Source organism: Pseudomonas sp. SWRI81, from assembly GCF_014268545.1.
GTDB classification, from domain to species: Bacteria; Pseudomonadota; Gammaproteobacteria; order Pseudomonadales; family Pseudomonadaceae; genus Aquipseudomonas; species Aquipseudomonas hamedanensis.
This window is the reverse complement of the sequence record NZ_JABWQS010000034.1, coordinates 1-55924: the sequence shown is the minus strand read 5'-3', so window position 1 is coordinate 55924 and position 55924 is coordinate 1. Positions and strand designations below refer to the sequence as shown.

The window sequence follows — 55924 nt, the reverse complement described above, 5'->3', positions numbered from 1 at the left end:
GTCCGCGCCTTTGAGCCAGTTTGCGGCCAGATCGTCGTAAACCACTACCGGCAGGTCCAACGGCTGCACGGCTTTTGCAGTGGTGTGCGGGTTGAAGGTGCGAATCGGCAGGTCCAGGGTTTTGCGCGTTACCGTCGCCGCGGAGAAATCGAGCACGCTGACTTCCAGCGTTTCGATCGGACCGTGAAAGTAAACCTTGTTGTAGCGACGCGGATGCGCTTTTTCAAAGGCTTGCTGATCGTCGCCGAGCTGTTTCTCCAGCGTATCGCTCCAGCTCTTTTGCTGTTGCAACTGCGCCAGTTGTTTGCGGTAGAACGCGACCTGCTCCGGGCTTTCGTTGATCGCACCGGCGCGTACCAGGTACTGGCCGCTGGCGTCGCGGGCCTGGACAATCAGCGGATTGATGCGCGTCTCGGCGACTTCCGGGGCCAGCGGCAGGCTGTTGCTGACTTCGACCTCGGCGTAGTTCTTTTCAAGTTTGAGCAGTTTGACGCTGAGGTTATCGTGGGTGCGAGTCTGGCCAACGTCTTTGTGCGTCAGATCGAAGCTGTACAGGCGCCGTGGCGCGATGACTTCGACCTCACCTTGCAGGCTGACCGGCTGCGGCAGGCTTTTTTTGTCCACGTTGAGGCCGTCGATGAACGGGTAGGTCACCGTCAGGTCATCGGGGTTGGTTACGTTGGAACTGGAAGGGCTGAGCTGAATGCCGGGATCGGTTTCCGACCACTCTGGCTGAAAGGCAATGACGCGTTTGTTGCTCAGCGTCACCGAACGCCACTCGATGCCATGGGGGAACAGAAACCCGCCGGGGATGTTCAGGTTGAAGGGGAACACGGGTTGCAGATCGGTGAGGTAATCGGAGCTGGCGTCCTTGTGCAGCACGAACAGGCCATTGATAAACGTATCGACCAACGCCTGTGGAGTAGGGTAGTGCTTTAGCACGGCAAGGGCGTCTGCGCCGTATTCGGTGTGCGGCGCGATGTCATCGAGCTTGAGTTGGGCTCTTTCCAGCAACAGCAGCGAACCACCGAGTTCGGTGATCGCGTCCTTGAGCTTCGGATCGCTGATGGCGTCCAGTGACTGTTCGAATGTGGCGGTTTGTTCCTCGAGCTTCGCCACGTGCTTTTCGTCGCCGGGCGAGCAACCGCCCATCAGCAGGGCGAGGCAGATTCCGGCGGTCGTCATTGGCAATCGCACATCCATTTCCACGCGTCCTGTCCACTGTCACTGGGCTGTCGATGACTTGGACACTAGCAGAAAAACTTTGTCACACACACGCCCGCAGGTGGCGGATTTTTCCGCGGTTTCTGGCTGTCACAGGGGACTGTTATACTCGCCGCCATTTCCAGCCCCCTTGTGTGAGATTCAATGGAACGCTTTATCGAAAATGCAATGTACGCCACGCGCTGGCTGCTGGCGCCGATCTACATCGGCCTGTCCCTCGGTCTGCTGGCGCTGGCATTGAAGTTTTTCCAGGAAATCGTCCATATCCTGCCCAACGTGTTTGCGATGGCCGAATCGGAACTGATTCTGGTGCTGCTGTCGCTGATCGACATGGCGCTGGTGGGCGGTCTGCTGGTGATGGTGATGATTTCCGGCTACGAGAACTTTGTCTCGCAACTGGACATCGACGAGGGCAAAGAAAAGCTCAGCTGGCTGGGCACCATGGACTCCTCGTCGCTGAAGATGAAAGTCGCCGCCTCGATCGTGGCGATCTCCTCGATTCACCTGTTGCGCATCTTCATGGATGCCAAGAACGTCGATCCCGAGCACTTGATGTGGTACGTGATCATTCACATGACATTTGTGATCTCGGCATTCGCCATGGGTTACCTCGACAAGGTCACCAAGCACTGATCGACAGCCGATCAAGGCTGCAAGGAAACCGCCCGTCTGTTGCGAAACAGACGGGCGGTTTCGTTTGTGGCTTGTGCTTTGAGGCGCGTCGGCCTATCCCTGTAACGGTACGATTCGCCAACGGTGTGAGGTGCGCTCATGAACCTGCAAGAGCTGAATGCGTTTGCCATCGCCGGCAAGGTCGATGAATTGAATCTGATCTCCATGGAAGGCGGGATCTATCTGCTTGAAGCGCGGATGCACGGGGCGGCATATCCGTTGAACGGTCCGCTGGGGAAAACCCTCACCCTGCGTTCGGTCGAGCATGCGCGGGACATGTTGCACGCTTTTCCGGTGCTGCCCTTCAATCTGGTCCACACCTCGGTGCACGATGAAATGTGTGGCCTGGGCGGTGGCATCAATGAAAGTCTGAAAGTACCGCTGGCCTGGCGCTCGGCCCTGTAGGCACGGCCCCAAAGCCTGGGTATCTGTGCTAGTCTGCTCGCCCTTTTGGTTCCGGGCGCGCCGGGACGCGCTGTGCACGCACGGCAAGTCTTGTGGCCGTCCGCACAGCGGAGCAGTGTCATGTCCGAAGTAAATCTGTCCACCGACGAAACCCGCGTCAGCTACGGTATCGGCCGTCAGTTGGGTGACCAGCTACGCGACAACCCGCCACCGGGCGTCAGCCTGGACGCGATTCTGGCCGGTCTGACCGACGCTTTCGCCGGCAAGGAAAGCCGTGTTGGCCAGGAAGAAATGTCCGCCAGCTTCAAGGTCATCCGCGAAATCATGCAAGCCGAAGCGGCTGCCAAGGCTGAAGCCGCGGCTGGCGAAGGCTTGGCATTCCTGGCTGAAAACGCCAAGCGTGACGGCATCACCACCCTGGCCTCCGGCCTGCAATTCGAAGTGCTGACCCAGGGCGACGGCGCCAAGCCGACCCGTGAAGATCAAGTGCGCACTCACTACCACGGCACGCTGATCGACGGCACCGTGTTCGACAGCTCCTACGAGCGCGGCCAGCCTGCAGAATTCCCGGTTGGCGGCGTGATCGCTGGCTGGACCGAAGCCCTGCAACTGATGAATGCCGGCAGCAAATGGCGTCTGTACGTGCCGAGCGAACTGGCTTACGGCGCTCAAGGCGTTGGCAGCATCCCGCCGCACAGCGTTCTGGTATTCGACGTCGAGCTGCTGGACGTTCTGTAATCCCGAGCCTGTCGCGATGATGGGCTAATGTGGGAGCGAGCCTGCTCGCGAAGGCGGTGTGTCATTCAACGAGGATGTTGAACGTTATGGCCTCTTCGCGAGCAAGCCCGCTCCCACAGGGCTCGCTCCGACATGTTGCCGTTTCATATTTCGATCTTGTTGTGCAGCTCAGTGGTCGGTCGCAACGCCCGGGCATAGCAGAACAGGAACAGATTGCGCACCAACTCCTTAAGTACCAGCGGCTCGCTGGAGTTCAGGCTGCTGACGTCCAGATCTCCCTGGTCTTGCAATTCATGCAGGGCTTCTTCTTCAAGCACCGCACAGACCTCTCCGGTTTCCCGATGAAGGATTCTGAGGTATGGGTGTGGGCGATCCAGCCAGGCGTCGATCAAATAAGTCATGGGTCTCATCTCCTTGAAAGGTTTCAATGAGAATAATTCTTATTCATCAAATAGCAAGTGCCTATTGGCGGATCTTGATTTTTTCTGCGGGAGTCCTGTGGGAGCGAGCCTGCTCGCGAGGGGGCAAAACAGGGATTCATTGAGGCAAAGCGGGGAAGGCGAAGCTCCATCCCACGGCTGGCGCGGGATGGATGACGCAAGGCTCAGACTTTTCTGACGAACTCGGATTTGAGTTTCATCGGGCCGATGCCGTCGATCTTGCAGTCGATGTCGTGGTCGCCGTCGCACAGGCGGATATTCTTGACCTTGGTGCCGACCTTGACCACCAGGGACGTGCCCTTGACCTTCAGGTCCTTGATCACGGTGATGGTATCGCCGTCCTGCAGAACGTTACCGACCGAATCTTTTTTCACAGCATCATCGGACGCTACTTCGGCTTCGCCGCTGGCGGACCACTCGTGGGCGCACTCCGGACAGACCAGTTGGCTACCGTCTTCGTAGGTGTATTCGGAATTGCATTTCGGGCAGGGTGGCAACGTGCTCACTAAGATTCCTTGGGTATCAGGAGGGTAAAAGGGCGCACATTGTATAGGGTTTTATTGCGAGGCGGGTGATGAGGGGCTTTTGTGGCGAGGGAGCTTGCTCCCGCTGGGCTGCGAAGCAGCCCTGTTGACAGTGCGGTCGCTGCGCAACCGAGCGGGAGCAAGCTCCCTCGCCACAAAGACCGCAATCAATGTGTACGGGCGACCGCGAACTCGCTCAGTTCCACCAGCGCATCGCGATACTCGCTGGCTGGCAGTGCTTCGAGGCATTTGATCGCACGGGCTACGTAATCGCGGGCCAGTTGCGCGGTATATTCCAGCGAACCGGAGGCTTCGACGGCGATGCGGATGCTCTCCAGATCTTCAATACCGCCTTTCTGGATCGCCTGGCGCACCAGCGCCGCCTGTTCAGGCGTGCCCTCGCGCATGGTGTAGATCAGCGGCAGGGTCGGCTTGCCTTCGGCCAGATCGTCGCCGACGTTTTTTCCGAGAGTTTCTGCGTCACCCTTGTAGTCGAGCAGGTCGTCGACCAGTTGGAAGGCCACGCCCAGGTGATCGCCGAAGGTACGCAAGGCTTCAGCCTGTTCAGGGCTTGCCTCGCACAAGGCCGCCGCGCTATGGGTCGAAGCCTCGAAGAGCATCGCGGTCTTGCCGCGGATGACTTCCATGTAGGTTTCTTCGGTGGTGCTGGCGTCGCGCACCTTGGACAGTTGCAACACTTCGCCCTCGGCGATGATGCGCGTGGCCTGGGAGAGGATTTTCATCACGGGCATCGAGCCCAGCTCGACCATCATTTCGAACGAGCGCGAATAAAGGAAGTCGCCGACCAGCACGCTCGGAGCGTTACCCCACATGGCGTTGGCGGTGGAGCGGCCACGGCGCATGCCGGACATGTCGACGACGTCGTCATGCAGCAGGGTCGCGGTGTGCAGGAATTCGATGGTGGCGGCCAGCAGGCGCAGATCGTCGCCTTCGCGACCCAGGGCCTTGCCACACAGCAACACTAATAAAGGACGCAGGCGTTTGCCGCCAGCCGAGGTGATGTAATCGCCGATTTTCGATACCAGCGGCACTCGAGACGTCAGCTGCTTCTTGATGATGCCGTCGACGGCGCTAAAATCGTCCGCCACCGCGCGGTAGAAAGCTTGGGGTTGCATCAGCGAGAGTCGCTCCAGAAGGGTTGCGCGGCATGCTAGGACCCCCATCCGGACCTGTCAAGGCGCGATGGACGGCTACTTGCAAGCGTACGGCGGCTTGCGTACAATCGCGCACCCTGAACTTCCTGGGCAGCACCTGCCTTACGCAATTGCTAGCGGGCCATCCAGCCCCATGCAGCCATGCCAGCCAATACCTCTTCTTATAAAGAGCTGGGTGAGCAGGATTATCGGAGAAATACCATGTCTTATGCAGTAATCGTTACTGGCGGCAAGCAATACAAGGTCGCCCCAGGTGAATACCTGAAGATCGAAAAACTGGAAGTCGCTACCGGCGAATCCGTTACCTTTGATCGCGTTCTGTTGGTTGCCAATGGCGACGACGTGAATATCGGCGCTCCAGTTGTTGCTGGTGCTACCGTTGTGGCTGAAGTGATCTCCCAAGGTCGTCACGATAAAGTCCGCATCATCAAGTTCCGTCGCCGTAAGCACCACATGAAGCGTATGGGCCACCGCCAGTGGTACACCGAGATCAAAATCACCGGTATTCAGGCTTAATTACAGCCTAATTCCTCACTAGGAGAATTGAACTCATGGCACACAAAAAAGCTGGTGGTAGTACCCGTAACGGTCGCGACTCAGAAGCCAAACGCCTTGGCGTCAAGATGTATGGCGGCCAGAAAATCATTCCGGGCAACATCATCGTGCGTCAGCGCGGCACCCAATTCCACGCCGGTTACGGTGTAGGCATGGGTAAGGATCACACCCTCTTCGCGAAAATCGAAGGCGTGATCAAGTTTGAAGTAAAAGGCGCGTTCAACCGCCGTTACGTGAGCGTTGTCGCAGCCTAACTGCGAGATCGCTGGAAAAGCCCTGTCTCGCGACGGGGCTTTTTCGTTTGTGGGGTGAGTCTCTTGCAAAGCTGTTTGTATGGGCTGTCGGCGTGCGATGCAGGTCGTGTTTTGGGGTCGCTGCGCTCATTTTTGCAAGAGTCTTATGTCTTGATTGTTTTTCGGCTCGTCCGTACGGCGAGAGGCGTTGGTTATGAAGTTTGTTGATGAAGTATCGATTCGTGTAAAGGCTGGCGACGGTGGCAATGGTGCCATGAGTTTCCGCCGTGAAAAATTCATTGAAAACGGTGGCCCGAACGGCGGTGATGGCGGTGACGGCGGTTCCATCTACATGATGGCCGACGAAAACCTCAACACCCTGGTCGACTACCGTTATACCCGCCACTTCGATGCCGAGCGTGGCTCCAACGGTGGCAGCACCGACTGCACCGGCAAGAAGGGTGAAGACCTGATCTTGCGTGTGCCGGTCGGCACCACGGTGATCGACTCTGCCACTCAGGAAGTCATCGGCGACCTGACCAAGGCTGGTCAGAAACTGATGGTGGTGCAGGGCGGCTGGCACGGACTGGGCAACACTCGTTTCAAATCCAGTACCAACCGTGCGCCGCGTCAGACCACGCCGGGCAAGCCGGGCGAGCAGCGCGATCTCAAGCTGGAAATGAAAGTGCTGGCCGACGTCGGTCTGCTGGGCTTGCCTAACGCCGGTAAAAGTACCTTTATCCGTTCGGTGTCGGCTGCCAAGCCGAAAGTCGCCGATTACCCGTTCACCACGCTGGTGCCGAACCTGGGTGTGGTCAGTGTCGATCGCTGGAAAAGCTTCGTCATTGCCGACATTCCAGGGCTGATCGAAGGCGCTTCCGACGGTGCCGGCCTGGGTATTCGCTTCCTCAAGCACCTGGCGCGTACGCGTTTGCTGCTGCACCTCGTCGACATGGCGCCGCTGGACGATTCCAGTGCTCCGGACGCGGCAGAAGTGATCGTCAACGAGCTGATCAAGTTCAGTCCGTCGCTGGCTGAGCGTGATCGCTGGCTGGTGCTGAACAAGTGCGACCAGATTCTTGAAGAAGAGCACGATGCCCGCGTCAAGGAAATCGTTGATCGTCTGGAGTGGACCGGCCCGGTTTACGTGATCTCGGCCATCGCCAAGATCGGTACCGAGCGTCTGTGCCACGACATCATGCGTTACATGGAGGACCGTGCCGACCGTCTGGCCGCAGACCCTGCGTACAAGGAAGAGTTGGCCGATCTCGATCAGCGCATCGAAGACGAGGCGCGTGCGCAGTTGCAAGCGCTGGATGACAAGCGTGCCCTGCGTCGCAGCGGCGTGAAGTCGGTCCATGACATCGGCGACGATGACTGGGACGAAGAAGATGTGGATGACGAAGACGGTCCGGAAATCATTTACGTGCGTGACTGATCTGTTGCGATAAACTTGAACGCCGCTCAATCGAGCGGCGTTTTAGTATCCGGAAATCGATCGTTGGTCACCAATAACCACGATTAACGTCACGGGCAGCGCTGGGTCGCGCTGTCCTCAAGCTAAGGTTGAAGATGATGCGGAGCAAGGTGACAGGTGCGCAGCGTTGGGTCGTGAAGATCGGCAGCGCGTTGCTGACGGCTGATGGCAAAGGGCTGGATCGTGCGGCAATGGGTGTCTGGGTCGAGCAGATGGTGGCCTTGCACGAGGCGGGCGTCGAGTTGGTGCTGGTGTCCTCCGGGGCGGTGGCAGCGGGCATGAGCCGCTTGGGCTGGACCGCGCGACCCAGTGCGATGCACGAGCTCCAGGCGGCCGCCGCAATCGGTCAGATGGGGCTGGTGCAGGCGTGGGAATCGAGCTTCGCCGAGCATGGCCGGCACACCGCGCAGATTCTCCTGACCCACGACGACCTGTCCGACCGCAAGCGCTACCTGAACGCCCGCAGCACCTTGCGCGCACTGGTCGAGCTGAAAGTCATCCCGGTGATCAACGAAAACGACACCGTGGTCACCGATGAAATCCGTTTCGGCGACAACGATACCCTGGCGGCGCTGGTGGCCAACCTGGTTGAGGCGGATCTGCTGGTGATCCTCACGGATCGCGACGGCATGTTCGATGCCGATCCGCGCAACAACCCTGATGCGAAGATGATCTTTGAGGCGCGCGCCGATGATCCGACGCTGGATGCAGTGGCGGGCGGTACCGGCGGTGCGCTGGGGCGTGGCGGCATGCAGACCAAGTTGCGCGCGGCGCGACTGGCGGCACGTTCCGGGGCGCACACGATTATTGTCGGTGGGCGTCTTGAGCGAGTGCTTGACCGTCTGAAGGCCGGCGAGCGCATCGGCACCTTGCTCTCGCCTGAGCGTGGCATGCTGGCGGCGCGCAAGCAGTGGCTGGCCGGGCATCTGCAAACCCGCGGTACGCTGGTGCTGGACGATGGTGCAGTGTCGGCGCTGTCCCAGGGTAACAAGAGCTTGTTGCCGGTCGGCGTCAAGCTGGTGCAGGGCAGTTTCCGTCGTGGCGAAATGGTGGTTTGCGTGGCGCCGGACGGTCGTGAGATCGCTCGTGGCCTGGCCAACTACAGTGCGCTGGAAGCACAAAAAATCATCGGCCAGTCGTCGGATGCGATTGTCGGTTTGCTCGGTTACATGGCGGAGCCGGAACTGGTTCACCGTGACAACCTGATTCTGGTCTAAGGAAAACTCGATGCGCGTAGCAAAAGGATTGTTGGCCTTGCTGATGGCAATGCCATTGCTGGCTTCGGCCGAGGAAATCGGCCAGGTGTCGACAGTGTTCAAATTTGTCGGGCCGAATGACCGGATAGTGGTCGAGGCGTTCGATGATCCGAAAGTTGAAGGTGTGACCTGCTACCTTTCGCGCGCCAAGACCGGCGGTGTGAAGGGTGGGCTGGGTCTGGCCGAAGATCGTGCTGAAGCGTCGATCGCGTGCCGGCAGGTCGGCCCGATCAAATTCAAGGGCGAGCTGAAGGATGGCGATGAAGTGTTCAAGGAGCGCACCTCGCTGGTGTTCAAGACCATGCAAGTGGTGCGTTTCCTCGACAAGAAGCGCAATACGCTGGTGTATCTGGTCTACAGCGATCGCCTGATCGAGGGTAGCCCGCAGAATGCGGTCACGGCCATTCCGATCCTGCCGTGGGTGCCGGTCCAGCAATAACCACCACCAATCCAACTGTAGGAGTGAGCCTGCTCGCGATAGCGGTGTGTCAGATAGAAATCTTCATCTGACACACCGCCATCGTCGGAACGCCGCCCGGAGCGGGCTCACTCCTACATTTTTTAGCGTCGCTTTCACCAAATCACAGGCAATAAAAAACCGACCCTGAGGTCGGTTTTTTAATGACTACGTCGATTAAGCAGCTTCTTTCAGCGCTTTGACGTGGCCATTCAGACGGCTCTTATGACGAGCAGCCTTGTTCTTGTGGATGATGCCTTTATCGGCCATGCGGTCGATAACTGGCACAGCCAGAACGTATGCAGCTTGAGCTTTTTCAGCGTCTTTTGCGTCGATGGCCTTAACTACATTCTTGATGTAGGTACGAACCATGGAACGCAGGCTGGCGTTGTGGCTGCGACGCTTCTCAGCCTGTTTTGCACGTTTTTTGGCGGAAGGTGAGTTGGCCACCGTCGAGCTCCTCGAAAGACTTTTTAGGAAATAGCAAACAAAATAGGCCGCGAATCATGCCGATGAAGACTTGTCTTGTCAAGGGCACTTGAATCGTTCCGCTAAGTGGTAGGTATAAAGAGGCGGGATATTTATTTCCGGCGCTTGACCTGTAAACTCGCGAGCTTTGGCTCTGTGCTGCTGCGGCGCGGAGTATCGCACAAGTAGGCGCATTGTTCGCCTGCTGTTTATCGACAGGCACAAACTCTCTCAATGAATCTGCTCAAATCGTTGGCCGCCGTCAGCTCTATCACGATGCTTTCCCGGATTCTGGGCTTTGTTCGTGACACGCTGATCGCACGGACATTCGGCGCCGGGATGGCCACGGACGCCTTCTTTATTGCCTTCAAACTGCCCAATCTGCTGCGGCGGATCTTTGCCGAAGGGGCTTTTTCCCAGGCCTTCGTGCCGATTCTCGCCGAGTACAAAAGCCAACAGGGCGAAGAGGCGACGCGCACTTTTATTGCCTATGTGTCGGGCTTGCTGACCCTGGTGCTGGCAGTGGTCACCGCGCTGGGCATGATCGCCGCGCCCTGGGTGATCTGGGCCACGGCGCCGGGTTTTACCGATACGCCAGAAAAATTCCAGCTGACTTCCGATCTGTTGCGGGTGACCTTTCCTTATATATTGCTGATTTCCCTGTCCTCGCTGGCCGGTGCGATTCTCAATACCTGGAACCGGTTTTCGGTGCCGGCCTTCGTGCCGACCCTGCTCAATGTCAGCATGATCGTGTTTTCGCTGTTCCTGACGCCGTACTTCGATCCGCCGGTCATGGCCCTCGGCTGGGCGGTATTGGTCGGCGGCCTGGCGCAATTGCTTTATCAACTGCCGCACCTGAAAAAGATCGGCATGCTGGTGTTGCCGCGGCTGAATCTGCGCGACAGCGGCGTGTGGCGGGTGATGAAGCAAATGTTGCCGGCGATTCTCGGTGTGTCGGTCAGCCAGATTTCGTTGATCATCAACACCATCTTCGCCTCGTTTCTGGTCGCCGGCTCAGTGTCGTGGATGTACTACGCCGACCGCTTGATGGAACTGCCGTCTGGCGTATTGGGCGTGGCACTCGGCACGATTCTGCTGCCGACGCTGGCCAAAACTTACGCCAGCAAGGATCGCCACGAGTATTCGCGGATCCTCGATTGGGGCCTGCGCCTGTGCTTCGTGCTGGTGCTGCCGTGCGCATTGGCATTGGGGATTCTGGCTGAGCCGCTGACCGTTTCGCTGTTTCAGTACGGCCAGTTCAGCGGCTTTGACGCCGAGATGACCCAGCGCGCGCTGATTGCTTATTCTGTCGGGCTGCTGGGGATTATCGTGATCAAGGTGCTGGCGCCGGGCTTTTATGCGCAACAGAACATCCGTACGCCGGTGAAAATCGCAATCTTCACCCTGGTCTGCACGCAACTGTTCAACCTGGCGTTGATCGGGCCGCTGGCTCACGCCGGTCTGGCGCTGGCGATCAGTGCTGGCGCCTGCCTGAATGCCGGTCTGCTGCTCTATCAGTTACGCAAGCAGAACATGTATCAGCCACAACCGGGTTGGGGCAAATTCGCTTTCAAGCTGGTTGTCGCCGTGACTGTGATGTCGGCGGTGTTGCTGGCCGGCATGCACTTCATGCCGGCCTGGGACGAGGGCCACATGCTCGAGCGATTCCTGCGTCTGGGGGCCTTGGTGGTGGCGGGTGTGGTGGCGTACTTCGGCATGTTGCTGCTGCTCGGTTTCCGCCTGCGCGACTTTAATCGCAAGGCTTTGAGCTGAGGTTTTAGCGATTAAGGCCAGACGCCGGCCGGCAGTTTTGTCGGCTCGATCACTTTGCGTTACGGTGTTGCCTGTCGCCGACCGTCGGGTGTGGTTATAATCGACCACTTTATGAGCAAGAAGCGCGTTATGCAGCTGGTTCGAGGCCTCCACAACTTGCGCCCCCAGCATCGGGGCTGCGTCGCCACTATTGGCAACTTTGACGGTGTTCACCGTGGTCACCAGGCAATCCTGGCCCGACTGCGTGAGCGTGCGCTCGAGTTGGGCGTACCCAGCTGCGTGGTGATTTTCGAGCCGCAGCCACGGGAATTCTTTGCTCCCGAGACCGCACCGGCACGGCTGGCGCGCTTGCGTGACAAACTGCAATTGCTGGCCGCCGAAGGCGTCGACCGGGTCTTGTGCCTGGCGTTCAACCAGCGCCTGAGCAAGCTCAGCGCCAGTGAGTTCGTCGATACCATTCTGGTCGACGGTCTTGGCGTACAGCATCTGGAGGTCGGTGACGATTTCCGTTTCGGTTGCGACCGCCTCGGTGATTTCGATTTCCTGCTGCAAGCCGGGCAAATGCACGGTTTTACCGTGGAAGCTGCGCAGACCGTCGAGCTGGACGGTTTGCGTGTCAGCAGCACGCAAGTGCGCAACGCCTTGGCCGCCGCCGATTTTGCCTTGGCCGAACGCTTGCTCGGCCGTCCGTACCGGATTGCCGGTCGCGTGCTGCACGGCCAGAAGCTGGCCCGGCAACTGGGTACGCCCACTGCCAATGTTCAACTCAAGCGCCGTCGCGTACCGTTCACCGGCGTGTATCTGGTGAATGTCGACATCGACGGCAAAACCTGGCCCGGCGTCGCCAACATCGGCGTGCGGCCCACGGTACAAGGTGACGGCAAGGCCCACCTTGAGGTCCATCTTTTAGATTTTGCCGGCGATCTGTATGACCGGCGTTTGACGGTGGTTTTCCACCAAAAGCTGCGTGAAGAGCAGCGATTCGCCTCCCTGGAGGCGCTGAAAACGGCGATCAACGCGGATGTCGCCGCCGCCCGTGCACTAGCCGCACCTAGCGCCCATCGCTAATGAAGAGCCTTAAATGACCGACTATAAAGCCACGCTAAACCTTCCGGACACCGCCTTCCCAATGAAGGCCGGCCTGCCACAGCGCGAACCGCAGATCCTGCAGCGCTGGGACAGTATTGGCCTGTACGGAAAGTTGCGCGAGATTGGCAAGGATCGTCCGAAGTTCGTCCTGCACGACGGCCCTCCGTACGCCAACGGCACGATCCACATCGGTCACGCACTGAACAAGATTCTCAAGGACATGATCATCCGCTCGAAAACCCTGTCGGGTTTCGACGCGCCGTATGTGCCGGGCTGGGACTGCCACGGTCTGCCGATCGAGCACAAGGTTGAAGTGACCCACGGCAAGAATCTGGGCGCGGATAAAACCCGCGAGCTATGCCGTGCCTACGCCACCGAGCAGATCGAAGGGCAGAAGTCCGAATTCATCCGCCTCGGCGTGCTGGGCGACTTCGCCAACCCGTACAAGACCATGGATTTCAAGAACGAGGCCGGTGAAATTCGCGCCCTCGCCGAAATCGTCAAGGGTGGTTTCGTGTTCAAGGGCCTCAAGCCGGTGAACTGGTGCTTCGATTGCGGTTCGGCCCTGGCTGAAGCGGAAGTCGAATACGAGAACAAAAAGTCCTCGACCATCGACGTGGCGTTCCCGATTGCTGACGAGGCCAAACTGGCTGCCGCCTTCGGTCTGGCGTCGCTGAGCAAACCTGCTGCGATCGTGATCTGGACCACCACCCCGTGGACCATCCCGGCCAACCAGGCGCTGAACGTGCACCCGGAATTCAACTACGCCCTGGTCGATATCGGCGACAAGCTGCTGGTGCTGGCTGAAGAGCTGGTCGAAGCCTGCCTGGCGCGCTACGGCGTGCAAGGTTCGGTCATCGCCACCACCACCGGTAAAGAACTGGAGCTGATCAACTTCCGTCACCCGTTCTACGATCGTTTGTCGCCGGTATACCTGGCTGACTACGTCGAACTGGGCGCTGGCACCGGCGTGGTTCACTCCGCCCCGGCCTATGGCGTGGACGACTTTGTGACCTGCAAGAAATACGGCATGGTCAACGACGACATCCTCAACCCGGTGCAGAGCAACGGCGTGTACGTGCCGTCGCTGGAATTCTTTGGCGGCCAGTTCATCTGGAAGGCCAACCCGGCGATCGTTGAAAAACTGACCGAAGTCGGCGCGCTGATGCACACCACCGTCATCGAACACAGCTACATGCACTGCTGGCGCCACAAAACCCCGCTGATCTACCGCGCCACCGCGCAGTGGTTCATCGGCATGGACAAAGAGCCAACCAGCGGCGATACCCTGCGCGTGCGTTCGCTCAAAGCCATCGAAGACACCAAGTTCGTTCCCGCCTGGGGCCAGGCGCGCCTGCACTCGATGATCGCCAACCGCCCGGACTGGTGCATCTCGCGTCAGCGCAACTGGGGCGTGCCGATCCCGTTCTTCCTCAACAAGGAAAGCGGTGAGCTGCACCCCCGCACTGTCGAGCTGATGGAAGAAGTCGCCAAGCGCGTTGAAGTCGAAGGCATCGAAGCCTGGTTCAAGCTCGACGCCGCCGAACTGCTGGGCGATGAAGCGCCGCAGTACGACAAGATCAGCGACACCCTCGACGTCTGGTTCGACTCGGGCACCACGCACTGGCACGTCCTGCGTGGTTCGCACCCGATGGGTCACGAGAGCGGCCCGCGCGCCGACCTGTACCTGGAAGGCTCCGACCAGCACCGTGGCTGGTTCCACTCGTCCTTGCTGACCGGTTGCGCTATCGACAACCACGCACCGTACCGCGAACTGCTGACCCACGGCTTCACCGTCGACGAGTCCGGTCGCAAGATGTCCAAGTCGTTGGGCAACGTGATCGCTCCGCAGAAAGTCAACGACACCCTGGGCGCCGACATCATGCGTCTGTGGGTTGCATCGACTGACTACTCCGGCGAAATGGCGGTGTCCGAGCAGATTCTGCAGCGCAGCGCGGATGCCTATCGGCGCATCCGTAACACCGCGCGTTTCCTGCTTTCCAACCTGACCGGTTTCAACCCGGCCACCGACCTGCTGCCGGCCGAAGACATGCTGGCGCTGGATCGCTGGGCAGTGGATCGCACGCTGCTGCTGCAACGCGAACTGCAAGAGCACTACGGCGAATACCGTTTCTGGAACGTCTACTCGAAGATCCATAACTTCTGCGTGCAGGAGCTGGGTGGTTTCTACCTCGACATCATCAAGGACCGCCAGTACACCACCGGTGCCGACAGCAAGGCGCGTCGCTCGTGCCAGACCGCGCTGTTCCACATCTCTGAAGCGCTGGTGCGCTGGATCGCGCCGATCCTCGCCTTCACCGCCGACGAACTGTGGCAATACCTGCCGGGCGAGCGTAACGAGTCCGTCATGCTCAACACCTGGTACGAAGGCCTGACCGAGCTGCCGGAAGGTTTCGAGCTGGGTCGCGCCTACTGGGATCGCATCATGGAAGTGAAAGTCGCGGTCAACAAAGAGATGGAAATCCAGCGCGCGGCGAAAGCCGTCGGTGGCAACCTGCAGGCCGAAGTGACGCTGTTTGCCGAAGAGGCGCTGAGCGCCGATCTGGCCAAGCTGAGCAACGAACTGCGCTTTGTATTGATCACTTCGACTGCAAGCGTTGCGCCATTTGTACAGGCTCCGGCCGATGCGGTGGCAACCGAAGTCAGCGGTCTGAAACTGAAGATCGTCAAGTCGGCCTTCCCGAAGTGCGCCCGTTGCTGGCACTGCCGCGAAGATGTCGGCGTGAACCCGGAGCATCCGGAAATCTGCGGTCGCTGCGTCGACAACATCAGCGGCGCTGGCGAGGTTCGTCACTATGCCTGATGCCGTTGGCCGTTTCGGACGGCTGAGCTGGCTGTGGTTGAGCTTGCTGGTACTGGTCATCGACCAGGCCAGCAAGTTCTACTTCGAAGACAAGCTCGAAATGTTCCAGCAGATCGTGATCATTCCCGATTACTTCAGCTGGACCCTGGCCTACAACACCGGCGCTGCGTTCAGCTTCCTGGCTGACAGCTCCGGCTGGCAGCGCTGGCTGTTCGCGCTGATTGCGATTGTGGTCAGTGCGGTGCTGGTGGTCTGGCTCAAGCGCCTGGGGCGCAACGAAACCTGGCTGGCCGTCGCCTTGGCGTTGGTGCTGGGTGGCGCGCTGGGCAATCTTTACGACCGCATTGCCTTGGGCCATGTAGTCGACTTCATCCTGGTGCACTGGCAGAACCGCTGGTATTTCCCGGCGTTCAACTTCGCCGACAGCGCGATCACCGTTGGAGCGATCATGCTGGCACTGGACATGTTCAAACCGAAGAAAACCGAAGAGGCTGCTCATGACTGAACAGGTATCGGCTGAGCAACGCATCGGCCAGAACACGGAAGTCACTTTGCACTTTGCCTTGCGCCTGGAAAACGGCGACACCGTCGACAGCACGTTCGACAAGGCACCGGCTACCTTCAAGGTGGGCGATGGCAACCTGCTGCCGGGTTTCGAAGCGGCGCTGTTCGGTTTCAAGGCGGGCGACAAGCGTACGCTGACCGTCGAACCGGAAAACGCCTTCGGCCAGCCGAACCCGCAGAATGTACAGGTCATCCCGCGCTCGCAGTTTGTCGACATGGAGTTGTCGCCGGGTTTGCTGGTGATCTTCAATGATGCGGCCAATACTGAATTGCCGGGTGTGGTGAAAGAATTCGACGACGCGCAAGTGACCATCGACTTCAACCACCCGTTGGCCGGCAAGACGCTGACCTTTGACGTCGAGATCATCAGCGTCAAAGCGATCTGAGTAATAATGCAAAACCAATGTGGGAGCGAGCCTGCTCGCGAATGCTGAATGACATTCAACGTTGATGTTGTCTGACACACCGCTTTCGCGAGCAGGCTCGCTCCCACACTGTTTTCCACAGAATTCGTTATTTCTTGCGCGCAAGACACGAGGCACAGCATGCAAATCAAACTCGCCAACCCCCGTGGCTTCTGCGCCGGTGTGGACCGGGCGATCGAAATCGTCAATCGCGCTCTGGAAGTCTTCGGGCCGCCGATCTATGTGCGCCATGAAGTGGTGCACAACAAGTTCGTCGTTGAAGACCTGCGCAGCCGTGGCGCGATCTTCGTCGAAGAGCTCGATCAGGTACCCGATGACGTTATCGTCATTTTCAGCGCCCACGGTGTTTCGCAAGCCGTGCGTAACGAAGCCGCCGGTCGTGGCCTGAAAGTGTTCGACGCCACCTGCCCGCTGGTAACCAAGGTGCACATCGAAGTGGCCAAATACAGCCGCGACGGTCGTGAGTGCATCCTGATCGGCCACGCCGGTCACCCGGAAGTCGAAGGCACCATGGGCCAGTACGACGCCAGCAATGGTGGCGCGATCTACCTCGTCGAAGACGAGCAAGACGTGGCCGAGTTGCAGGTGCGTAACCCGGAGAAACTCGCCTTCGTTACGCAGACGACTCTGTCGATGGACGACACCAGTCGGGTTATCGATGCGCTGCGCACGCGCTTTCCGGCCATCGGCGGTCCACGCAAGGACGACATCTGCTACGCCACGCAAAACCGTCAGGACGCGGTCAAGCAACTCGCCGACGAATGCGACGTGGTATTAGTGGTCGGCAGCCCTAACAGCTCCAATTCCAATCGTCTGCGTGAGCTGGCTGAGCGCATGGCGACCCCGGCCTACCTGATCGACGGCGCCGAAGACCTGCAAAAGAGCTGGTTCGATGGCGTCGAGCGCATCGGCATTACCGCCGGCGCCTCGGCTCCTGAAGTTCTGGTGCGCGGCGTAATCCAGCAATTGCAGGCCTGGGGCGCAACCGGAGCCGATGAGCTGGCCGGTCGAGAAGAGAACATCACATTCTCGATGCCGAAAGAGCTGCGCGTTCGTTCGATCTGATGTTTCTGTTTCTGTCGCAAAGCGCCTGTTCGGTCTCCTGACTGCCCAGGCGCACGCGACCGGTCGCCGCCAGCACAATCTGGCGCTGGCTGACCGGTTCGCGCGGTGAGCAGATGTGCAATGTCCCCGCCTGAAACCGCCGTCCCGGCATCAGCGGTTGCCCCAGATGACTGAACCGCACATAGCGGCTCACCCACCAGTTGCCGACAATCGGCACCTTCGCCTCACTGGCGCGCTCCACCAACAGCGGATTGCTGCTGTCTTCCGGCCCCTTGCCGCTGATGTCCAGAATGATTCGCCAACCCTGACCCCAGTCGCCGTCGATACCATGGATCACCACGCTCTGATTGTGCGTGATCGCCAGAGTGCGTGCATGGCGGATACCTTCGATCAGCGACTGCGCCGCGTGGTCGCGCTGAGTCGCTTGCTTGAGCGCGGCGAACGCCGGGCTGACCAGCAGCAGAACAATTGCGCCAATCGCCAGTCCCATAAGCAGTTCAATCAGGCTGAAACCGTGTTGCGGCATGAAAAATCCCTCCGTGGAATGGTGTGAACGGCGCATTCCGTGCGCCGCGCAGGGCGAATCAGTCGGCGCGTGCCGAGCGAATGTTCTAGCGTGTAGAAGCAGGTATAGCCGACGGCAACGGAGGGCACCGATGGATCTTCGTACAAAAGGTTTCACGCTGGTCGAGTTGCTGATCGCCATCGCGGTGTTGTTGCTTCTCGTCACCTTGGCGGTGCCGGCCTTTACCCGAACGATTCAGAGCAGCAAGGCCGATACCGAAATGGGCGACCTGCAGCGTGCGATCAATTTTGCTCGCCTCGAAGCCATCAACCGCGGGGTGACGACTCGCCTGCGCCCGACTGCGGGCGGCAGCGTCTGGACCGGTGAGCTGGCGGTTTACGACAGTACTGGCAATCCGGCCAATGTGTTGCGGGTTGTTCCAGCGATGAGCAGCGGCGCGACTCTGACGCTAACCTCAGGAGTGACCGCGCTCGATTTCAATAATCTGGGTGGTCTGGCGGCACCGTCGACGGCGGTGGTCATCGCTTACACGCTGGGCACGCAAAGCAGGACGCTGAACGTGTGTTTGAACGGACGCATTCAATTGGGTGGAAATTGCGGATGAGGGCAGGGAGCAAAAAAGCACAGGAGGGCATGACGCTGATCGAAGTGCTGGTCGCGTTGCTGATTCTGACCGTCGGGCTGTTGGGCGCGGCGGCGGTCCAACTCAATGCACTGAAGTACACCGACAGCTCGCGCATGACCAGTCAGGCCAGTTTCATCGCCTACGACATGATGGACCGCATCCGCGCCAACTCCGGCGCCAACTACACCGTCACGCCGCCCACCTCGGGCAACCTCAGCGTAACGCGGGACCAGGATCTCTACGACTTCACCACCAATATCGCCAACTTCGGCGGTCCGACCGCGACGGGCAGCATCACCCTCAACCAGCGGGTCTACACCATCACGATTACCTGGAGCGATGCCCGTGCGGCCAACACCGCAAGTGCGCAACGCAGTTTCGTGCTGACCAGCCGGGCGACGGTCGATCCGGTGGCGACACCGTGAAGCGTTCCAACCGTGGTTTCGGCCTGATCGAGTTGCTGGTCGCATTGGCCTTGGGGCTGATCGTCGTGCTCGGAGTGGTGCAGATTTTCATCGCGGCGAAGAACACTTACGTCAGTCAGAACAGCGCCGCAGCGATGCAGGAGGACGCGCGCTTCGTTCTCAGCAAAATGATTCAGGAAATTCGCATGGTCGGCATGTTCGGCTGCCTTGGCACCATCACCGATGCCAGTTCGGCAGGGGATTTCAATGCGGCGCAGCTCACTCCGATCAACTGGGATAATGCCAACCTCAAACTGACCCTGGTGACGGCCGATGTCGGCAACGGCGGGGGGACGCCGACCTGGACGGTGATTTCCGACTGTCGCAACAGTGCGGTTGCCTACAGCGGATTGCGTAGCCCGACCACGGGGCAGATTGCTTTCCCGATCCGGCGTCTGCTCTACAGCTTTAGCAATAACCAGATTCTCATGGGCACCGGCAGCGGCAACCCGGCTCAACAAGTGCTGGTGAACAACGTCAGTGCGTTCGACGTGACGTTCGGTCTGGCCAGTTCCGCGACGGATGTGGCGGCCTCGACCTACAGCAGCAATCCTGGCGATCCGGCGCGCATCCGCAGCGTCCGCCTGAGCCTGACCCTCACCGACCCGAACAATCGGGTGCGCAATCAAACCTTCAACGTGGTTGCCGCTTTGCGCAACCGCTTGCCGTGAGGGCGCGGCGATGAGGATTTCCTTGCACCAGCGGCAAACCCAGCACGGCATGGTCTTGTTGATCAGTCTGGTGTTTTTGCTGTTGCTGACCTTGATCGGACTGTCATCGATGCAAAGCGCCAACCTGCAGGAAAAAATGGCCGGCAGCGTGAGCCTGCGCAATCAATCGTTCCAGTCCGCCGAAGCGGCGTTGCGTGTCGGTGAGAGCGCAGTGCAACTGGACAGCTACGCATTGCCAGTGTGCAGTGGCACTCAGTGTTTGCCGCCGGCCGAGTCATCGGTGGTCAGCGCGGCGGGGTTCAATTCGACGTCCGGCGTAACCTGGATCGCCGCCGGTAATGGCTTTTACGGGGTGCAGAACATCGGCACGACCGTCACCGCGGTGAACGTGCCCAGTAATACCTCGGCCACCCTGTATCGAGTGACCGCGGTCGGGATTGTCGGCACTTCGCGCAGTGTGGTGGAGAGTGTCTATGCGAAGTATTGAGCGCTACAGAGCGCTGCTGTTCGGCATGCTGGCGAGCCTTTATCTGGCGGCGCCGGCCTGGGCGTTCACGCCGTCCGAATCGCCGCTGTTGAGCGCCGCGGCGGTGGCGCCGAACGTGATGCTGCTGATCGATGATTCCGGCAGCATGAACAGCATTATCTACGACACGGACTTCAATCCTGCCATCAATCGCACGCCGGCCCGGGAGTGCAATGCCTTCCTCGGGCTGTGCTCTGCGCTGAATGCGCCGCAGATTACCGGCGACACCGTATTCTTATCGAGCCTGCCGACCTCCGGCTGCCCGGGGGGCGCCTATGCGTTCTACAACAACAGCCCGGTGCCGTTGTGCCTGAAACTGCCAGACCCGGTAGGCAACGAGAACACCCGTTATTCCGCCGATTACATTGCCTGGATTGTCAGCCAGGCCACCGGCACCGGAACCCGTGACTTCACCACCGGTGCAATTCCCAACGATTACCGCATGAACGTCGCGCGCAACGTTTCCACCGCATTGGTCAGCAGCAACCGTACCTTGCGCATCGGCTTGTCGACGTTCAATCCGGCCAACAGCACTAACCCTGGCAATGGCGGCTTCATTGCCCGCTCGATCAGCGATTTGTCGCCCGTCTCCGGAAGCGTCACCCAGGCCCAGGCTGACAACAACTACAACGCGCTGATTTCATCGATCAACGGCTTGAATGCCGTGGCCAATACACCGCTGGCCGAGACCTATTACGAAGTCAGCCGCTACATGCGCGGCATGGCGCCTTATTACAACGGTACACCGAGCACGTACACCAGCCCGATTCAGTACCGCTGCCAGAAAAACTACGGCGTGGTGGTTACTGACGGCTTGCCGACCTACGATCGCACCTTCCCGGGCAATGACCCGCTGGGTGGCAATCGCTTGCCGAACTGGGACGGCCTCAGTAATGACGGCGATAACCTCAGCGGCGATGGCGAAAACGACACACTGTATCTGGACGACATTGCCAAATTCGCTTTCGACATTGATATGCGTTCGACCGGTACCGATGCGGCCGGCAAAAGCTGGAACGCGGTGGACTTCCCCAGGCAGAACATGAACACCTACACCGTAGGCTTTGCCGCTGACAACGATATGCTGTCGGATGCCGCGAGTTACGGGCAGGGCAGGTACTACCAGGCCACCGACAGCACCGGACTGAATGCTGCGCTGTCGTCGGCACTCAGGGATATTACGTCCAGGGCCGGTTCCGGCGGCAGCGGCGTAACCAGCGGCACAACGCTGGCCAGCGGCACCAGTTATTTCCAGACCAGTTACGACCCCAGGGATTGGCGCGGGACGATCAAGTCGTTCGGCTTCACTGCGGCAGGCGCGGTCAATACTTCGGCGACGCTCTGGAGTACCGATACGACCATTGTCCCGAGCGCCACCGCGCCAATCTTTCAGGCCTGGAACACCGCGAGCAATGCGGCGGTCACGCTGGCCTTTGGCAATTTTTCCCCCTCCCAGCAGACCGCGCTCAGCCAGGGCCTGCCCACGGGCGTCAGTGGCATCGACCTGGTGGAGTGGAGCAAAGGCACCAACAAGACCGGGCTCAAGGTGCGCAGTGTGCTGTTGGGCGACATCATCAACTCGCCGCTGGTGCTGGCCTCACCCACCGACCAAACCGCCTCTGACTTGACGGGCGATACCTCCTACAGCGCCTACCTGACGACCAAGGCCGCGAACATGAGCGCCAGCCTGGTGGTGAACGCCAACGACGGCTTCGTCAATGTCATCAACGCGGCCAACGGTACCCGTCGTTACGCCTACATGCCGTCCAGTGTGTTGCCGTCGCTGCGATTCATTGCCGATCCGAACTACGTCAACGGCGTCAGTCACAAGTTTCTCGTCGACGGTCAGCTCGGCGTGTACGACGCGCAAATCAGTGGCGCCTGGAAAACCCTGGCCATCGGCGGCACGGGCGCCGGCGGCAAAACCTTTTATGCATTGCAACTGTATGACGCGTCGGCGGGCAACGTTGTGCGCGCGTTGTGGGAGGTCAGTGCACCGACGACCGCCAGCACCAGCAACGCATTCAATGATCTGGGTTATGCCTACGCGCGACCGGAAGTGGCACGCTTGGCCGATGGACGCTGGGCGGCGTTCATAGCCAACGGTTACGGCAGCAATTCGGGCGTCGCCGCGCTGTATGTGCTGGATGTGCGCGACGGTTCGCTGATCCGCAAGATTGTCGTCGACAGCACTGAAACCACCAATGGCCTGTCCTCGGTCAAGCTGCGGGTCAATTCGCAGAACGTAGTCCAGGCGGCTTATGGCGGCGACCTCAAAGGGCGCCTGTGGAAATTCGATCTCAGTGCCACGGCGGCGGACAGCTGGGGCGTGGCGTTTGCCGGCAAACCGCTGTTCACCACGGCCGGCGGGGCCACGCAGCCGATCACCGCGCAACCCTTGCTGGCGGACAACGCGCAGGGTGGCAAACAGATTTTCATCGGCACCGGCAAGTTCAATGAAACGGCCGACAAGACCAACAAAGATTTACAGGCGTTCTATTCGGTGTGGGATGCCGAAGGCGGCTCCGGCCAGATGACCGTGAGCAGTCTGCAGGCTCAGGCCATTACCGGCGTGTTCTCGGGCAGCTCCGGACAGTTCGTGACGACCACGCAGAACGACACGACTTATCCGGGAGAGAAGGGTTGGTATCTGCCCTTGGTGTATAACAGCGCGCTGATTGGCGAGCGAGTGATCAATCAGGCCAGTCTGGTGCTGGGGCGGATCATTTTCACCACGGCGAGCGTCGACACCACGGACCCCTGTGCCAGCTTTGGCACCGGCAAACTGGTCGAACTCGAGGCGTTCAGCGGTAAGATGCTCAACTATGCGGTGCTCGATACCAACGCCGATGGCGTGGTCGATGGCAACGACACGATTTCCAGCGGCGTGGTGTTCACCGGCGGCATTCCTACCCTTAATGCCATCGTCAACAGTGCAACACGCAAGATTGTGAACGACTCCAGCGGCGGCATTACCACGCTGGTGGAAAAATCCGGCGGCGGCAGCCGTCGTATCATGTGGCGACAAATACAGTAAGCGAGAGTTGAGGCATGCGCAGATCCATCCGAGGATTCACCCTGATCGAAATCATGATCGTGATCGCGATCATCGGGATCGTCATCACCATTGCCGCACCGCGCTATACCGAATACGTGAACAAGGGGCGCCGCGCCGAAGTGGCGGGCTTGCTCTCGGAGCAGGCGCAGACCCTCGAACGCTTCTACACGAAAAACAATGTCTACACGGGCGTAACCGGGCTCAGCACCGGCAATGACTTCTACACCATTACCCCGACCCTCACTGACCAGACGTTCCTGCTGACCGCCACACGCAAAGCGGGTTCGGCCATGGCCACCGACAAGTGCGGTGATCTGACCTTGAGCAATACTGGTGTCAGAGCCATGAACAACGCGGCCACCGGCCTGACCAGCAAAGACTGCTGGGGGCGCTGAGGCGCTTATCTTCGGGCGCCTTTTGCGCCCCCTGTGTTCTTTTTGATTGGATTAAACATGACCAGGCAACAGCAAGTGGTGATTGTCGGCGGCGGGGTGATCGGCCTGCTGACCGCCTACAATCTCGCCTCCGAAGTGCGCAGCGTGGTGCTGCTGGATCGCTCGAACGTCGGTCGGGAATCGTCGTGGGCCGGCGGCGGCATCGTTTCGCCGTTGTACCCGTGGCGCTACAGCCCGGCAGTTACCGCACTGGCACACTGGTCGCAGGATTTTTATCCACAGTTGGGCGAGCGCCTGTTTGCCGATACCGGCGTTGATCCTGAAGTGCACACCACTGGCCTGTACTGGCTGGATCTGGATGACGAAGCCGAAGCGCTTGCCTGGGCCGAACGGGAACAGCGCCCGCTGCGGGCGGTGGACATCTCGGCGGCGCACGATGCGGTGCCGGTGCTGGGGGCCGGATTCTCCCGGGCGATCTACATGGCCGATGTTGCCAACGTGCGTAATCCGCGTCTGGTTAAATCGTTGAAAGCGGCGCTGCTGGCACTGCCCAACGTGACGATTCACGAGCAGTGTGAGGTCAGCGGGTTCGTTCGCGAGCACGAGCGGATTGTCGGCGTGGAAACATCCAGCGGCATCATCACAGGTGATCAGGTTGTGCTGACGGCCGGGGCGTGGAGCGGCGATTTGCTCAAGACGCTGGACCTGACGCTGCCGGTCGAGCCGGTCAAGGGCCAGATGATTCTCTATAAGTGCGCAGCGGACTTCTTGCCGAGCATGGTTCTGGCCAAGGGCCGTTATGCGATCCCCCGTCGCGACGGGCATATTCTGATCGGCAGCACGCTGGAACACGAAGGCTACGACAAGACGCCAACCGACGTGGCGCTGGCAAGCCTCAAGGCTTCGGCAATCGAGTTGTTGCCGGCGCTGGCGCAGGCCGAGGTCGTCGGGCATTGGGCCGGCTTGCGACCGGGGTCGCCGGAAGGCATCCCGTATATTGGCCGGGTGCCGGGGTTCGATAGCTTGTGGCTGAACTGCGGGCATTACCGCAACGGCCTGGTGCTGGCGCCGGCGTCGTGCCAGCTGTTTGCCGATGTGATGCTGGGGCGGGCGCCGATTATCGACCCGGCGCCTTATGCGCCTGAGGGCCGCATTTAGTCAGACAGTTTTTCATCGGCTGGTTGGCCGCCTTCGCGAGCAGGCTCGCTCCCATAGGGATTATGCATTTCAATGTGGGAGCGAGCCTGCTCGCGAAGGGGCCCTTCAATCCAGGCCCAATTTCTTCAGCCGATAGCGCATCGACCTGAACGAAAGACTCAAGCGCTGCGCCGCGGCCGTGCGGTTCCAGCGTGTCTCCTCCAATGCCTGCAGGATCAGCTTGCGTTCGACGTTTTCCAGATAATCTTCCAGGTTGTCGATCTGCGTAAGGTCGGCAATCGCACCCTCCGCCGCGCAATTGCCTTCGCTCAGCCGCAAGTCCTGAGATTCGATGATACGGTTCTCGCACAGTGTATGCGCCCGTTCAAGCACGTTCTCCAGTTCCCGCACGTTCCCGGGGAAGCGGTAATTCTTCAGGCTTTCCAGCGCCTGCGGATGCAGGCTCGCGACAGGCTGGCCGGTGTCCCTGGCCAATCGCTTGAGGACATGCGCGGCCAGCACTTCAATGTCATCGCGGCGCTCGCGCAGAGAGGGTACGCGCAGTTCGATCACGTTCAATCGGTAATAAAGGTCCTGGCGAAACCGTTCGGCGCTGACCTGCGCATCAAGGTCCTTGTGCGTCGCGCTGAGGATGCGCACATCGACCACGGTTTCCTGCTGGCCGCCGATGCTGCGCACGGCCTTTTCCTGAATCGCCCGCAGCAGTTTGACCTGCATCGATAACGGCAGATCCGCCACTTCATCGAGAAACAGCGTGCCGCCATGGGCGGCCTGGAACAGCCCCGGTTTGTCCTCCACTGCACCGGTAAAACTGCCTTTGCGGTGGCCGAAAAACTCGCTTTCCATCAACTCCGAGGGAATCGCCCCGCAATTGACCGGGACAAAGGGCTGCTGGGCGCGCGGGCCCTGCTCATGAATCAGGCGTGCGACCAGTTCCTTGCCGCTGCCCGATTCACCGCTGATGTACACCGGCGCCTGGCTGCGGGCGAGTTTGTCGATCTGCTTGCGCAGGTTGCGCATGGGCAACGAGTCGCCGAGCAGGCGTCGGTCGATCGGGCTGCTCGCGCCGCCCGCCACCGGCATGCGCAGGGCCGTGGCGACCAGTTCGCGCAGGCGCGTGAGGTCGACCGGCTTGGTCAGAAAGTCGAAGGCCCCGGCCTTCAGCGCGTTGATCGCAGTCTCCAGACTGCCATAGGCGGTGATCATCGCCACCGGGAGCTGTGGATAACGTTGCTGGATGTGCTGCACCAAGTCCAGCCCCGTGCCGTCGGGCAGGCGCATGTCGGTCAGGCACAGATCGAAACGCTCACGCTGCAGCAGCGCCTGGGCCTCACCCAGGTTGCGCGCACTGAGGGTATCGAGTTTCATCCGTCCCAGTGTGATTTCCAGGAGTTCGCGGATATCCGGTTCGTCGTCGACGATAAGAATTTTTTGCCGTGGGCTCGTAGTCAACTTTGTTTCCGTCCGTGAGCAAAGGTGATGCGAAAGCAGCCGCCGTCTTGGCGTGACTGAAAGTCTAGGCGCGCCTGGTTGCTTTCGCACAGCTCACGGGACAGATAAAGCCCAAGGCCGGTGCCCTGGCTACTGGTAGTAAAGAACGGTTCGAACAGATGCGCCTGTTCGGCGAGCGGCACGCCGGGGCCGTTGTCCCGCACTTGCAGCACCGCCAACTGGCTGTCCGGGTCGATGAACAGGGTCATCCAGACCTCGGCCTGATCATGCAGCAAGGCACTGTGACGCCAGCCGTTGCGTAACAGATTGTCGAGAATCTGAGTGAGCTGGTCGGGGTCCATCAGGGTATTGAAGTCGCCGGAATCGATCCGCAAATGAATCTGCTGACGTTCGGTCGCGTGTTCGCGGCTTTCGGCGACGAACTGTTGCAGCCATGGCTTGAGGTCCAGCCGTTGCGGTTCACTTTGCTGGCGGCGGGACAGTTGCAGGACGTTTTCGATGACTCGGTTCATGCGCTGGGAGTGGTCTTGAATGATCTGCGTCAGACGCCGATCGGCGCTGTCGAGTTCCTCGGACTCGGCCAAGAGCTGTGCGGCATGGCTGATCGCGCCCAGCGGGTTGCGGATTTCGTGGGATATCCCGGCGGTCAGTCGTCCAAGCGCGGCCAGCTTCAACTGCTGGGCCTGTTGGGCGATCTGTGCCAGGTCTTCGAGAAACACCAGAATCTGCTGGTTCGGGCGCTGATCGAGGGCGATGAAGCTCGGCTGCAGTTCGAGGCCGTTACCGGCCACCTTCAGGCTTTGCGGGCGCAGCGTCGGGTTATTCCTCCACAGCTGCAGGCGATCGACCAGGGCCGGCGCGCAATCGTCGATCAACTGACCCTGAAGGTGCGTATGCGCGAGCAAAGTCTGGGCGCTGTGGTTGGCCAGTTGTATGCGGCGTTCCTCATCGAGCACAAGAATGCCGGTGCGCATGCGTTGCAGGATCAGCGCATTGAGGGCTTCCAGGCCGATCACTTCGCTGGCGCGTTGTTCGGCCAGTGTTTCGCTGACCTCAACGCGGCGAATCAGACCCTGTACCAGCAGTGAGGCCGCGAAACATAACGCACCGAGGGTGCCGGCTTGCAGGTACTCGTTGGCGCTCAACGGGTGGCTGAAACTCAGCAGGAAACTCAAGCCGACGATGCCCAAGGCAGCAATGGCCGCGATCAGCAAGCCAATGCGTCGGCGCAGCAAGGTATTGCTGATTGCCACCGAGACGATCAGCAAATTGCCCAGCGCACTGGCCACACCGCCTGCTGCATAGAACAGACCACCGAGCAGCAGGACGTCGACCAGCGCGAGGCTGAGCAATTGAGCCGGACGCCGGGTGTTCTCCAGAAACACCACCAGCAGGATATTGAGCACCAGGTACAACCAGCTGCCGCCGCGCAACAGTTCGTCGTTGGCAGACGTCAGCAGACGGTTGTCCATGTCGCTGGAGATCAGCAGCACCAGCGTGATGCCGATGCTCAGACGGTAAAGATGATAAAGACGCAGCAGGCGCTGCGCCTGTTTACTGTCGGCGGGGGCGGCCTCAGCGATCACTGGCGCCTGGGCCTTGCTCGAGATGAGCCTGGCTGCAATACCACTGTGGTTGATTGCCCAGCGCGCGGTCGCGCGGCAGATGCACGCCGCAATGGGCGCAACGCACCATCGGCGCGGCGTCTTGTTCGCGCGAGGCGCGCCCGGATGGCGAAGCGGAGGCGGGCGCCTTGAATTTACGCCACAGCCAGATGGCGGCGAAGATCAGGGCAATCCAGAACAATAAACGAAGCATGATGGGCGGCTTTTCGACTGATAATCCGCCAGTTTAGCCAAGGACCCGATCAGCGCACAGCCTATTAAAGCGCGGCAATAAAAAAGGGAGATCCGCAGATCTCCCTTTTTTCGTACAGCCGGTGTGGTCAGTCGAACACGCCGAAGGTCATGTAGCTGAACCACGAGCGGTCGGTATCGGTGGATTCCGGCTCCGGCTCTTCGATCACGTCGCCGTTCTCGTCTTTAGGCTTGAGCTCGTTCGGAATCGCATCTTTCGCGTCCTGGAACTGCTTCTGCACGTCCTGGTTGGCGCGGGTTTCGCCCGGCGGCAGCGGTGGACGCGATTCGATCAGGCCCAAGGTCGCCTTGCTCAGGAACGAACGGTTGTCGGCTTCGGCAACACGCGGCACGAACTGGCCGTCCTGCAGGCTCGGGTGATCCGGGTAGTTGAGCTTCAGGGTTTCCAGGCTGGTGGCGGCCAGGTCGTCCAGATGCAGGCGCTGGTAGGCTTCGGTCATCACCGCCAGGCCGTCGCCGACCGATGGGGTTTCCTGGAAGTTTTCCACCACGTAGCGGCCGCGGTTGGCGGCGGCGACGTAGGCCTGACGGGTCAGGTAGTAATCGGCCACGTGGATTTCGTAGGCCGCCAGCAGGTTGCGCAGGTAGATCATGCGCTGCTTGGCGTCCGGCGCGTAGCGGCTGTTCGGGTAGCGGCTGGTCAGCTGGGCGAACTCGTTGTACGAGTCGCGGGCGGCGCCCGGGTCACGCTTGGTCATGTCCAGCGGCAGGAAGCGCGCCAGCAGGCCGACGTCCTGGTCGAACGAAGTCAGACCCTTGAGGTAGTACGCGTAATCCACGTTCGGATGCTGCGGATGCAAACGAATGAAACGCTCGGCGGCGGACTTTGCAGCCTCCGGCTCGGCGTTCTTGTAGTTGGCGTAGATCAACTCCAGCTGGGCCTGATCGGCGTAGCGACCGAACGGATAACGCGACTCCAGAGCCTTCAGCTTGGCTGTGGCGCTGGTGTAGCTGTTGTTGTCCAGATCAGTCTGAGCCTGCTGATACAGCTCGGCTTCGCTGAGGTTTTCGTCTACGACTTCCTTCGATGAGCAAGCAGCGGTCAATGCGAGGATGGCGATCAGCAGCAGGTGTTTCACTTGCATGGCGGCTTGCGTCCCTATGACGGCCGCTGTCTTGGGCGGGGCCGTCCTGTTATGATGAGCGCCCCGTTGAAAAGCCTCGGGGCAAAAGACGCCGTATTTAACCACAAGCGCGCAGCCGAAACCAAAGGCTGTGCCGACGCCCAGTCCGAGCATGTCCGATAAAATTGAACTTAGCGCAGAGGTGCCGTCCGAATTGGGCGGCCAACGCCTCGATCAAGTCGCCGCCCAACTCTTCGCTGAGCACTCACGCTCGCGCCTTTCCGCCTGGATCAAAGAAGGTCGCCTGACTGTGGACGGGGCGGTCATCCGCCCGCGCGACATCGTGCATGGCGGTGCCATCCTTGAACTGACTGCCGAGCAGGAGGCCCAGGGCGAGTGGATCGCCCAGGACATCGAACTCGACATCGTCTATGAAGATGACGACATTCTGGTGATCAACAAGCCTGCGGGCCTGGTGGTGCACCCGGCTGCCGGTCACGCCGATGGCACCTTGCTCAACGCCTTGCTGCACCACGTGCCGGACATCATCAATGTCCCTCGCGCCGGTATCGTGCATCGTCTGGACAAGGACACCACCGGTCTGATGGTGGTGGCCAAGACCATTCAGGCGCAGACCAAACTGGTCGCGCAGTTGCAGAGCCGCAGCGTCAGCCGCATCTATGAGTGCATCGTGATTGGCGTGGTCACTGCCGGTGGCAAGATCAACGCGCCGATCGGTCGTCACGGCCAGCAGCGCCAGCGTATGGCGGTGATGGAGGGTGGCAAGCCTGCCGTCAGCCACTACCGCGTGCTGGAGCGCTTCCGTTCCCACACTCACGTGCGGGTCAAGCTGGAAACCGGTCGCACCCACCAGATTCGCGTGCACATGGCGCACATCAACTTTCCGTTGGTCGGCGATCCGGCGTACGGCGGGCGTTTCCGCATTCCCCCGGCGGCGAACCCGACCATGGTGGAATCGCTCAAGCATTTCCCGCGTCAGGCCCTGCACGCGCGCTTCCTGGAACTCGATCACCCGACGAGCGGTGAGCGCATGAGCTGGGAATCGCCGCTGCCGGAAGATTTCGTCTGGCTGCTGACCCTGCTCAAGCAGGATCGCGAGGCGTTCATCGGATGAACTGGCTGACGCCGGACTGGCCTGCGCCGGCCAGCGTCAAAGCCTGTGTCACCACCCGTGAGGGCGGTGTCAGCGAGGCGCCGTTCGACAGCCTCAATCTGGGCGATCACGTCGATGATCGTCCGGAGGCGGTGGCCGAGAACCGGCGCCGTTTGACCGATCACTTCTCTATAAAGCCTGCCTGGTTGCAGCAAGTGCACGGGATTACCGTCGCGCATGCTGATCCGGGCATTGTTGCGACTGCAGATGCCAGCTGGACCGCAACGCCGGGTATTGCCTGCGCGGCCATGACCGCCGATTGCCTGCCGGCCTTGTTCTGCAATCGCGCAGGCACCCGTGTAGCGGCGGCCCATGCCGGTTGGCGCGGCTTGGCGGCGGGGGTACTTGAAGCCACCCTCGATAGCCTCGATGTTGCGCCTGAAGACATTCTCGTCTGGCTCGGCCCGGCCATCGGCCCGCAGGCCTTTGAAGTTGGCGCGGAAGTGCGCGAAGTCTTCGTCAGTCAGTTGCCTGAAGCAGCCGAAGCCTTTGTACCGAGCAGCAATGCCGGCAAGTTCATGGCCGACATCTATCAGTTGGCGCGCCTGCGTCTGGCTGAGCGTGGTGTCACTGCTGTTTATGGTGGCGGTTTCTGCACCGTGACTGATCCGCGCTTCTTCTCGTATCGCCGTGCTTCGCGCACCGGTCGCTTTGCCTCCCTGATCTGGCTTGAGGCGCCCAGCCTCACAAATACGATTCCTTTTTGACTGCGTCTGTTTCCGTCATGCTGCGTTGCCGCTCCTCGCCATAGCGGGCTATGACTCGTCGCGGCGCCTTGCCTGACGAAAACAGCCACTCGTCAAAAGAGGATCGTATTTGCGAGGCTGGGCGCCAGCTAGACTGTCTGATCTGCATCAACTCTCCGACGCTTGAATCTTGCAGAATCGACCGCATCTATAGCGGTATCTGGCAGGTTTCTTTATTCAGGATGGTTTCTTAGGTCCGGCCTGCTCAAAAGGAAGGTGACCCATGCGTATTGACCGTTTAACCAGCAAATTACAGTTGGCCTTGTCCGACGCCCAGTCGTTGGCGGTTGGCCACGATCATCCGGCCATCGAGCCGGCGCACTTGATGCAAGCCATGCTTGAACAGCAGGGCGGTTCGATCAAGCCGCTGCTCATGCAGGTCGGCTTCGACGTCAACAGCTTGCGCAAAGAATTGACCAAAGAGCTCGATCAATTACCGAAAATCCAGAACCCGACGGGCGACGTGAACATGTCGCAGGATCTGGCGCGCCTGCTCAATCAGGCTGACCGTCTGGCCCAGCAGAAAGGTGATCAGTTCATCTCCAGCGAACTGGTGCTGCTCGCCGCGATGGATGAGAACAGCAAGTTGGGCAAGTTGCTGCTCGGCCAGGGCGTGAGCAAGAAAGCCCTGGAAAACGCGATCAACAACCTGCGTGGCGGCGAAGCGGTGAATGACGCCAACCACGAAGAGTCGCGTCAGGCACTGGATAAATACACCGTCGACCTGACCAAGCGCGCCGAAGACGGCAAGCTTGATCCGGTGATCGGCCGTGACGACGAAATCCGTCGGACCATTCAGGTTTTGCAGCGCCGTACGAAAAACAACCCGGTTTTGATCGGTGAGCCTGGCGTGGGTAAAACTGCAATCGCCGAAGGTCTGGCCCAGCGCATCATCAACGGCGAAGTGCCGGACGGCCTCAAGGGCAAGCGCCTGCTCTCGCTGGACATGGGCGCGCTGATTGCCGGCGCCAAGTATCGCGGTGAGTTCGAAGAGCGCCTCAAAGGCTTGCTCAACGAGCTGTCGAAGCAGGAAGGGCAGATCATTCTGTTCATCGACGAACTGCACACCATGGTCGGCGCCGGTAAAGGCGAAGGCTCGATGGACGCCGGTAACATGCTCAAGCCAGCCCTGGCTCGCGGTGAGCTGCACTGCGTTGGCGCGACCACGCTCAATGAGTATCGCCAATATATAGAGAAGGACGCGGCGCTCGAGCGGCGTTTCCAGAAAGTCTTGGTGGACGAGCCGAGCGAAGAAGACACCATCGCGATTCTGCGGGGCCTCAAGGAACGTTACGAGGTTCACCATAAGGTGGCTATCACTGACGGCGCGATTATCGCCGCGGCCAAGCTCAGCCATCGCTATATCACTGACCGGCAGTTGCCGGACAAGGCGATCGATCTGATCGACGAGGCGGCGAGCCGCATTCGCATGGAGATCGACTCCAAGCCGGAAGTGCTCGACCGTCTGGAGCGGCGCCTGATTCAGTTGAAGGTGGAATCCCAGGCACTGAAGAAAGAAAGCGACGACGCGGCGAAGAAACGCCTGGAAAAACTCCAGGAAGAAATCGAGCGTCACGAGCGTGAATATTCCGATCTGGAGGAAATCTGGAACTCGGAAAAAGCCGAGGTACAGGGTTCTGCGCAGATTCAGCAGAAGATCGAACAGTCGCGCCAGGAACTGGAAGCCGCACGCCGCAAAGGCGATCTGAACCGCATGGCCGAGTTGCAGTACGGGGTGATCCCGGATCTGGAGCGCAGCCTGCAAATGGTCGACCAGCACGGCAAGAGCGAAAACCAGTTGCTGCGCAGCAAGGTGACCGAAGAAGAGATCGCCGAAGTCGTGTCGAAATGGACCGGTATCCCGGTGTCGAAAATGCTCGAAGGCGAGCGCGACAAGCTGATGAAGATGGAGAGCCTGTTGCACAAACGGGTGATCGGTCAGGAAGAAGCAGTCGTCGCTGTCGCCAACGCCGTGCGGCGTTCCCGAGCCGGGTTGTCCGACCCGAATCGTCCGAGCGGTTCGTTCATGTTCCTCGGCCCGACCGGTGTCGGTAAAACCGAGCTGTGCAAGGCGCTGGCCGAGTTCCTCTTCGATACCGAAGAGGCGATGGTGCGGATCGACATGTCCGAGTTCATGGAGAAACATTCCGTGGCTCGCCTGATCGGTGCGCCACCAGGCTACGTCGGCTACGAAGAGGGCGGCTATCTGACCGAAGCGGTGCGTCGCAAGCCGTACTCGGTGATCCTGATGGATGAGGTCGAGAAGGCGCACCCGGATGTGTTCAACATCCTCCTGCAAGTGCTTGAGGATGGCCGTCTGACCGACAGCCATGGTCGTACGGTGGACTTCCGCAATACGGTGATCGTCATGACGTCGAACCTGGGCTCCATGCAGATCCAGGAACTGGTCGGTGATCGTGAGGCGCAGCGTGCCGCAGTGATGGACGCGTTGACGTCGCATTTCCGTCCGGAGTTCATCAACCGGGTCGACGAAGTGGTGATTTTCGAGCCGCTGGCACGCGATCAGATCGCCGGCATCACCGAGATCCAGTTGGGCCGTCTGCGCAGTCGTCTGGCCGAGCGCGAGCTGAAGCTGGAGCTGAGTCCGGAGGCAATGGACAAGCTCATCGCCGTCGGTTACGACCCGGTGTATGGCGCACGGCCGTTGAAACGGGCGATCCAGCGCTGGATCGAAAACCCGCTGGCACAGTTGATCCTGTCGGGTCATTTCATGCCCGGCGACACGGCCACTGGCAAGGTCGAGAACGACGAAATCGTTTTCGGCTAAGCCTCGGCGGCAATGAAACAGGGAAGGCCTCGCATTGCGAGGCCTTTTTTTCGCCAGGCTGTTGAACTCAAAGGAAAAGGCTTGTAAAGTGCGCCCCGCAGTCAGTCACCAACAGCGTTTCAGCTCACTGGGCTGGAATCTGAAATAAGTTGCAAATCATTAACTTGAAAGCGATTTAGGGGGTTGACAGAGGTGTTCTAGGTTGTAGAATAGCGCGCCTCAGACACACGAACGCAGCGATGCGAACGGGTGGCGAGATGTAACAAAGCTTCACCGTTGTAAATTGAAATATGCAGTTCCGTGATAGCTCAGTCGGTAGAGCAAATGACTGTTAATCATTGGGTCCCAGGTTCGAGTCCTGGTCACGGAGCCAATTTCAAATCGGGGTATAGCGCAGTCCGGTAGCGCGCCTGCTTTGGGAGCAGGATGTCAGGAGTTCGAATCCCCTTACCCCGACCATTTTTGGGTCGTTAGCTCAGTTGGTAGAGCAGTTGGCTTTTAACCAATTGGTCGTAGGTTCGAATCCCACACGACCCACCATTTTTGAAACCAGTTAACGCTGGGATCGAATCTTAAGATCAGAGGCCAAAAGCGCTGATCGAAGAAGGCGATCTTTGAAAGGTCGCCTTTTTTTTACCGGGGTATAGCGCAGTCCGGTAGCGCGCCTGCTTTGGGAGCAGGATGTCAGGAGTTCGAATCCCCTTACCCCGACCATATTAAAAATCCTCGTATCGAAAGATACGGGGATTTTTTTTGCCCGTTGAAAGCCGAATCCCTTCAAGTCGTCATACAACCTGCCGATAGCCCGCTAACACGAGGGGACTGCCAACGCTTCGCCCCTGAATCTGGCCAATACAAGAATAAGGGCGTTCGTCATGTTGCTTCGTCGGTTGAATATTGCTCCCCGGGCTGCCCTGGGCTTTGCCCTGATTGCGGTGTTGGTGGCCATGCTAGGGGTGTTTGCGCTGGGGCAGATGTCGAGCATTCGCGACAGTGAGGTGGCGGTGGAGAACCGCTGGTTGCCGAGCATTCGCGGTGGTGACGAGATCCGCGAGCTGATGCTGCGTATCCGCACCATTTCCCTGCGCATGGCACTGGATCAGGATCCTGCAAACATCGCCACCTATCGTGGCCAGATGGACACCCGGGACAAAGAGCTGAGCGAGAAAATCGCCGCCTACGACAAACTCGTCGATACCCCGGAAGGCCAGCAACTGTACGACCAGTTCAAGACCACCTTCGCCGCTTATCGCACCGGCATCGCCCAGTCGTTCACCCTCGCCGAGCAAGGCAAGCGGGACGAGCTGACCAGATTGCTGCTGGTCGATATGAAAACGGTGGTCGACGGTTCCGGCAAGCAACTCAACGATCTGGCTGACTTGTTTGCCCGGCAAGTGGCTGCCGAGAGCGAGAAGTCCGCCGCGCATTATCAAACCTCGCGCACCATCGTCAGCCTGTTCATTGCGTTGGCAGCGCTGGCCACGGTGGCCCTGGCGATGTTGCTGACGCGCAGTATCGTGCGCCCTCTGAGCAGCGCCGTGGATGCTGCCGAAAGCGTGGCCAAGGGCGATCTGACCCGCCCCATCGAGGCTCATGGCAACGATGAAGTGAGCCGTTTGCTCAGAGCGTTGGCGACCATGCAGCAGAACCTGCGCGAAACCCTGCAGGGCATCAGCGGCTCGGCCACGCAACTGGCCACGGCCGCTGACGAGCTGAGCGCGGTCACGGTCGACAGCACGCAAGGGCTGCAACAGCAGAACAATGAAATCGAACAAGCCGCCACCGCCGTCAACGAGATGACCGCTGCGGTGGAGGAGGTGGCGCGCAACGCCGTGTCGACGTCCGATGCCACGCGCCAATCCAGTCAGTCGGCGCAGTTGGGCCAGGAACGCGTCAGCGAAACCGCCAGCGCGATCAATGCGTTGGCCAGCGATGTGCAACACACTGGTGAGTTGGTGCAGTCGCTGGCGAATCAGTCACAAGACATCGGCAAAGTGCTCGATGTGATTCGCGCCATCGCCGAACAGACCAACTTGCTGGCGCTCAACGCCGCCATTGAAGCGGCACGCGCGGGTGAAAGCGGGCGAGGTTTTGCGGTAGTGGCCGACGAGGTGCGCGCGCTGGCCTATCGCACCCAGCAATCGACACAAGAGATCGAGCAGATGGTGCAGGGCATGCGCAGCGGGTCGAGCCTGGCGCTGGATTCCATGCAGGCCAGCGCATCCCGTGCGGCGAGCACGCTGGTATTGGCTGAGCGGGCGGGCGAGGCACTGGTGACGATCACGGCTTCGGTGCACGAGATTCACGAGCGCAACCTGGTCATCGCCAGCGCCGCTGAAGAGCAGGCGCAAGTAGCGCGCGAAGTTGATCGCAATCTGGTGAACATTCGTGATCTGTCGGTGCGCTCCGCTGCTGGGGCCGATCAGACCAGTGCGTCAAGCCATGAGCTGTCGAAACTGGCCAATGCCCTGCAGGGCATGGTGCGACGCTTCCAGCTGTAATCAATGGAAAATAAAAAGCCCCGCTCGGTGCGAGGCTTGGAATGAAGATCAGAGGTGGGAGCGAGCCTGCTCGCGAATGCGCTGGATCTGCGAGCAGCACGAAAACCTGTGGGAGCCGGGCTTGCCCGCGATAGCGGTGGGTCAGGCAACAGAAATATCAACTGACCCGGCGCCATCGTTGGCAAGCCAGCTCCCACAGACGCTGGCCTTAGTGCAATTTCAGACGCGGCTCGGTGCCACGACCGATCTTGCTGCCCAGCATCAGCATCGCCGTGCGGAACGGCCCGTACAGTGCCATCTGGTGCATACGGTACAGCGACACGTAAAACATCCGCGCCAGCCAGCCTTCGAGCATCACGCTGCCGGTCAGGTTGCCCATCAAGTTACCCACAGCGGAAAAACGCGACAACGAAATCAGCGAGCCGTAATCGGTGTACTTGTACTCCGGCAGGGTCTTGCCTTCGATGCGCAGTTTCAGCGACTTCGCCAGCAATGACGCCTGTTGGTGCGCCGCCTGAGCACGTGGCGGTACGTTACGATCGGTACCCGGTTGCGGGCAGGCCGCGCAGTCACCAAAGGCAAAAATGTTTTCGTCGCGGGTGGTCTGCAGGGTCGGCAGCACTTGCAGCTGATTGATGCGGTTGGTTTCCAGACCGTCGATGTCCTTGAGGAACCCCGGGGCACGAATACCGGCGGCCCAGACTTTCAGGCTGGCCTTGATCTCGTTGCCGTCGGCGGTGATCAGGCTGTCGGCGGTGACTTCGCTGACCGAGGCGTTGGTCATGACATTGACCCCGAGCTTCTCCAGGGTTTTGTGCACCGGTCCGCTGATGCGTTCCGGCAGCGCCGGCAGCACCCGTGGGCCGGCTTCGATCAGCGTAATGTGCATGTTTTCCGGTTTGATCCGGTCCAGACCGTAAGCCGCCAGTTCATGGGCGGCGTTGTGCAGCTCTGCGGCCAGCTCGACGCCCGTGGCGCCAGCGCCGACGATGGCCACGCTGATCTGCTCGACCACATCGGTTTGCCCGGCGTGGGCGCGCAAATAGTGATTGAGCAGTTGCTGGTGAAAGCGCTCGGCCTGTTTACGGGTATCGAGGAACAGGCAATGCTGCGCTGCACCCTGAGTGCCGAAATCGTTGGTGGTGCTGCCGACGCTGATCACCAGCGAGTCATACGGCACTTCGCGCGCGGGCACCAGTTCGACGCCGTTTTCGTCATAAGTGGCAGCGAGTTGAATTTTCTTCTGCGCGCGGTCGAGACCGCTCATGCGCCCCAGCTGGAACTCGAAGTGGTTCCATTTCGCCTGGGCAACATAGTTGAGTTCATCTTCCGAGGAGTTGAGGGAGCCGGCGGCCACTTCGTGCAGCAGCGGTTTCCAGATGTGTGTCAGGTTGGCGTCGACCAGCATCACGCTGGCTGTGCCGCGTTTGCCCAGGGTCTTACCCAGACGGGTAGCCAACTCCAGACCGCCGGCGCCGCCGCCGACAATGACAATACGATGGGACATAGGGATAACTCGCAAGGTTTTTAAAGGAAATCTGTGCAGTTGCCCGAGCGAGTGCGAAGCGACTCATAGCGTCAGGTAACTGATAAATCGGCTCAACAGGCCCAGACCAATGGTCACTGCCAGTACCAGCACCAGGAGCATCCACGGCCGGAATGGCCGGCGCTCGACACGGTGTTGGGACAGTTGCAGGTATTCTTCGACATGCTTTTGGTCTTCGGGGTTCAGGCGGCTGGTCATATTTGCCTCGTCAGGTAGACGTTGCTGAATGGGCAGAAGCTACAGCGGTTTTTAGCCGGGGTTGAACGCAGCATAGCCGCTGTCCGGGACCGGTTCGACGCGCACGTCGTCGTCGAGGCGAATGATGCCGCTCTGTAGCACTCGTGCAGTGATTCCGCCGTGCCCGCGTACGGCCTGGAAAGTGCCGGGGCCGAGGTTGTTCTGCAAGCGTGCGCAGGGCTGACACCAGCCTGTGGTTTCGAGTATCGCCTGACCGATGCGAAAGCGCCGCCCCTTTAGGCTAAACAAATTGATTCCGCTTATAACGAGATTGCGCCGCAGATCTTCAGGTCTGATCGGTTGATCGTCGGGACGGCCCATCAATGCACGGATCACCGCCAGGTGCTCCCACTGGATCAGCGTCACTTGTCGCGCGTTGCGAATGCCGGGGCGGGCGTGGTCTCCGGTCAGTCCGGCTTCCAGGCGCGCCTCCACTGCATCGAGTTCAAGCATCGGCCCACGTGATTGGGGGCGCACGCCGATCCAGCGCACCCGGCCGGCTTGCGGCACCTCGGCGATCAGTTGCTGCAGCGGCGTCACAGGCTGATGCCTACGTCGAAGACGATGCTGCGACCGAGGTTGCTGCGCAAAAAGTCCGGGGCATCAGGGTGAGCGAACAACACACGGGCAAACGTCGGGCCGACCAGCGACAGCGAGCGCCAGCCCTGACGCAGGTATTCGGTCGGCGGCGGGAAATGACTGTTGAGGTCCAGCACTTCGCGCTTGAGGCTGGCGAAGGCGATGATGTCCAGTTCGCCCAGGTCCATGCCGCGCTCTTTGTAGTTGTGGGCTTTCTTGCGCAACGTCGGCGCCAGGCGCAAAAGAAATTCATTGGCCGGGATGCGCTTGGGCTTGGCTTCGCGGCGCACCAGTTGGCTGAGGGAAAACGCGCTCCGCCGACGCTGCAATTCGTCGCGCCATTCATCGTTGAGGCGGCGGCCTTCATCGAGGACGAAAAATACTTCGAAATTGGCATCGCGAAACAGTACGTCCGGCGGCTCACCGGCCGGCGCGAATTCATCAGCGCGGTAGGGGATGTTCAAGCCTTGCAGCAGGCGCTGGCAGACCCAACGCTCACGCTCCCATTTGCGGGCATTGGACAGGAACGCGTTGGCTTGCTCGGCCGCGATGGTCAGCAGGCGTAAATAATCTGAGTCATCCATAGGCCCAAGCTTAGCGTCCAAATGCGACAAGCAGAAAGCTTTGCATCGGCCAGATATAAACGTCATGCGATTGCGCACTTGTAGGAGCTGCCGAAGGCTGCGATCTTTTGCTTTTTATAAAACAAGATCAAAAGATCGTCCGATCGCGGCCCGAGCCTTCGGCAGTTCCTACAGGGGTTGTGTCGTGGAAAAAGTGAAGGGTCATGATTGGAGCTGAACTGCTGTCCTCGACGAGCCTGACGCTCGGCTGGCTGATTTATCTGCCGCTGCTGCTGTGGGCGATCGCGCGCGCGCCATGGGTCGAGCTGTTCAGCGACAGTCGCCGGCAGCACTTGCTGTTCGGCACGGTATTCGCGCTGTTTCTGCTGTGGCTGGTGCGCAGGGATTTCGATACCGGCGTGTCCTATCACTTCATTGGCATGACGGCGGTAACGTTGCTGCTCGATTGGCCGCTGGCGATTGTCGGCGGGCTGGTCGCGCAGATGGGGCTGGTGCTGTTGGGGCGTCAGGACCCTGTAGCCGTCGGCGTCAACGGCACATTACTGATTCTGTTGCCGGTGCTGGTCACCGAGTGCGTGGCCATCCTGGTCGAGCGTGCGCAGCCACGAAACCCCTTCGTTTACATCTTTTGTTCCGGGTTCTTCGCAGCCGCTTTGTCTGGCCTGTCGTGCCTGGTCCTGAGCCTGACGCTGCTGTGGTACGACGGCCTGTTCGCCATGCCGGAATGGCTGGAGGATTTCGTCGGTTATCTGTGGCTGCTGTTGTTTCCCGAGGCTTTCATCAACGGCATGATCGTCAGTGCGCTGGTGGTGTTCTGCCCGGAATGGCTGGAGACCTTCAACCGCACGCGTTACCTCTCGGCGCCGTGGAAGGACGACGAGCCGAAGTCTTGATCCACATCAAACCGGCCACGGCGGAGAGATTTCATGCTCGCGCGAATTCCTTCAGGAGCAGTGGCATGGGCGTTTACGAATGGGCGCGGCAGGAAACCCGGCAGAATCTGGATATGGCGCTGGAAGTGGGCTTCGACCCGGGCCTGAGTTTGCGCGCCTTGCTCAGCGCGGTGGTGCAGCAGAGCAAGGCTGTGCGCAACGCCGAAGACCTCGCCGACGAGTTGCGTTTTCTGGCGGAAAACCTCGACGATGGTCAGGACTATAGCTTCATGCGGCCCTGATCGGGGTCAGTGACGCGGGTCGAAATCGCCCGAGAACAGTTCGTCTTCAGCATCCGGTGCAACCGGAATCTTGTGTTCTTCCGACGCCCAGGCGCCGAGGTCGATCAGTTTGCAGCGATGGGAGCAGAACGGACGGAATTCGCTTTTCGGGGTGAATTCGACGGGTGCGCCGCAGGTTGGGCATTCAACGGTTGGAATGTGGCTCATGCTTGGCCTCCGGATAAAGTCAGGTAAAAGTGATGCAGCCGTTCGACCTCGCTGTGCAGCCAGGCGAGGTCGCGGTCGTTGACGATCACATCGTCGGCACGGCTCACGCGGTCTTCGCGGCTCGATTGCGCCTTGAGGATCGCCTGGACCTGCTCGGCGCTGGTCTGGTCACGCTGCAGGGTGCGTTCGATCTGCAGTTGTTGCGGAGCATCGATGACCAGGATGCGCTGGGTCATCGCGTATTGGCCGGATTCTATCAACAACGGCGACACCAGAATCGCGTAGGGCGATTGTGCCAGCGCCAGATGATGGGCGATTTCCTCGCCGATCAATGGATGCAGCAAGGCTTCGAGCCAGCGACGCTCCTCGGGCACTTCAAAGATCAGTTTGCGCAGGGCGGCGCGGTCCAGCGTACCGTCGGCCTGCAACACGCCGGAACCGAAGTGTTCGGCAATTTTCGCCAGCGCCGGTCGGCCGGGCTCGACCACCCAGCGCGCCGCATGATCGGCATCCACCACATGCACGCCGAGGTCGATGAAGTGTTGGGCTGCCGCGCTTTTGCCGCTGCCGATGCCGCCGGTCAGGCCGAGGATCCAGGGTTTTTCCACAGGGGTATTCATTTCAAACCGACAAACTGCCAATAGAAGTCGGTCATTTGACCACCCCAGAGCAAGGCAATCCAGCCGGCAATTGCCAGGTAGGGGCCGAAAGGGATCGGCGTCGAGGTCTGCGCTTTGCGCAGACGCAGCACAATCACGCCGAGCAACGCGCCCACCAGCGAGGACAGCAGAATCGTCAGCGGCAGTATCTGCCAGCCGCCCCAGGCGCCGAGCAGCGCCAGCAGTTTGAAATCGCCATGGCCGATGCCATCCTTGCCAGTGATCAGCTTGAACAGCCAGAACACCGACCACAGCGCCATATATCCGGCCACCGCGCCCCACAGCGCATCGTGTAACGGCACAAATAACCCGAAACTGTTAACGATCAGCCCCAGCCATAACAGCGGCAGCACCAGCACATCAGGCAACAGTTGATGTTCGCTGTCGATCAGGCTCATCGCCAGCAACCCCCACGTCAGCACGATCAGCGCGCAGGCCGGCCAGCCAAAGCCCAGATGCCACGCAATGAAGGCTGACAGCAGGCCGCAGGCCAGTTCGGTCAGCGGATAGCGTTTACCGATCGGTGCAGCGCAGGCCGAACAGCGCCCGCGCAAGTACAGGTAACTGAGCAGCGGAATGTTTTCCCAGGCGCGGATTCGGTGTGCACAGTGCGTGCATTGGGAATGCGGCAACAGCAGGTTGTAGGTCGGCAACGCTTGATCCGCGGGCAAGCCGAGCACCTCATGGGCCTGCTCGCGCCAATCGCGCTCAAGCATTTTCGGCAGGCGCCAGACCAGTACATTGAGGAAGCTGCCGACCACCAGCCCCAGCAGCCACGCGGTGCAGACAAAGGCCAGCGGATACAGGGCGAAGAGTTCGTCGAGAGGCATGTCAGACCGCTGAGCCGAGTTGGAAAATCGGCAGGTACATGGCCACCACCAGCCCGCCGACGATCACTCCCAGCACCACCATGATGAACGGCTCCATCAGGCTGGTGAGGTTGTCGACCATGTTATCCACTTCCTCTTCGTAAAACCCCGCGACTTTGTCGAGCATGTCATCGAGGGCGCCGGACTCTTCGCCGATGGCGGTCATCTGCACCGCCATGTTGGGAAACACGCCCGTGCTGCGCATCGAGAAATTCAACTGCATGCCGGTGGAGACATCCTGACGCACGCGCAGCACGGCGCGTTTGAACACCACGTTGCCGGTGGCACCGGCCACCGAATCGAGCGCCTCCACCAGCGGTACGCCGGCGGCAAAGGTGGTCGACAGGGTGCGGGCAAAACGGGCGACGGCGGATTTATACATCAGCGTGCCCACCAGCGGCAGTTTCAACAGTAAGGTGTCGCGGCGATCGCGCAAGGCCTGGGATTTTTTCAAGGCATGGCGCAGGCCGAAAATGGCCGCCACCAACACCAGCAGCATCGCCCACCACCATTGCTGCATGAATTCCGAAAGGCTGATCACCATCAGGGTGAAGCCCGGCAGTTCGGCGCCGAAACCAGAGAAAACCGACTCGAATTGCGGCACGACCTTCACCAGCAGAATCCCGGTGACCACCGCCGCCACCAGCAACACGGCTGTCGGATAGGTCATGGCTTTCTTGATCTTCGCTTTGAGCGCTTCGCTCTTCTCCTTATACGTTGCGACGCGTTCCAACAGGGTGTCGAGGGCGCCGGACTGCTCGCCGGCGTCGACCAGGTTGCAGTACAGCTCGTCGAAGTACTGCGGCTTTTTGCGCAGCGCGGTGGCAAAGCTGTTGCCCGCCGCGACTTCCTGCTTCACCTCGTCCACCAGTTTGCGCATCGCCGGGTTTTCGAAGCCCTCGCCGATGATGTCGAACGATTGCAGCAGCGGAACACCGGCCTTCATCATTGTCGCCATTTGCCGGGTAAACAGGGCAATGTCGCGAACCTTGATGCGCTGACCGAAGCTGAGCAAGGACGCCGACTTCTTGCGCACCTTCCCGGGGGAGATCCCCTGTTTGCGCAACTGCGCCTTGATCAATGCCGGGGTTTGCCCGCTCAGTTCACCTGAGACTTTGCTGCCTTTGCGATCCGTACCTTCCCAGGCGTAGACGCTGATTTTCGCTGCCTTGGCCGCCATGTTCAGTCCTTGCTGACTCGGTTGATTTCCTCAAGGCTGGTAATGCCTTGCATGGCCTTGTGCAGTCCAGAGGTGCGCAAATCGTCGAAGCCGTCGCGGCGCATCTGGCTGTCGATTTCCAGTGAATTGCCCTCGGCCATGATCAGCCGTTGCAAGTCCGGTGTGTTTTTCACCACTTCATAAATCCCCACGCGTCCCTTGTAACCGCCGTTGCAGTGATCGCAACCGACCGGCTCGTAGATCGTGAAACTGCCGATGCGTTCCTCGGGGAAGCCTTCCTTGATCAGGGTTTCCCGAGGAATGTCGATGGGCTTTTTGCAGTGGCTGCACAATTTGCGCGCCAGCCGCTGGGCGATGATCAGGCTGACCGAGGTGGCGATATTGAAGCCGGGAATACCCATGTTGTGCAGGCGCGTGAGGGTTTCTGCGGCGCTGTTGGTGTGCAGGGTCGACAGCACCAGGTGACCGGTCTGTGCGGCCTTGATGGCGATTTCGGCGGTTTCCAGGTCGCGGATCTCGCCGACCATGATCACGTCCGGGTCCTGACGCAGAAACGAACGCAGCGCCTGGGCAAAGTCCAGGCCCTGCCGTGGATTGACGTTGACCTGGTTGATGCCTTCCATGTTGATCTCCACCGGATCTTCGGCCGTGGAGATATTGATGTCGACTGTATTGAGAATATTCAGGCCGGTGTACAGCGACACGGTTTTGCCGGAACCGGTCGGGCCGGTGACCAGAATCATCCCTTGCGGCTGCTTCAGCGCCGCCAGATACAAGGCTTTCTGCTCGGGCTCGTAACCCAGTGCATCGATACCCATCTGCGCGCTGGACGGGTCGAGAATCCGGATCACCACTTTTTCGCCCCACAGGGTCGGCAAGGTATTGACGCGAAAATCGATGGATTTGCTTTTCGACAGGCGCATTTTGATCCGCCCATCCTGGGGTTTACGCCTCTCCGAAATGTCGAGACTGGCCATCACTTTCAGGCGTGCGGCGATGCGCCCGGCCAACTGGATTGGCGGTTTGGCCACTTCGCGCAGCATGCCGTCGGTGCGCACCCGCACCCGATAATTTTTCTCGTAGGGTTCGAAGTGCAGGTCAGAGGAGCCGCTTTTGATCGCATCCAGCAGCATCTTGTGCACGAAGCGCACGACCGGCGCATCGTCGGCGTCGAGGCCGCCGATCGCGTCCTGCTTATTGTCGTCGACGGACTCGACGTCCAGCCCGTCGAGATCGACATCGGCCATTTCTTCGAGGCCGCTGGTGTGGGTCTCGAAAAACTTGTCGATGGCATCGCTGAGCTTGTCGTCCTCGACCAGAATCGCTTCGGTGCTCAGGCCGGTGCTGAACTGGATGTCGCTGATTGCCTGCTGGTTGCTCGGATCGGAGATACCGACAAACAGTTTATTGCCGCGTCGCCACAAGGGCAGGGCGCAATGCTGGCGCACCAGTTTTTCACTGACCAGACCTCTGGGCTGGGTTTCCTTGTCGAGGCAACCGAGGTCGAGCAGGGCCATGCCAAAATGTTCCGAAGCGATTTCGGCGATCTGCCGGCTTTTCACCAGCTTGTTGTGCACCAGATAATTGACCAGCGATACGCGATTGCGCTGCGCTTGTTGCCAGGCCTGCTGAGCGCCTGTTTCCGTGAGCAGTTCGGCCTGCACCAATTGCTTGGCCAGACCGCTCAGAGCGATGTCATTCATGGGGATTCCGCACGCTTGCCGTTCATGACTTATAGCCTAGTCAAGTGACAGCGCCAAACACGGCCGGTGCAGGTGACAAAAAGTGTCAGATAGTGCGGTTGCAGGTTGTAGGAAACCGCACTGTCAAACCCGCGCGCCCAGTGGGCGGGGCCTGAAGGCGTTGGCATGGGCTGTGCTGAGGCTTGTTCAGATCATGAGATTTCGACTCATGCCTGGAGTGTGTCTATGAAAAAACAACAAGGCTTCACATTGATCGAGCTGCTGATCGTGGTGGCGATCATCGGGATCCTGGCGACCATCGCCCTGCCGCAGTATACGAAGTACCAGGCGCGGTCGAAGGTGACGGCGGGGCTCGCGGAGATCAGTGCATTGAAAGTGCCGTTTGAGGACACGATCAACCAGGGCACCGATCCGACATTGACGCTGGTTGCAGGCAGTACCGCGGTGACCACCTCCAATTGCGCCGTGACGGCGTCGGGTACTGCTTCGACGGGCGCTGGCACAATCATCTGCACGATCAAAAACGCCCCCGGCCCGGTCCTCGACAAGACTATTACGCTGACTCGCTCGTCCGGCACCGGTGCTGGTGTGTGGACATGCGCAACCACCGTCGCCCCCGATTATTCGCCGAAAGGCTGCACTGCCAGCGGTACATAATCGCGGCCTGCCGATCGAATGCCCCGCGCTTGCGGGGCATTTTTTTATTCTCACCGCTTCAAAAAAGCTCTAATAATTTCAGCAGCTTATGAACTTTCCAAAAAACCGCAAGTTGCATGTGAAGATTGAGCGAGTCATGCATTTTGCATGAAAACGAAAACTGTGTGTTTTCATAAATCATTGTTTTTAAAGTGTTTTATCTTTTCGAAAAAGTTGGCACAGCGTTCGCAATATCTCCAGTAACCCTGCTGACAAGCGTTACAGCAGACTTCAAGTAAAACAGGAGTTACTCGTATGAAGAAGTTCGCTATCACTGCCGCTGCTACCGCTCTGACCCTGACCATGGCTGGTGGCGCTTTCGCCCAGACCACTCAGGCTACCCAGTCGCCAATGGTTCTGGCCGCCGGTGAAGTTACCGAAATGAAACAAGACACTAGTGACACTTGGATCACCACCAAGGTCAAAGCTGACCTGGTTACTGAAAAAGGCATTCCTGGCACTGACATCAAGGTTGAAACCAACAAAGGCGTTGTTTCCCTGTCGTCGACCACTGCAGTAACCGACGCGCAAAAAGAAACGGCTGTGTCCATCGCCAAGAAAATCAAAGGCGTCAAAGCGGTCTCCGCTGACGGCCTGAAGGCCGAGTAAGGCAAGGCTTCTCGCCTGGACCGGGAGAAGACGCGACAGGCGGGCCGAGCAATACGTCTGTCGCAACTTTAGAGTTCATGCGAACGGTCACAGGGATGTGACCATTACAGGCCCCGGCACTTGTGTCGGGGCCTGTTCTATTTCAGAGGCCACACAAAACAATGTAGGAGTGAGCCTGCTCGCGATAGCGGTCTGTCAGTTGGATGAGTGTTGACTGACAGACCGCTATCGCGAGCAGGCTCACTCCTAAAAGGGGGATGTTCTTCAATTACCGCGGTTGCTGCTGATCTGCCGCAGGCGATTGCCTTCGAAGCGCAGGTATTGGTACATGCCGTTGTTCGGGCCGTAGGTCCATTCTTCGACCTGAAACTCTTCGCGGCGATTGGCGCTGCGCTTGTAGCCCAGGACGTCACGGCTGACCGGTTCGCCACATTTTTGCAGGACCTCGCTTGAGCGGTCGCCAAGGCTGATCAACTGGCTGCCGCAGCGCAGGGTATCCGACGCTGACGCATGGCTGGCGGCACACGTCAGCGCGAGCACAGCCAGCCAGTGACGCGTTGTCATTCGGCATCCAGGTGCATTTGCGTTACCACCCGCCCATCGCTCTCGGCCTCGCCAAGATTGGCGTCGATGAAGTACACGCGGTCATCCTCAAGCTTGCCCTTGTCGACCAGGTAATCCTTGATCGTGCTGGCGCGATCCTGACCCAACTGCCGCAGCAGCACGTCGCTGCCGCTCCAGAACGCGATCACGCCTTCGCGCATTTTCGCCGTACGTTCTTCCTTGCCCAGATCCTTCCATTCAGCCGGCGGCTGGGTTTTCAGGCGGGTGCGATAAATGCCCTCAAGCAACGGGCCTTTCTCGCTGTCAGGCACTTGCAGCAGCGACGCCTGGGCCGGGACCTTGTCGCCACGGCGCTGGAGCATCTTGTAGTAGTTATATTGGTATTCCCGTTCCAGGCGCTGCTCGGCGAGTAGCGGGCCGTCGCTGCTTTTCGCGGCGGTGCCTTCGATTTCCAGGCGCAGGGCCGGACGTTCCTTGAGCGCTTGCGACAGTTTCACCAGCGCCGCTTCGGCGTCTTTGCTCAAGTCGCTGGAGCCCGGCGCGAAGGACACGGTGCCGAGGTCTTCGGAACCACCGCCACTGACCAGCCCGCCAATCATCTTGAATGGCGCGGCGGCGGCTTTGACGATCAGGTTGCGCAGGGTCTGCCAGACAATCGGCATCACGCTGAACTGAGGGTTATTGAGGTCGCCGGTCACCGGCAACTCGATGGAAATCTTGCCGTCGACGTCCTTGAGCAAGGCTATCGCCAGTTTCAGCGGCAGGCTGACAGCGTCCGGGCTGTCGACTTTTTCCCCAAGCTGCAATTGCTCGACCACCACTTTGTTGTCGGCTTTCAACTGGCCGTTGGTGATCAGGTAATGCAAGTCAAGATTGAGCCGGCCCTTGCGGATACGGTAACCGGCGAACTTGCCGGAGTAGGGCGTCAGGGTGGTCAGTTCGACCCGTTTGAAACTGGTGGCGATGTCGAGGCTGGCCATCGGGTCGAACGGGTTGACCGCACCCTTGATGGTCACCGGTGCATAACGATCGACCTTGCCTTTGATGTCGACGCTGGCCGGCTTCGCCTGACGACTGTCGATGGTGCCGATCTGACCGTTGAGCTGCTGCACGGCGGTGGCGAAGTTCGGTGTCAGGCTAAAGTCGGCGAAGTTGGCCGAGCCGTCGTTGATCGCAATCGCGCCGATGTGAATGCCCAGCGGTTTGTCTTTGCCGGCGGGTTTCGCGGCGGTCGTTTTTGTACCGCTGTCAGCCGGTTGCGCGATCAGCAGGTCGTCGATGTTGGTGGTGCGGTCATCGTTGATCATGAAGCGCGCATAGGGCTGGAACAGGTTGACCTTGTCGATCGACAGGCTGTCGCCGTGCTGGTAGTTCAAGCCTCCGACCACCACTTGCTGCCACTTGAGGAAGTCGCGGGTCTTGAGCGTGTCGAGGGTGTGCAACTGATCGATCTGCGCGCGGCCGGTGACGCTGAGCGCCAGCGGTTCGGTGCTTTTCAGGTTGACCTTCAGGTCACTGCCGAGCATGCCACTGCGCAGTTCCAGACGAATAAAGGGATTGATGTAGGACTGCGCGACACGCAGGTCGATGTCCTGGGTTTTGACGTTGAGCTGAGCATTGACCGGTGCCAGGTTGACCGTGCCGTCAGCGCTGATCTTGCCTTGCTTGCCCAGCCCGCTGTCGAGTCTGAGCTTGAAAGGCGAGCCGTTGAGGCTGTCGAAATCCTGCAGGTCAACGTTCAGCGGGGTGATATCCAGCGCCACCGCAGGCTTGGCGGAACGGTCGGCCAGGTGCACGGTGTAGTTGCGCAGTTGCACGTCTTTGATCAGCACCTGCCACGGTTTGCTTGGCGCAGTCGATTCAGGCTTGGGTGAGTCGGCGGCCGCCGGCGCATCGGCCGGCTCGGCGGCGGCATTGGCAGCGGGTTTCGACGGCTGGCTGGCGAACAGCTTCTGCCAGTCGAGTTGGCCGTCGGCTTCCAGCGCGGCCCAGGTTTCCAGTTTGTTGCTACGAATTTTGCCGACCAGCACTTGCTGCTTGGCCAGATCCACGGAGGTTTCGCTGACATCGAGGCGCTCTAGCTTCGCCAGCGGCCGGCCGTCCGGTGCCTTGATGGCGAACGGTGCAATGCTCACCGCTACATTGTTGAGCAGCAGTTCGGTCTGTTTCGACAGATTGAGTTTGTACTCGGTGCTGAGGCTGACCACGCCGTTCTCCAGCACCAGCGGCACCGCGTCGCGCACGTAAGGCCAGAACGCTTTCATCTGGCCGTCGGTGACTTTCAGTGTGCCTTCTGAGGTGAAGGGGATCAGGCTGAAGTTGCCGCTCCAGTCGATCCGCCCGCCTGCGGGGCCGATGGCGACCAGGGTCATGTCGGCGCTGTCTTCGGGCAGGGTGCTGAGGTTTTTCAGCTCGAAGCTGAGGTCGTCATAGAGGAACTCGATGGGCTCGCTGGGCCGCACGTCTTCGAAATGCACGACGCCGCCGGCCAGCTTGATGTTGTCGATGCGCAGCGGAAACGGCTTGGCGTCGGGATCGGCGGGTGTCGGCTCACTCGGCGGGATGTTGAACAGGCCGAGCAGGTTGAGCTTGCCGTCCTTGGCGAAAAGGATTTCGCTCTTGGGCTTGTCCAGCTCGATGTCCGACAGATGCAGCGCTTTGGTCCACAGGCTGTCGAGTTGCAGGTTGGCGTACAGACGGTCAAAGCCGACCTGTTCCTTGCCCGGTTCGCCAATCATCAGGCCCCACAGGGTGACTTCAAGACTGAACGGGTTCAATTCGATGCGCTGCAGGTGCGCCGGCACCGTCGCGTAGTTCGCCAGTTGCTGGTTGGCCACACGCAGGGCAATGCCCGGCAGGATCAGAAACCCCAGCAGGCTGTAGAGGGCCAGGGCGGTCAACAGGGCGCCAATCGCGCGAATCAATCCTTTGGGCATGTGCGGCTTCATCTGTCTGAATCGGAGTGCCTTGGAGTATGGCACGCGATTCTGGTTCCGAAGTGCTTGATGTGGGGGAGGATTGTTCAGTTTTATCTGTAGGAACAGATTCCCATTGTAGGAGTGAGCCTGCTCGCGATAGCGGTGTGTCAGTTACCGAAATTGCTGACTGACCCACCGCTATCGCGAGCAGGCTCACTCCTACAGGGGGTGTGGCGTCTTCGGAAAAATTGGCTAAAGCTGCAAGATGAGGGTTTTCAGCGGTGGCTGCTGATCCAGCGACGGGAAGTCGGCGCCCGGTGTCATTACGCTCCAGTCGCGTACCGGTCGCCCGGCTTTCTCGGCGCAACGCAGCACTTGCTCGCGCCAGTCGTCCATGCTGACTTTCGCCAGGTTGTTGCAGCAGATCAGCACGCCGTTGTCAGCGGTGGTCAGCAGGGCCGGTTTGAGCAGGCTCTGATAGTCGCGCAGCAGATCGACGGTGCCGAATGCGCTCTTGGCCCAGGCCGGCGGGTCGAGCAGAACCAGATCGTATTGACGTTGTTCGAGGCGCTGATAGCCCGGCAATTTCTGCCCGCGGCGCTGACTGATCGGCAGGCCGGCGAGCTGGCGGATCGCCGGGAAGTAATCGGACTGAATGAATTGCATCGGCGGCAGTTGCGGATTGAGTAACCCGTTTTCGCGGCCGACCGCCAGATTGCCCTCGGCGAAATCCAGGTTGCACACCTCGCGCGCACCGCCAGCCGCAGCACTGAGGCCTACGCCGCAGGTGTAGGCGAACAGGTTGAGTACGCTTTTGCCCTGGGCGTGATCCTTGACCCAGCCGCGCGTGTTGCGCAGGTCGAGGAACAGCAGCGGGTCCTGCCCGGCATGACGTCCGCGCACCCGGTAGTTCAGGCCCCATTCGTGGCCGACCAGATCCGCCAGTGCCGCGTCATCCGCGGTGTAAACGCTGTCTTCGCGATCGATTCGCGAGTTGCCACGGGAACGATCGTTGTAGACCAGCAGGGTGTCGAAGCCCAGTGTCTGGTTGACCATCGCATGCAGTTGCAGCAGCTCATCTCGCTCCAGCGACTGATGGAAACTCTGCACCAGCAGTTGCGGACCGTAGCGATCAATCGTCAGGCCGCCGGCACCTTCCTGGCTGCCGTGGAACAGGCGATAGCAATCGGTGCCCTGGCTGTGCAGGGTCGCGAGCAGGTCCTGACGTTGATCGAGGGCGGCGCGCAGCGCCTGATTCAAGGAAGACATGCGGGCGCCTTGCTGAGGGGAATTGGGGCGCGGGAGTTTAACAGTTTGCCGGGCGATGGCGTGATGGCCTTCGCGAGCAGGCTCGCTCCCACAGTGCAATCCATTCACCTGTGGGAGCGAGCCTGCTCGCGAAGCTTTTCAAGCTATTGATTCAAACGCTTGTCGACCAGCTCCTGCACCACACTCGGATCCGCCAGCGTCGACGTATCGCCCAGACTGTCCAGCTCATTGCAGGCGATCTTGCGCAGGATGCGTCGCATGATTTTGCCCGAACGGGTTTTCGGCAATGCCGGTGCCCACTGGATCAGGTCCGGTTTGGCAAAGCTGCCGATTTCCTTGCTGACATGGGCCAGCAGGTCTTTTTTCAACGCGTCATTGGCTTCGGTGCCGTTCATCGGCGTGACAAATGCATAGATGCCCTGACCTTTGACGTCATGGGGATAACCGACCACCGCGGCCTCGGCGATGCTGTCGTGCAGCACCAGCGCGCTTTCCACTTCGGCAGTGCCGATGCGGTGGCCGGAGACGTTGATCACGTCGTCAATGCGCCCGGTGATCCAGTAATCGCCATCCTCGTCACGCCGCGCGCCGTCACCGGTGAAGTAGTAGCCGGGATAAGGTTTGAAGTAAGTGTCGATCATCCGTTGCGGGTCGCCATAAACGCTGCGGATCTGCGCCGGCCAGCTCGATTTGATCGCCAGCACGCCGCTGCCGGCGCCTTTGATTTCCTTGCCCACTTCATCCAGCAACACCGGTTGCACGCCGAACATCGGTTGCGTCGCGCAGCCCGGTTTGATCCGTTGTGCGCTGACCAGCGGGCTAAGCATGATGCCGCCGGTTTCGGTCTGCCACCAAGTGTCGACGATTGGGCAGCGCTGCTCGCCGACCACGTTGAAATACCATTCCCACGCTTCCGGGTTGATTGGCTCACCGACGCTGCCGAGCAATCTGAGGCTGGCGCGCGAAGTTTCCTTCAACGGGCCAGCACCTTCACGCATCAACGCGCGCAGGGCGGTGGGCGCTGTGTAGAAGATGTTGACCTTGTGCTTGTCGATCACCTGCCAGAAACGCGCGCTGCTTGGATAGCTCGGCACGCCTTCGAACATCAGCGTGGTTGCACCGTTGGCCAGCGGCCCGTAGACGATGTAACTGTGGCCGGTGACCCAGCCGACGTCGGCGGTGCACCAGAACACCTCGCCGTCGCGGTAATCGAGTACGTATTTGAAGGTCATCGCCGCCTGCAGCAAATAGCCGCCAGTGGTATGCAGCACGCCTTTGGGCTTGCCGGTGCTGCCGGAGGTGTAGAGGATGAACAGCGGGTCTTCGGCGTCCATCGGCTCGGGCGGGCAATCGTCGCCAACCTCGCGCACGGCCTGGTGATACCAGAGGTCGCGGCCCTCGACCCAGTCGACTTTGCCCCGGGTGCGCTCGACCACCACGACGCTGCTGACGTTCGGGCAACTTTGCAGGGCTTTATCGACGTTGCTCTTCAACGAGACAACGCGGCCGCCGCGCACGCCTTCATCCGCGGTGATCACGGTGCGGCAATCGGCATCGAGGATACGGTCGCGCAGGGAGTCCGGGGAGAAGCCGCCGAACACCACTGAATGAATCGCACCGATCCGCGCGCAGGCGAGCATCGCGTAAGCGGCTTCGGGGATCATCGGCATGTAGATGCACACTCGGTCGCCTTTTTTCACGCCACGGCTTTTTAGCACGTTGGCCAGTCGGCAGACATGCTGGTGGAGTTTTCGGTAGGTGATTTGCGCCGATTCGGCCGGGTCGTCGCCTTCCCAGAGCAGGGCGGTCTGCTCGCCGCGTTGTTCCAGGTGGCGGTCGATGCAGTTATGACTGACGTTGAGCTTGCCACCGACAAACCAGGCCGCTTCACCGGTTTTCAGGTCATAGCGCTGAACGGTCTGCCATGGCGTACTCCAGTCGAGAAAACGCTTGGCCTGTTCGGCCCAGAAGGTGCTGGGGTGTTCAATCGATTCGCGGTACAGGCGCCGATACTCGTCCTGACTCAACTGCGCAGCCTGGCGCACGGCATCGGCTTTGGGGAACGTGCTGATATCGAACATGACGGTTCCTTATTCTTGTGGTGCGACAGGAATAAAGATGCGCCGATGGGCGGAAGGGTTCAAGCCGGAACAGAAATCCGATTGCGGATGTTGAATTCAGGTGTACACAAAACGACTGTGGGAGCGGGCTTGCTCGCGAATGCTGTGTCTCAGTCAACAAAGAGGCTGAATGATCCACCGCATTCGCGAGCAAGCCCGCTCCCACATTGGCAATGTGTCGCCCACAAGTTCGTGGGCAACCTATTTACATCACCCGCGATGACGCCCACGGAAGTAGTTGATCAGGCCCTGGGTCGAAGCATCGTCAGCCACGGTCTCATCGCTGCCGACCAGACGGTTGTAGACGCCTTTGCCCAGCTCCTTGCCCAATTCCACGCCCCACTGGTCGAAGGCGTTGATGCCCCAGACCACGCTTTGCACGAACACTTTGTGTTCATACATGGCAACCAGTGCGCCGAGGCGACGCGGGCTGATGCGCTCGACCACCAGGGTGTTGCTCGGACGGTTGCCCGGGATCACCTTGTGCGGTGCAAGTTTGCGCACGTCTTCCTCGTCCATGCCCTTGTCGCGCAGTTCGGCTTCGGCTTCCGGCAGGGTCTTGCCGAGCATCAGCGCCTGGCTCTGCGACAGGCAGTTGGCGTACAACCACTGGTGGTGGTCAGAAACCGGGTTGAAGCTGACGATCGGCACGATGAAGTCGGCCGGGATCAGTTGGGTGCCCTGGTGCAGCAACTGGTGGTAGGCGTGCTGACCGTTGCAGCCGACGCCGCCCCAGATCACCGGACCGGTGTCGGTGGACACCGAGGTGCCGTCCTGACGCACGCTCTTGCCGTTGGATTCCATGTCCAGCTGTTGCAAGTGCTTGGTGATGTTACGCAGGTAGTGGTCGTACGGCAGGATCGCGTGGCTTTGCGCGCCCCAGAAGTTGCCGTACCACACGCCGAGCAGGGCCAGCAGCACCGGCATGTTCTGTTCGAACGGCGCGGTCTGGAAGTGCTGGTCCATGGTGTAGGCACCGGACAGCAGTTCCTTGAAGTTGGACATGCCGATCGCCAGGGCTATCGGCAGACCGATCGCCGACCACAGCGAGTAACGACCGCCGACCCAGTCCCACATCGGGAAAATGTTTTCTTCGCGGATGCCGAAGGCCACGGCCGCCGCGTTGTTGCTCGATACGGCGATGAAGTGACGATACAGCTCGGCTTCCGAACCACCCTGGGCCAGGTACCAGGCGCGTGCCGCCTGAGCATTTTTCAGGGTTTCGAGGGTGTTGAAGGATTTCGACGAAACGATGAACAGCGTGGTTTCGGCGCGCAGTTTCTGCGTCAGCTCGTGGAACTCACTGCCATCGATGTTCGCCAGGTAATGGCACCGCACGCCTTTCTGCGCATAGGACAGCAGCGCTTCGGAGACCAGCTCAGGGCCGAGGAACGAGCCGCCGATGCCGATGTTGACCACGTCAGTGATCGGCTTCTCGGTGTAACCGCGCCACAGACCGTCGTGGATGCGGCCGACCAGGTCGGTGATCTGGTTCAGCACCTTGTGCACTTCCGGCATCACGTTGACACCGTTGACCGACAACTTGTCGCCTACCGGGCGGCGCAGGGCAGTGTGCAGGGCCGGGCGACCTTCGGAAGCGTTGACGATTTCACCGTCGAACAGCGCTTTGATCGCGCCCTTGAGATCGACTTGATTGGCCAGACCCACGAGCAGGTTGCGGGTCTCGGCGTTGATCAGATTCTTCGAATAGTCGAGAAACAGTCCGCAGCTGCTGAGGGTGAACTGATTGAAACGCTGCGGATCGGCGTTGAAGGCTTCGCGCATGCTGAAATCCTGCATGGCTTGGCGGTGATCTTTCAACGCTTGCCAGGCAGGCAGAGCGGTAACGTCATGAGGAGTGCGGTAGTACGCCATCGCTGCGGTTTTCCTTTTTACTTGAACGGCCTTTTGAACACGGAACAGATCCACCACGCCGCGCTCGGCGTGGGATCAACTGTGTCGACACGATTTCTGGACACAGGGCGAATACAGTAAACCTCGCGCTGCGTTCTGTCTTGACTTTGTCTGACCAGATCCCTGTACTTTTTTAACATTCGAACAGGGATTTGGCCGACAAACGGAGAGGGACGGCTGCTGCGGTGGCTCAGGCGAGCTGAACCGGGATGGCGTTGCTGGTGTGGCTCAGTTCATTGCCCGGCGCCATGTACAGCATGCGCGGTTTGAAGTTGAGCAGTTCGGCTTCGCTGTAGTGAGCGTAGGCACAGATGATCACGCGGTCGCCGACCCTGGCCTTATGAGCGGCGGCGCCATTGACCGAAATCATCCGCGAACCTTCTTCGCCGCGAATCGCATAGGTGGTGAAGCGCTCGCCGTTGTCGACGTTATAAATCTGGATCTGCTCGTACTCGCGAATGCCGGACAGGTCCAGCCACTCGCCATCGATGGCGCACGACCCTTCGTAATCGAGCACCGCATGGGTGACTTCGGCGCGGTGCAGTTTGGCCTTGAGCATGATCGCGTGCATGAGGGGTTTTCCCGGGTTGGAATCGAACGGCGGGCAGTGTGCCTGAAGGCCTGGGGGGCGGCAATATGGCTGAAACGAGTTCTCCAGAACGCCGCAAACCTTGTAGGAGTGAGCCTGCTCGCGATAGCGGTCCGTC

General features: G+C 60.0%; 54 protein-coding genes and 4 tRNA genes (1 of these 58 cut by a window edge). 33 read left to right on the top strand and 25 right to left on the bottom strand.

All coding sequences use genetic code 11. From position 1 onward, the window contains the following. Window positions 1–1203: the 5' portion of a hypothetical protein gene (locus HU765_RS19660; protein ID WP_186622420.1), read on the bottom strand. 627 nt of this gene lie to the left of the window's left edge; 1203 of the gene's 1830 nt are visible here — the first part of the coding sequence; it begins with the start codon at window positions 1201–1203; the stop codon falls past the left edge of the window. 165 nt (window positions 1204–1368) lie between these two features. On the opposite strand from HU765_RS19660, the gene HU765_RS19655 reads away from it, so the two are divergent. From HU765_RS19655 to HU765_RS19645, 3 genes are all read left to right on the top strand, one after another. After that, window positions 1369–1857 carry a TIGR00645 family protein gene (locus HU765_RS19655; RefSeq protein WP_090286455.1) on the top strand — a complete coding sequence of 163 codons (489 nt, stop codon included), beginning with the start codon at window positions 1369–1371 and terminating at the stop codon, window positions 1855–1857. 138 nt (window positions 1858–1995) lie between these two features. Continuing rightward, window positions 1996–2301, top strand: coding sequence for a DUF6482 family protein (locus tag HU765_RS19650; protein ID WP_186622419.1), 306 nt, complete (start codon window positions 1996–1998; stop codon window positions 2299–2301). 120 nt (window positions 2302–2421) lie between these two features. After that, a complete protein-coding gene (locus HU765_RS19645) occupies window positions 2422–3039 on the top strand; it encodes an FKBP-type peptidyl-prolyl cis-trans isomerase (RefSeq protein ID WP_093098187.1) in 618 nt (205 codons plus the stop codon). 143 nt (window positions 3040–3182) lie between these two features. Here the strand turns inward: HU765_RS19645 and HU765_RS19640 are convergent, their stop codons facing one another. The 3 genes from HU765_RS19640 to HU765_RS19630 form a co-directional block, all read right to left on the bottom strand. Next, window positions 3183–3440, bottom strand: a complete 258-nt coding sequence (locus tag HU765_RS19640; protein WP_186546867.1) for a hypothetical protein — start codon at window positions 3438–3440, stop codon at window positions 3183–3185. A gap of 203 nt (window positions 3441–3643) precedes the next feature. After that, entirely contained in the window at window positions 3644–3985 is a 342-nt protein-coding gene (locus tag HU765_RS19635) for a zinc ribbon domain-containing protein YjdM (RefSeq protein ID WP_186546868.1), read from the bottom strand. Window positions 3986–4170: 185 nt separating this feature from the next. Continuing rightward, a complete protein-coding gene (locus HU765_RS19630) occupies window positions 4171–5139 on the bottom strand; it encodes a polyprenyl synthetase family protein (protein WP_186546869.1) in 969 nt (322 codons plus the stop codon). A 240-nt stretch (window positions 5140–5379) separates the two neighbouring features. On the opposite strand from HU765_RS19630, the gene rplU reads away from it, so the two are divergent. The 5 genes from rplU (at window position 5380) to HU765_RS19605 (ending at window position 9138) form a co-directional block, all read left to right on the top strand. Beyond that, window positions 5380–5694, top strand: a complete 315-nt coding sequence (rplU, locus tag HU765_RS19625; RefSeq protein WP_007950961.1) for a 50S ribosomal protein L21 — start codon at window positions 5380–5382, stop codon at window positions 5692–5694. A gap of 35 nt (window positions 5695–5729) precedes the next feature. After that, on the top strand, window positions 5730–5987 hold the full coding sequence (gene rpmA / locus HU765_RS19620; protein ID WP_003176049.1) for a 50S ribosomal protein L27: 258 nt from the start codon (window positions 5730–5732) through the stop codon (window positions 5985–5987). A gap of 193 nt (window positions 5988–6180) precedes the next feature. Next, window positions 6181–7404, top strand: coding sequence for an Obg family GTPase CgtA (gene cgtA / locus HU765_RS19615; RefSeq protein ID WP_016773122.1), 1224 nt, complete (start codon window positions 6181–6183; stop codon window positions 7402–7404). 137 nt (window positions 7405–7541) lie between these two features. Next, window positions 7542–8660: a glutamate 5-kinase gene (proB, locus tag HU765_RS19610; RefSeq protein WP_186546870.1), complete on the top strand. Its 1119-nt coding sequence runs from the start codon at window positions 7542–7544 to the stop codon at window positions 8658–8660. 10 nt (window positions 8661–8670) lie between these two features. After that, window positions 8671–9138, top strand: a complete 468-nt coding sequence (locus tag HU765_RS19605) for a CreA family protein (protein ID WP_186546871.1) — start codon at window positions 8671–8673, stop codon at window positions 9136–9138. Between the two features lie 195 nt (window positions 9139–9333). Here HU765_RS19605 and rpsT read toward each other — a convergent pair whose 3' ends face one another. Continuing rightward, the gene (gene rpsT, locus HU765_RS19600) at window positions 9334–9606 is read right to left on the bottom strand and encodes a 30S ribosomal protein S20 (protein ID WP_003228351.1); all 273 of its coding nucleotides are present in this window, start codon (window positions 9604–9606) and stop codon (window positions 9334–9336) included. A 252-nt stretch (window positions 9607–9858) separates the two neighbouring features. Here rpsT and murJ point away from each other — a divergent pair, with 252 nt between their 5' ends. The 6 genes from murJ to ispH all read left to right on the top strand — a co-directional run bounded on the left by murJ (window position 9859) and on the right by ispH (window position 17364). Continuing rightward, on the top strand, window positions 9859–11397 hold the full coding sequence (murJ, locus tag HU765_RS19595) for a murein biosynthesis integral membrane protein MurJ (protein WP_186622418.1): 1539 nt from the start codon (window positions 9859–9861) through the stop codon (window positions 11395–11397). A gap of 129 nt (window positions 11398–11526) precedes the next feature. Next, window positions 11527–12465: a bifunctional riboflavin kinase/FAD synthetase gene (gene ribF, locus HU765_RS19590; RefSeq protein WP_186622416.1), complete on the top strand. Its 939-nt coding sequence runs from the start codon at window positions 11527–11529 to the stop codon at window positions 12463–12465. 13 nt (window positions 12466–12478) lie between these two features. After that, window positions 12479–15310, top strand: coding sequence for an isoleucine--tRNA ligase (gene ileS, locus HU765_RS19585; RefSeq protein ID WP_133339081.1), 2832 nt, complete (start codon window positions 12479–12481; stop codon window positions 15308–15310). Beyond that, window positions 15303–15815 carry a signal peptidase II gene (gene lspA, locus HU765_RS19580; RefSeq protein ID WP_186546874.1) on the top strand — a complete coding sequence of 171 codons (513 nt, stop codon included), beginning with the start codon at window positions 15303–15305 and terminating at the stop codon, window positions 15813–15815. The genes ileS and lspA overlap by 8 nt, the downstream gene beginning before the upstream one ends. Then, a complete protein-coding gene (fkpB, locus tag HU765_RS19575) occupies window positions 15808–16260 on the top strand; it encodes an FKBP-type peptidyl-prolyl cis-trans isomerase (protein WP_186622414.1) in 453 nt (150 codons plus the stop codon). Before lspA ends, fkpB begins: the two co-directional genes overlap by 8 nt. A 159-nt stretch (window positions 16261–16419) precedes the next feature. Beyond that, window positions 16420–17364, top strand: a complete 945-nt coding sequence (ispH, locus tag HU765_RS19570) for a 4-hydroxy-3-methylbut-2-enyl diphosphate reductase (protein WP_186546876.1) — start codon at window positions 16420–16422, stop codon at window positions 17362–17364. On the opposite strand, the gene HU765_RS19565 is transcribed toward ispH, so the two are convergent. Then, entirely contained in the window at window positions 17321–17890 is a 570-nt protein-coding gene (locus HU765_RS19565) for a GspH/FimT family pseudopilin (protein WP_186622412.1), read from the bottom strand. The two genes, ispH and HU765_RS19565, sit on opposite strands and share 44 nt — an antisense overlap. 130 nt (window positions 17891–18020) lie before the next feature. Between HU765_RS19565 and HU765_RS19560 the strand changes: the two genes are divergently transcribed. From HU765_RS19560 to thiO, 7 genes are read left to right on the top strand one after another with little or no spacing between them, the layout of a single operon-like run. After that, window positions 18021–18494, top strand: coding sequence for a GspH/FimT family protein (locus HU765_RS19560; RefSeq protein WP_186622410.1), 474 nt, complete (start codon window positions 18021–18023; stop codon window positions 18492–18494). Further along, window positions 18491–18940, top strand: coding sequence for a type IV pilus modification protein PilV (pilV, locus tag HU765_RS19555; RefSeq protein ID WP_186546879.1), 450 nt, complete (start codon window positions 18491–18493; stop codon window positions 18938–18940). The genes HU765_RS19560 and pilV overlap by 4 nt, the downstream gene beginning before the upstream one ends. Further along, entirely contained in the window at window positions 18937–19650 is a 714-nt protein-coding gene (locus HU765_RS19550) for a prepilin-type N-terminal cleavage/methylation domain-containing protein (RefSeq protein WP_186622408.1), read from the top strand. The genes pilV and HU765_RS19550 overlap by 4 nt, the downstream gene beginning before the upstream one ends. Before the next feature lie 10 nt (window positions 19651–19660). Then, window positions 19661–20137, top strand: coding sequence for a PilX N-terminal domain-containing pilus assembly protein (locus HU765_RS19545; protein WP_186622407.1), 477 nt, complete (start codon window positions 19661–19663; stop codon window positions 20135–20137). Continuing rightward, the gene (locus HU765_RS19540) at window positions 20124–23213 is read left to right on the top strand and encodes a PilC/PilY family type IV pilus protein (RefSeq protein ID WP_186622406.1); all 3090 of its coding nucleotides are present in this window, start codon (window positions 20124–20126) and stop codon (window positions 23211–23213) included. The genes HU765_RS19545 and HU765_RS19540 overlap by 14 nt, the downstream gene beginning before the upstream one ends. Before the next feature lie 14 nt (window positions 23214–23227). Next, the gene (locus HU765_RS19535) at window positions 23228–23629 is read left to right on the top strand and encodes a type IV pilin protein (protein WP_186622405.1); all 402 of its coding nucleotides are present in this window, start codon (window positions 23228–23230) and stop codon (window positions 23627–23629) included. A 57-nt stretch (window positions 23630–23686) separates the two neighbouring features. After that, complete coding sequence (gene thiO, locus HU765_RS19530; RefSeq protein WP_186622404.1) at window positions 23687–24787, top strand: glycine oxidase ThiO; 1101 nt, start codon at window positions 23687–23689, stop codon at window positions 24785–24787. Between the two features lie 105 nt (window positions 24788–24892). On the opposite strand, the gene HU765_RS19525 is transcribed toward thiO, so the two are convergent. From HU765_RS19525 to HU765_RS19510, 4 genes are all read right to left on the bottom strand, one after another. Further along, complete coding sequence (locus HU765_RS19525; RefSeq protein ID WP_186546885.1) at window positions 24893–26239, bottom strand: sigma-54 dependent transcriptional regulator; 1347 nt, start codon at window positions 26237–26239, stop codon at window positions 24893–24895. Further along, window positions 26236–27825: an ATP-binding protein gene (locus tag HU765_RS19520; protein WP_186622403.1), complete on the bottom strand. Its 1590-nt coding sequence runs from the start codon at window positions 27823–27825 to the stop codon at window positions 26236–26238. The genes HU765_RS19525 and HU765_RS19520 overlap by 4 nt, the downstream gene beginning before the upstream one ends. Beyond that, the gene (locus HU765_RS19515; protein WP_186546887.1) at window positions 27815–28057 is read right to left on the bottom strand and encodes a PP0621 family protein; all 243 of its coding nucleotides are present in this window, start codon (window positions 28055–28057) and stop codon (window positions 27815–27817) included. Before HU765_RS19515 ends, HU765_RS19520 begins: the two co-directional genes overlap by 11 nt. A 127-nt stretch (window positions 28058–28184) precedes the next feature. Then, window positions 28185–29201 carry an outer membrane protein assembly factor BamD gene (locus HU765_RS19510; protein WP_186532466.1) on the bottom strand — a complete coding sequence of 339 codons (1017 nt, stop codon included), beginning with the start codon at window positions 29199–29201 and terminating at the stop codon, window positions 28185–28187. Window positions 29202–29352: 151 nt separating this feature from the next. On the opposite strand from HU765_RS19510, the gene rluD reads away from it, so the two are divergent. From rluD to HU765_RS19470, 8 genes are all read left to right on the top strand, one after another. Further along, window positions 29353–30315: a 23S rRNA pseudouridine(1911/1915/1917) synthase RluD gene (rluD, locus tag HU765_RS19505; protein WP_186622402.1), complete on the top strand. Its 963-nt coding sequence runs from the start codon at window positions 29353–29355 to the stop codon at window positions 30313–30315. After that, complete coding sequence (gene pgeF, locus HU765_RS19500; protein ID WP_186622400.1) at window positions 30312–31061, top strand: peptidoglycan editing factor PgeF; 750 nt, start codon at window positions 30312–30314, stop codon at window positions 31059–31061. Before rluD ends, pgeF begins: the two co-directional genes overlap by 4 nt. 262 nt (window positions 31062–31323) lie before the next feature. Further along, window positions 31324–33888 carry an ATP-dependent chaperone ClpB gene (gene clpB / locus HU765_RS19495; RefSeq protein WP_016773142.1) on the top strand — a complete coding sequence of 855 codons (2565 nt, stop codon included), beginning with the start codon at window positions 31324–31326 and terminating at the stop codon, window positions 33886–33888. Between the two features lie 297 nt (window positions 33889–34185). After that, window positions 34186–34261: transfer RNA gene (locus tag HU765_RS19490), tRNA-Asn, on the top strand. Between the two features lie 9 nt (window positions 34262–34270). Beyond that, window positions 34271–34347 (top strand) — tRNA-Pro (locus HU765_RS19485). 5 nt (window positions 34348–34352) lie between these two features. Continuing rightward, window positions 34353–34428 (top strand) — tRNA-Lys (locus HU765_RS19480). Window positions 34429–34525: 97 nt separating this feature from the next. Continuing rightward, window positions 34526–34602: transfer RNA gene (locus tag HU765_RS19475), tRNA-Pro, on the top strand. Window positions 34603–34763: 161 nt separating this feature from the next. Further along, window positions 34764–36389, top strand: coding sequence for a methyl-accepting chemotaxis protein (locus HU765_RS19470; protein ID WP_186622399.1), 1626 nt, complete (start codon window positions 34764–34766; stop codon window positions 36387–36389). 208 nt (window positions 36390–36597) lie between these two features. Here HU765_RS19470 and HU765_RS19465 read toward each other — a convergent pair whose 3' ends face one another. The 4 genes from HU765_RS19465 to HU765_RS19450 form a co-directional block, all read right to left on the bottom strand. Further along, window positions 36598–37896 carry an NAD(P)/FAD-dependent oxidoreductase gene (locus tag HU765_RS19465; protein ID WP_186546891.1) on the bottom strand — a complete coding sequence of 433 codons (1299 nt, stop codon included), beginning with the start codon at window positions 37894–37896 and terminating at the stop codon, window positions 36598–36600. A gap of 63 nt (window positions 37897–37959) precedes the next feature. Next, window positions 37960–38133, bottom strand: a complete 174-nt coding sequence (locus HU765_RS19460; RefSeq protein WP_007909875.1) for a DUF3094 domain-containing protein — start codon at window positions 38131–38133, stop codon at window positions 37960–37962. Between the two features lie 51 nt (window positions 38134–38184). Next, on the bottom strand, window positions 38185–38712 hold the full coding sequence (locus HU765_RS19455) for an MOSC domain-containing protein (RefSeq protein ID WP_186546892.1): 528 nt from the start codon (window positions 38710–38712) through the stop codon (window positions 38185–38187). After that, window positions 38709–39335, bottom strand: a complete 627-nt coding sequence (locus HU765_RS19450) for a DUF1780 domain-containing protein (protein ID WP_007909887.1) — start codon at window positions 39333–39335, stop codon at window positions 38709–38711. Before HU765_RS19450 ends, HU765_RS19455 begins: the two co-directional genes overlap by 4 nt. Window positions 39336–39538: 203 nt before the next feature. Here HU765_RS19450 and HU765_RS19445 point away from each other — a divergent pair, with 203 nt between their 5' ends. Both HU765_RS19445 and HU765_RS19440 read left to right on the top strand, forming a co-directional pair. After that, entirely contained in the window at window positions 39539–40228 is a 690-nt protein-coding gene (locus HU765_RS19445; RefSeq protein ID WP_186622396.1) for an energy-coupling factor ABC transporter permease, read from the top strand. Between the two features lie 65 nt (window positions 40229–40293). Further along, complete coding sequence (locus HU765_RS19440) at window positions 40294–40509, top strand: hypothetical protein (RefSeq protein WP_186546894.1); 216 nt, start codon at window positions 40294–40296, stop codon at window positions 40507–40509. Window positions 40510–40515: 6 nt separating this feature from the next. Here HU765_RS19440 and yacG read toward each other — a convergent pair whose 3' ends face one another. From yacG to pilB, 5 genes are read right to left on the bottom strand one after another with little or no spacing between them, the layout of a single operon-like run. Further along, entirely contained in the window at window positions 40516–40716 is a 201-nt protein-coding gene (gene yacG / locus HU765_RS19435; protein ID WP_186546895.1) for a DNA gyrase inhibitor YacG, read from the bottom strand. After that, complete coding sequence (coaE, locus tag HU765_RS19430) at window positions 40713–41336, bottom strand: dephospho-CoA kinase (RefSeq protein WP_186622394.1); 624 nt, start codon at window positions 41334–41336, stop codon at window positions 40713–40715. The genes yacG and coaE overlap by 4 nt, the downstream gene beginning before the upstream one ends. Then, entirely contained in the window at window positions 41333–42205 is an 873-nt protein-coding gene (locus HU765_RS19425; RefSeq protein ID WP_186622392.1) for an A24 family peptidase, read from the bottom strand. The genes coaE and HU765_RS19425 overlap by 4 nt, the downstream gene beginning before the upstream one ends. Before the next feature lies 1 nt (window position 42206). Next, a complete protein-coding gene (locus HU765_RS19420) occupies window positions 42207–43424 on the bottom strand; it encodes a type II secretion system F family protein (protein ID WP_186546898.1) in 1218 nt (405 codons plus the stop codon). A 2-nt stretch (window positions 43425–43426) separates the two neighbouring features. Further along, window positions 43427–45127, bottom strand: coding sequence for a type IV-A pilus assembly ATPase PilB (gene pilB / locus HU765_RS19415; RefSeq protein ID WP_186546899.1), 1701 nt, complete (start codon window positions 45125–45127; stop codon window positions 43427–43429). A 225-nt stretch (window positions 45128–45352) separates the two neighbouring features. On the opposite strand from pilB, the gene HU765_RS19410 reads away from it, so the two are divergent. Continuing rightward, window positions 45353–45784: a pilin gene (locus tag HU765_RS19410; protein WP_186622390.1), complete on the top strand. Its 432-nt coding sequence runs from the start codon at window positions 45353–45355 to the stop codon at window positions 45782–45784. 294 nt (window positions 45785–46078) lie between these two features. Then, entirely contained in the window at window positions 46079–46432 is a 354-nt protein-coding gene (locus HU765_RS19405) for a BON domain-containing protein (RefSeq protein ID WP_186622388.1), read from the top strand. Between the two features lie 264 nt (window positions 46433–46696). Here HU765_RS19405 and HU765_RS19400 read toward each other — a convergent pair whose 3' ends face one another. From HU765_RS19400 to panD, 6 genes are all read right to left on the bottom strand, one after another. After that, window positions 46697–46996 carry a DUF2845 domain-containing protein gene (locus tag HU765_RS19400; protein ID WP_186622386.1) on the bottom strand — a complete coding sequence of 100 codons (300 nt, stop codon included), beginning with the start codon at window positions 46994–46996 and terminating at the stop codon, window positions 46697–46699. Further along, window positions 46993–49944 carry a DUF748 domain-containing protein gene (locus tag HU765_RS19395; protein ID WP_186622384.1) on the bottom strand — a complete coding sequence of 984 codons (2952 nt, stop codon included), beginning with the start codon at window positions 49942–49944 and terminating at the stop codon, window positions 46993–46995. The genes HU765_RS19400 and HU765_RS19395 overlap by 4 nt, the downstream gene beginning before the upstream one ends. A gap of 222 nt (window positions 49945–50166) precedes the next feature. Then, window positions 50167–51183 (bottom strand): class I SAM-dependent methyltransferase, encoded by a 1017-nt coding sequence (locus tag HU765_RS19390; RefSeq protein ID WP_186622382.1) that lies wholly within the window; start codon window positions 51181–51183, stop codon window positions 50167–50169. A 143-nt stretch (window positions 51184–51326) separates the two neighbouring features. After that, window positions 51327–53264 (bottom strand): acetate--CoA ligase, encoded by a 1938-nt coding sequence (acs, locus tag HU765_RS19385; protein ID WP_186622379.1) that lies wholly within the window; start codon window positions 53262–53264, stop codon window positions 51327–51329. 249 nt (window positions 53265–53513) lie between these two features. Beyond that, window positions 53514–55178, bottom strand: coding sequence for a glucose-6-phosphate isomerase (gene pgi, locus HU765_RS19380; RefSeq protein WP_186546906.1), 1665 nt, complete (start codon window positions 55176–55178; stop codon window positions 53514–53516). Between the two features lie 229 nt (window positions 55179–55407). Beyond that, window positions 55408–55788, bottom strand: coding sequence for an aspartate 1-decarboxylase (panD, locus tag HU765_RS19375; protein ID WP_186546907.1), 381 nt, complete (start codon window positions 55786–55788; stop codon window positions 55408–55410). Window positions 55789–55924: the final 136 nt, after the last annotated feature.

What these genes read in the sequence shown, in the direction of transcription:
- HU765_RS19655 (WP_090286455.1), top strand. Translation starts at nt 1,369, where the DNA reads ATGGAACGCTTTATCGAAAATGCAATGTACGCCACGCGCTGGCTGCTG.
- HU765_RS19650 (WP_186622419.1), top strand. Translation starts at nt 1,996, where the DNA reads ATGAACCTGCAAGAGCTGAATGCGTTTGCCATCGCCGGCAAGGTCGAT.
- HU765_RS19645 (WP_093098187.1), top strand. Translation starts at nt 2,422, where the DNA reads ATGTCCGAAGTAAATCTGTCCACCGACGAAACCCGCGTCAGCTACGGT.
- HU765_RS19640 (WP_186546867.1), bottom strand. Translation starts at nt 3,440, where the DNA reads ATGACTTATTTGATCGACGCCTGGCTGGATCGCCCACACCCATACCTC.
- HU765_RS19630 (WP_186546869.1), bottom strand. Translation starts at nt 5,139, where the DNA reads ATGCAACCCCAAGCTTTCTACCGCGCGGTGGCGGACGATTTTAGCGCC.
- rplU (WP_007950961.1), top strand. Translation starts at nt 5,380, where the DNA reads ATGTCTTATGCAGTAATCGTTACTGGCGGCAAGCAATACAAGGTCGCC.
- rpmA (WP_003176049.1), top strand. Translation starts at nt 5,730, where the DNA reads ATGGCACACAAAAAAGCTGGTGGTAGTACCCGTAACGGTCGCGACTCA.
- cgtA (WP_016773122.1), top strand. Translation starts at nt 6,181, where the DNA reads ATGAAGTTTGTTGATGAAGTATCGATTCGTGTAAAGGCTGGCGACGGT.
- proB (WP_186546870.1), top strand. Translation starts at nt 7,542, where the DNA reads ATGCGGAGCAAGGTGACAGGTGCGCAGCGTTGGGTCGTGAAGATCGGC.
- HU765_RS19605 (WP_186546871.1), top strand. Translation starts at nt 8,671, where the DNA reads ATGCGCGTAGCAAAAGGATTGTTGGCCTTGCTGATGGCAATGCCATTG.
- murJ (WP_186622418.1), top strand. Translation starts at nt 9,859, where the DNA reads ATGAATCTGCTCAAATCGTTGGCCGCCGTCAGCTCTATCACGATGCTT.
- ribF (WP_186622416.1), top strand. Translation starts at nt 11,527, where the DNA reads ATGCAGCTGGTTCGAGGCCTCCACAACTTGCGCCCCCAGCATCGGGGC.
- ileS (WP_133339081.1), top strand. Translation starts at nt 12,479, where the DNA reads ATGACCGACTATAAAGCCACGCTAAACCTTCCGGACACCGCCTTCCCA.
- lspA (WP_186546874.1), top strand. Translation starts at nt 15,303, where the DNA reads ATGCCTGATGCCGTTGGCCGTTTCGGACGGCTGAGCTGGCTGTGGTTG.
- fkpB (WP_186622414.1), top strand. Translation starts at nt 15,808, where the DNA reads ATGACTGAACAGGTATCGGCTGAGCAACGCATCGGCCAGAACACGGAA.
- ispH (WP_186546876.1), top strand. Translation starts at nt 16,420, where the DNA reads ATGCAAATCAAACTCGCCAACCCCCGTGGCTTCTGCGCCGGTGTGGAC.
- HU765_RS19565 (WP_186622412.1), bottom strand. Translation starts at nt 17,890, where the DNA reads ATGCCGCAACACGGTTTCAGCCTGATTGAACTGCTTATGGGACTGGCG.
- HU765_RS19560 (WP_186622410.1), top strand. Translation starts at nt 18,021, where the DNA reads ATGGATCTTCGTACAAAAGGTTTCACGCTGGTCGAGTTGCTGATCGCC.
- pilV (WP_186546879.1), top strand. Translation starts at nt 18,491, where the DNA reads ATGAGGGCAGGGAGCAAAAAAGCACAGGAGGGCATGACGCTGATCGAA.
- HU765_RS19545 (WP_186622407.1), top strand. Translation starts at nt 19,661, where the DNA reads ATGAGGATTTCCTTGCACCAGCGGCAAACCCAGCACGGCATGGTCTTG.
- HU765_RS19540 (WP_186622406.1), top strand. Translation starts at nt 20,124, where the DNA reads ATGCGAAGTATTGAGCGCTACAGAGCGCTGCTGTTCGGCATGCTGGCG.
- HU765_RS19535 (WP_186622405.1), top strand. Translation starts at nt 23,228, where the DNA reads ATGCGCAGATCCATCCGAGGATTCACCCTGATCGAAATCATGATCGTG.
- thiO (WP_186622404.1), top strand. Translation starts at nt 23,687, where the DNA reads ATGACCAGGCAACAGCAAGTGGTGATTGTCGGCGGCGGGGTGATCGGC.
- HU765_RS19515 (WP_186546887.1), bottom strand. Translation starts at nt 28,057, where the DNA reads ATGCTTCGTTTATTGTTCTGGATTGCCCTGATCTTCGCCGCCATCTGG.
- HU765_RS19510 (WP_186532466.1), bottom strand. Translation starts at nt 29,201, where the DNA reads ATGCAAGTGAAACACCTGCTGCTGATCGCCATCCTCGCATTGACCGCT.
- rluD (WP_186622402.1), top strand. Translation starts at nt 29,353, where the DNA reads ATGTCCGATAAAATTGAACTTAGCGCAGAGGTGCCGTCCGAATTGGGC.
- pgeF (WP_186622400.1), top strand. Translation starts at nt 30,312, where the DNA reads ATGAACTGGCTGACGCCGGACTGGCCTGCGCCGGCCAGCGTCAAAGCC.
- clpB (WP_016773142.1), top strand. Translation starts at nt 31,324, where the DNA reads ATGCGTATTGACCGTTTAACCAGCAAATTACAGTTGGCCTTGTCCGAC.
- HU765_RS19470 (WP_186622399.1), top strand. Translation starts at nt 34,764, where the DNA reads ATGTTGCTTCGTCGGTTGAATATTGCTCCCCGGGCTGCCCTGGGCTTT.
- HU765_RS19465 (WP_186546891.1), bottom strand. Translation starts at nt 37,896, where the DNA reads ATGTCCCATCGTATTGTCATTGTCGGCGGCGGCGCCGGCGGTCTGGAG.
- HU765_RS19460 (WP_007909875.1), bottom strand. Translation starts at nt 38,133, where the DNA reads ATGACCAGCCGCCTGAACCCCGAAGACCAAAAGCATGTCGAAGAATAC.
- HU765_RS19450 (WP_007909887.1), bottom strand. Translation starts at nt 39,335, where the DNA reads ATGGATGACTCAGATTATTTACGCCTGCTGACCATCGCGGCCGAGCAA.
- HU765_RS19445 (WP_186622396.1), top strand. Translation starts at nt 39,539, where the DNA reads ATGATTGGAGCTGAACTGCTGTCCTCGACGAGCCTGACGCTCGGCTGG.
- HU765_RS19440 (WP_186546894.1), top strand. Translation starts at nt 40,294, where the DNA reads ATGGGCGTTTACGAATGGGCGCGGCAGGAAACCCGGCAGAATCTGGAT.
- yacG (WP_186546895.1), bottom strand. Translation starts at nt 40,716, where the DNA reads ATGAGCCACATTCCAACCGTTGAATGCCCAACCTGCGGCGCACCCGTC.
- coaE (WP_186622394.1), bottom strand. Translation starts at nt 41,336, where the DNA reads ATGAATACCCCTGTGGAAAAACCCTGGATCCTCGGCCTGACCGGCGGC.
- HU765_RS19425 (WP_186622392.1), bottom strand. Translation starts at nt 42,205, where the DNA reads ATGCCTCTCGACGAACTCTTCGCCCTGTATCCGCTGGCCTTTGTCTGC.
- HU765_RS19420 (WP_186546898.1), bottom strand. Translation starts at nt 43,424, where the DNA reads ATGGCGGCCAAGGCAGCGAAAATCAGCGTCTACGCCTGGGAAGGTACG.
- pilB (WP_186546899.1), bottom strand. Translation starts at nt 45,127, where the DNA reads ATGAATGACATCGCTCTGAGCGGTCTGGCCAAGCAATTGGTGCAGGCC.
- HU765_RS19410 (WP_186622390.1), top strand. Translation starts at nt 45,353, where the DNA reads ATGAAAAAACAACAAGGCTTCACATTGATCGAGCTGCTGATCGTGGTG.
- HU765_RS19405 (WP_186622388.1), top strand. Translation starts at nt 46,079, where the DNA reads ATGAAGAAGTTCGCTATCACTGCCGCTGCTACCGCTCTGACCCTGACC.
- HU765_RS19400 (WP_186622386.1), bottom strand. Translation starts at nt 46,996, where the DNA reads ATGACAACGCGTCACTGGCTGGCTGTGCTCGCGCTGACGTGTGCCGCC.
- HU765_RS19395 (WP_186622384.1), bottom strand. Translation starts at nt 49,944, where the DNA reads ATGAAGCCGCACATGCCCAAAGGATTGATTCGCGCGATTGGCGCCCTG.
- HU765_RS19390 (WP_186622382.1), bottom strand. Translation starts at nt 51,183, where the DNA reads ATGTCTTCCTTGAATCAGGCGCTGCGCGCCGCCCTCGATCAACGTCAG.
- acs (WP_186622379.1), bottom strand. Translation starts at nt 53,264, where the DNA reads ATGTTCGATATCAGCACGTTCCCCAAAGCCGATGCCGTGCGCCAGGCT.
- pgi (WP_186546906.1), bottom strand. Translation starts at nt 55,178, where the DNA reads ATGGCGTACTACCGCACTCCTCATGACGTTACCGCTCTGCCTGCCTGG.
- panD (WP_186546907.1), bottom strand. Translation starts at nt 55,788, where the DNA reads ATGCACGCGATCATGCTCAAGGCCAAACTGCACCGCGCCGAAGTCACC.